54 protein-coding genes and 5 pseudogenes (2 of these 59 only partly in view) are annotated in these 54,081 nt (G+C 73.2%); 30 read left to right on the top strand and 29 right to left on the bottom strand.

Features of this window, described 5'->3' with window-relative positions:
* From ACFYUS_RS07110 to ACFYUS_RS07090, 5 genes are all read right to left on the bottom strand, one after another.
* Nucleotides 1-1,671, bottom strand: partial view of an ATP-binding protein gene (locus tag ACFYUS_RS07110; protein ID WP_388846767.1) — the 5' portion only. The gene continues 1,203 nt to the left of window position 1, outside the view; 1,671 of the gene's 2,874 nt are visible here — the first part of the coding sequence; the start codon lies at nt 1,669-1,671; the stop codon falls past the left edge of the window.
* A gap of 263 nt (nt 1,672-1,934) precedes the next feature.
* A complete protein-coding gene (locus ACFYUS_RS07105; RefSeq protein ID WP_388846765.1) occupies nt 1,935-2,258 on the bottom strand; it encodes an SDR family oxidoreductase in 324 nt (107 codons plus the stop codon).
* A complete protein-coding gene (locus ACFYUS_RS07100; RefSeq protein WP_388846763.1) occupies nt 2,255-2,584 on the bottom strand; it encodes an SDR family NAD(P)-dependent oxidoreductase in 330 nt (109 codons plus the stop codon). Before ACFYUS_RS07100 ends, ACFYUS_RS07105 begins: the two co-directional genes overlap by 4 nt.
* 105 nt (nt 2,585-2,689) lie before the next feature.
* Complete coding sequence (locus ACFYUS_RS07095; protein WP_388847746.1) at nt 2,690-3,412, bottom strand: anti-sigma factor family protein; 723 nt, start codon at nt 3,410-3,412, stop codon at nt 2,690-2,692.
* A gap of 5 nt (nt 3,413-3,417) precedes the next feature.
* Entirely contained in the window at nt 3,418-3,984 is a 567-nt protein-coding gene (locus ACFYUS_RS07090) for an RNA polymerase sigma factor (RefSeq protein WP_388846761.1), read from the bottom strand.
* 139 nt (nt 3,985-4,123) lie between these two features.
* Here ACFYUS_RS07090 and ACFYUS_RS07085 point away from each other — a divergent pair, with 139 nt between their 5' ends.
* A complete protein-coding gene (locus ACFYUS_RS07085; protein WP_388846759.1) occupies nt 4,124-4,636 on the top strand; it encodes a plastocyanin/azurin family copper-binding protein in 513 nt (170 codons plus the stop codon).
* Nucleotides 4,626-5,042 carry a hypothetical protein gene (locus ACFYUS_RS07080; RefSeq protein ID WP_388846757.1) on the top strand — a complete coding sequence of 139 codons (417 nt, stop codon included), beginning with the start codon at nt 4,626-4,628 and terminating at the stop codon, nt 5,040-5,042. The genes ACFYUS_RS07085 and ACFYUS_RS07080 overlap by 11 nt, the downstream gene beginning before the upstream one ends.
* Here the strand turns inward: ACFYUS_RS07080 and ACFYUS_RS07075 are convergent.
* From ACFYUS_RS07075 to ACFYUS_RS07065, 3 genes and pseudogenes are all read right to left on the bottom strand, one after another.
* Nucleotides 5,011-5,635 (bottom strand): annotated as a pseudogene (locus ACFYUS_RS07075) (LuxR C-terminal-related transcriptional regulator). The gene ACFYUS_RS07080 and the pseudogene ACFYUS_RS07075 sit on opposite strands and share 32 nt — an antisense overlap.
* Before the next feature lie 59 nt (nt 5,636-5,694).
* A complete protein-coding gene (locus ACFYUS_RS07070) occupies nt 5,695-6,006 on the bottom strand; it encodes an ATP-binding protein (protein ID WP_388846755.1) in 312 nt (103 codons plus the stop codon).
* Nucleotides 6,007-6,020: 14 nt separating this feature from the next.
* Nucleotides 6,021-6,431 carry a histidine kinase dimerization/phosphoacceptor domain-containing protein gene (locus tag ACFYUS_RS07065; protein WP_388846753.1) on the bottom strand — a complete coding sequence of 137 codons (411 nt, stop codon included), beginning with the start codon at nt 6,429-6,431 and terminating at the stop codon, nt 6,021-6,023.
* Nucleotides 6,432-6,511: 80 nt separating this feature from the next.
* On the opposite strand from ACFYUS_RS07065, the gene ACFYUS_RS07060 reads away from it, so the two are divergent.
* Nucleotides 6,512-6,883 (top strand): hypothetical protein, encoded by a 372-nt coding sequence (locus tag ACFYUS_RS07060; RefSeq protein WP_388846751.1) that lies wholly within the window; start codon nt 6,512-6,514, stop codon nt 6,881-6,883.
* Nucleotides 6,884-6,904: 21 nt separating this feature from the next.
* On the opposite strand, the gene ACFYUS_RS07055 is transcribed toward ACFYUS_RS07060, so the two are convergent.
* The 3 genes from ACFYUS_RS07055 to ACFYUS_RS07045 form a co-directional block, all read right to left on the bottom strand.
* Nucleotides 6,905-9,283, bottom strand: a complete 2,379-nt coding sequence (locus tag ACFYUS_RS07055) for a CHAT domain-containing protein (protein WP_388846749.1) — start codon at nt 9,281-9,283, stop codon at nt 6,905-6,907.
* A gap of 100 nt (nt 9,284-9,383) precedes the next feature.
* Nucleotides 9,384-9,665, bottom strand: a complete 282-nt coding sequence (locus tag ACFYUS_RS07050; protein WP_388846747.1) for a hypothetical protein — start codon at nt 9,663-9,665, stop codon at nt 9,384-9,386.
* A gap of 333 nt (nt 9,666-9,998) precedes the next feature.
* Nucleotides 9,999-11,189 (bottom strand): cytochrome P450, encoded by a 1,191-nt coding sequence (locus tag ACFYUS_RS07045; RefSeq protein WP_388846745.1) that lies wholly within the window; start codon nt 11,187-11,189, stop codon nt 9,999-10,001.
* 379 nt (nt 11,190-11,568) lie between these two features.
* On the opposite strand from ACFYUS_RS07045, the gene ACFYUS_RS07040 reads away from it, so the two are divergent.
* Both ACFYUS_RS07040 and ACFYUS_RS07035 read left to right on the top strand, forming a co-directional pair.
* Nucleotides 11,569-12,654: a cytochrome P450 gene (locus tag ACFYUS_RS07040; RefSeq protein ID WP_388846743.1), complete on the top strand. Its 1,086-nt coding sequence runs from the start codon at nt 11,569-11,571 to the stop codon at nt 12,652-12,654.
* The gene (locus ACFYUS_RS07035; protein WP_388846741.1) at nt 12,651-13,415 is read left to right on the top strand and encodes a class I SAM-dependent methyltransferase; all 765 of its coding nucleotides are present in this window, start codon (nt 12,651-12,653) and stop codon (nt 13,413-13,415) included. Before ACFYUS_RS07040 ends, ACFYUS_RS07035 begins: the two co-directional genes overlap by 4 nt.
* A 77-nt stretch (nt 13,416-13,492) precedes the next feature.
* Here the strand turns inward: ACFYUS_RS07035 and opcA are convergent, their stop codons facing one another.
* Nucleotides 13,493-14,404: a glucose-6-phosphate dehydrogenase assembly protein OpcA gene (opcA, locus tag ACFYUS_RS07030; RefSeq protein WP_388846739.1), complete on the bottom strand. Its 912-nt coding sequence runs from the start codon at nt 14,402-14,404 to the stop codon at nt 13,493-13,495.
* Nucleotides 14,405-14,478: 74 nt separating this feature from the next.
* On the bottom strand, nt 14,479-15,024 hold the full coding sequence (locus tag ACFYUS_RS07025; RefSeq protein ID WP_388847744.1) for a DoxX family protein: 546 nt from the start codon (nt 15,022-15,024) through the stop codon (nt 14,479-14,481).
* A 172-nt stretch (nt 15,025-15,196) separates the two neighbouring features.
* On the opposite strand from ACFYUS_RS07025, the gene ACFYUS_RS07020 reads away from it, so the two are divergent.
* The 3 genes from ACFYUS_RS07020 (at nt 15,197) to ACFYUS_RS07010 (ending at nt 17,789) form a co-directional block, all read left to right on the top strand.
* Nucleotides 15,197-16,573, top strand: coding sequence for a dipeptidase (locus ACFYUS_RS07020; protein ID WP_388846737.1), 1,377 nt, complete (start codon nt 15,197-15,199; stop codon nt 16,571-16,573).
* Nucleotides 16,574-16,612: 39 nt separating this feature from the next.
* Nucleotides 16,613-17,230 carry an HdeD family acid-resistance protein gene (locus ACFYUS_RS07015; RefSeq protein ID WP_388846735.1) on the top strand — a complete coding sequence of 206 codons (618 nt, stop codon included), beginning with the start codon at nt 16,613-16,615 and terminating at the stop codon, nt 17,228-17,230.
* A gap of 136 nt (nt 17,231-17,366) precedes the next feature.
* Nucleotides 17,367-17,789, top strand: coding sequence for a DUF350 domain-containing protein (locus tag ACFYUS_RS07010; RefSeq protein WP_388846733.1), 423 nt, complete (start codon nt 17,367-17,369; stop codon nt 17,787-17,789).
* 11 nt (nt 17,790-17,800) lie between these two features.
* Here the strand turns inward: ACFYUS_RS07010 and ACFYUS_RS07005 are convergent, their stop codons facing one another.
* On the bottom strand, nt 17,801-18,283 hold the full coding sequence (locus tag ACFYUS_RS07005; protein ID WP_388846731.1) for a hypothetical protein: 483 nt from the start codon (nt 18,281-18,283) through the stop codon (nt 17,801-17,803).
* Nucleotides 18,280-19,716 carry a WGR domain-containing protein gene (locus tag ACFYUS_RS07000; RefSeq protein ID WP_388846729.1) on the bottom strand — a complete coding sequence of 479 codons (1,437 nt, stop codon included), beginning with the start codon at nt 19,714-19,716 and terminating at the stop codon, nt 18,280-18,282. The genes ACFYUS_RS07005 and ACFYUS_RS07000 overlap by 4 nt, the downstream gene beginning before the upstream one ends.
* Nucleotides 19,717-19,891: 175 nt before the next feature.
* Here ACFYUS_RS07000 and ACFYUS_RS06995 point away from each other — a divergent pair, with 175 nt between their 5' ends.
* The 5 genes from ACFYUS_RS06995 (at nt 19,892) to ACFYUS_RS06975 (ending at nt 24,087) form a co-directional block, all read left to right on the top strand.
* A complete protein-coding gene (locus ACFYUS_RS06995; RefSeq protein WP_388846727.1) occupies nt 19,892-20,977 on the top strand; it encodes an SPFH domain-containing protein in 1,086 nt (361 codons plus the stop codon).
* A gap of 8 nt (nt 20,978-20,985) precedes the next feature.
* Complete coding sequence (locus ACFYUS_RS06990) at nt 20,986-21,909, top strand: M23 family metallopeptidase (protein WP_388846725.1); 924 nt, start codon at nt 20,986-20,988, stop codon at nt 21,907-21,909.
* Nucleotides 21,910-21,983: 74 nt separating this feature from the next.
* A complete protein-coding gene (locus tag ACFYUS_RS06985) occupies nt 21,984-22,553 on the top strand; it encodes a winged helix-turn-helix transcriptional regulator (RefSeq protein ID WP_388846723.1) in 570 nt (189 codons plus the stop codon).
* Nucleotides 22,550-23,479 (top strand): ketopantoate reductase family protein, encoded by a 930-nt coding sequence (locus ACFYUS_RS06980; protein WP_388846721.1) that lies wholly within the window; start codon nt 22,550-22,552, stop codon nt 23,477-23,479. Before ACFYUS_RS06985 ends, ACFYUS_RS06980 begins: the two co-directional genes overlap by 4 nt.
* Before the next feature lie 89 nt (nt 23,480-23,568).
* Nucleotides 23,569-24,087 carry a hypothetical protein gene (locus ACFYUS_RS06975; protein ID WP_388846719.1) on the top strand — a complete coding sequence of 173 codons (519 nt, stop codon included), beginning with the start codon at nt 23,569-23,571 and terminating at the stop codon, nt 24,085-24,087.
* On the opposite strand, the gene ACFYUS_RS06970 is transcribed toward ACFYUS_RS06975, so the two are convergent.
* Complete coding sequence (locus ACFYUS_RS06970; protein WP_388846717.1) at nt 24,084-24,311, bottom strand: hypothetical protein; 228 nt, start codon at nt 24,309-24,311, stop codon at nt 24,084-24,086. The genes ACFYUS_RS06975 and ACFYUS_RS06970 overlap by 4 nt on opposite strands.
* A 132-nt stretch (nt 24,312-24,443) precedes the next feature.
* Here ACFYUS_RS06970 and ACFYUS_RS06965 point away from each other — a divergent pair, with 132 nt between their 5' ends.
* The 5 genes from ACFYUS_RS06965 (at nt 24,444) to ACFYUS_RS06945 (ending at nt 28,578) form a co-directional block, all read left to right on the top strand.
* A complete protein-coding gene (locus ACFYUS_RS06965) occupies nt 24,444-24,803 on the top strand; it encodes a DUF6204 family protein (protein ID WP_388846715.1) in 360 nt (119 codons plus the stop codon).
* Nucleotides 24,804-24,884: 81 nt separating this feature from the next.
* A complete protein-coding gene (locus ACFYUS_RS06960) occupies nt 24,885-25,343 on the top strand; it encodes a MarR family winged helix-turn-helix transcriptional regulator (protein ID WP_388846713.1) in 459 nt (152 codons plus the stop codon).
* Between the two features lie 158 nt (nt 25,344-25,501).
* The gene (locus ACFYUS_RS06955) at nt 25,502-26,218 is read left to right on the top strand and encodes a (Fe-S)-binding protein (RefSeq protein ID WP_388846711.1); all 717 of its coding nucleotides are present in this window, start codon (nt 25,502-25,504) and stop codon (nt 26,216-26,218) included.
* Nucleotides 26,219-26,289: 71 nt separating this feature from the next.
* On the top strand, nt 26,290-27,693 hold the full coding sequence (locus ACFYUS_RS06950; protein WP_388847742.1) for a LutB/LldF family L-lactate oxidation iron-sulfur protein: 1,404 nt from the start codon (nt 26,290-26,292) through the stop codon (nt 27,691-27,693).
* 249 nt (nt 27,694-27,942) lie between these two features.
* Nucleotides 27,943-28,578, top strand: a complete 636-nt coding sequence (locus tag ACFYUS_RS06945) for a lactate utilization protein C (protein WP_388846709.1) — start codon at nt 27,943-27,945, stop codon at nt 28,576-28,578.
* A 51-nt stretch (nt 28,579-28,629) separates the two neighbouring features.
* Here the strand turns inward: ACFYUS_RS06945 and ACFYUS_RS06940 are convergent.
* Nucleotides 28,630-29,125 (bottom strand): annotated as a pseudogene (locus ACFYUS_RS06940) (LacI family DNA-binding transcriptional regulator); the annotation flags it as partial.
* Here ACFYUS_RS06940 and ACFYUS_RS06935 point away from each other — a divergent pair.
* Complete coding sequence (locus ACFYUS_RS06935) at nt 29,098-29,175, top strand: hypothetical protein (protein ID WP_388847740.1); 78 nt, start codon at nt 29,098-29,100, stop codon at nt 29,173-29,175. The pseudogene ACFYUS_RS06940 and the gene ACFYUS_RS06935 sit on opposite strands and share 28 nt — an antisense overlap.
* 127 nt (nt 29,176-29,302) lie before the next feature.
* The gene (locus ACFYUS_RS06930; RefSeq protein WP_388846707.1) at nt 29,303-29,587 is read left to right on the top strand and encodes a glycosyl hydrolase 53 family protein; all 285 of its coding nucleotides are present in this window, start codon (nt 29,303-29,305) and stop codon (nt 29,585-29,587) included.
* An 82-nt stretch (nt 29,588-29,669) separates the two neighbouring features.
* Here the strand turns inward: ACFYUS_RS06930 and ACFYUS_RS06925 are convergent, their stop codons facing one another.
* From ACFYUS_RS06925 to ACFYUS_RS06910, 4 genes are all read right to left on the bottom strand, one after another.
* Nucleotides 29,670-29,972 carry an antibiotic biosynthesis monooxygenase gene (locus ACFYUS_RS06925; RefSeq protein ID WP_388846705.1) on the bottom strand — a complete coding sequence of 101 codons (303 nt, stop codon included), beginning with the start codon at nt 29,970-29,972 and terminating at the stop codon, nt 29,670-29,672.
* Nucleotides 29,973-30,080: 108 nt separating this feature from the next.
* Complete coding sequence (locus tag ACFYUS_RS06920) at nt 30,081-31,574, bottom strand: carboxylesterase/lipase family protein (protein WP_388846703.1); 1,494 nt, start codon at nt 31,572-31,574, stop codon at nt 30,081-30,083.
* A 96-nt stretch (nt 31,575-31,670) separates the two neighbouring features.
* Nucleotides 31,671-33,497 (bottom strand): endonuclease/exonuclease/phosphatase family protein, encoded by a 1,827-nt coding sequence (locus ACFYUS_RS06915; RefSeq protein ID WP_388846701.1) that lies wholly within the window; start codon nt 33,495-33,497, stop codon nt 31,671-31,673.
* Nucleotides 33,498-33,764: 267 nt separating this feature from the next.
* Nucleotides 33,765-34,526 (bottom strand): MerR family transcriptional regulator, encoded by a 762-nt coding sequence (locus tag ACFYUS_RS06910; RefSeq protein ID WP_388846699.1) that lies wholly within the window; start codon nt 34,524-34,526, stop codon nt 33,765-33,767.
* 279 nt (nt 34,527-34,805) lie between these two features.
* On the opposite strand from ACFYUS_RS06910, the gene ACFYUS_RS06905 reads away from it, so the two are divergent.
* On the top strand, nt 34,806-35,918 hold the full coding sequence (locus ACFYUS_RS06905; protein WP_388846697.1) for a WD40/YVTN/BNR-like repeat-containing protein: 1,113 nt from the start codon (nt 34,806-34,808) through the stop codon (nt 35,916-35,918).
* 93 nt (nt 35,919-36,011) lie between these two features.
* On the opposite strand, the pseudogene ACFYUS_RS06900 reads toward ACFYUS_RS06905, so the two are convergent.
* Nucleotides 36,012-36,940: pseudogene (locus tag ACFYUS_RS06900) on the bottom strand (glycoside hydrolase family 48 protein); the annotation flags it as partial.
* A 29-nt stretch (nt 36,941-36,969) separates the two neighbouring features.
* Nucleotides 36,970-37,245, bottom strand: a pseudogene (locus ACFYUS_RS06895) (zinc ribbon domain-containing protein); the annotation flags it as partial.
* A gap of 21 nt (nt 37,246-37,266) precedes the next feature.
* On the opposite strand from ACFYUS_RS06895, the pseudogene ACFYUS_RS06890 reads away from it, so the two are divergent.
* A pseudogene (locus tag ACFYUS_RS06890) lies at nt 37,267-38,079 on the top strand (glycoside hydrolase family 5 protein); the annotation flags it as partial.
* A gap of 35 nt (nt 38,080-38,114) precedes the next feature.
* Nucleotides 38,115-39,653 (top strand): glycoside hydrolase family 6 protein, encoded by a 1,539-nt coding sequence (locus ACFYUS_RS06885; RefSeq protein ID WP_388846695.1) that lies wholly within the window; start codon nt 38,115-38,117, stop codon nt 39,651-39,653.
* Nucleotides 39,654-39,716: 63 nt separating this feature from the next.
* On the opposite strand, the gene ACFYUS_RS06880 is transcribed toward ACFYUS_RS06885, so the two are convergent.
* Entirely contained in the window at nt 39,717-40,742 is a 1,026-nt protein-coding gene (locus tag ACFYUS_RS06880; RefSeq protein ID WP_388846693.1) for a LacI family DNA-binding transcriptional regulator, read from the bottom strand.
* A 346-nt stretch (nt 40,743-41,088) separates the two neighbouring features.
* Between ACFYUS_RS06880 and ACFYUS_RS06875 the strand changes: the two genes are divergently transcribed.
* From ACFYUS_RS06875 to ACFYUS_RS06860, 4 genes are all read left to right on the top strand, one after another.
* On the top strand, nt 41,089-42,438 hold the full coding sequence (locus ACFYUS_RS06875; protein WP_388846691.1) for an ABC transporter substrate-binding protein: 1,350 nt from the start codon (nt 41,089-41,091) through the stop codon (nt 42,436-42,438).
* Nucleotides 42,439-42,528: 90 nt separating this feature from the next.
* Entirely contained in the window at nt 42,529-43,536 is a 1,008-nt protein-coding gene (locus tag ACFYUS_RS06870; protein WP_388846689.1) for a carbohydrate ABC transporter permease, read from the top strand.
* A 4-nt stretch (nt 43,537-43,540) separates the two neighbouring features.
* Nucleotides 43,541-44,422, top strand: coding sequence for a carbohydrate ABC transporter permease (locus tag ACFYUS_RS06865; protein ID WP_388846687.1), 882 nt, complete (start codon nt 43,541-43,543; stop codon nt 44,420-44,422).
* Nucleotides 44,423-44,470: 48 nt separating this feature from the next.
* Nucleotides 44,471-45,913, top strand: coding sequence for a GH1 family beta-glucosidase (locus ACFYUS_RS06860; RefSeq protein WP_388846685.1), 1,443 nt, complete (start codon nt 44,471-44,473; stop codon nt 45,911-45,913).
* A 66-nt stretch (nt 45,914-45,979) separates the two neighbouring features.
* Here ACFYUS_RS06860 and ACFYUS_RS06855 read toward each other — a convergent pair whose 3' ends face one another.
* Both ACFYUS_RS06855 and ACFYUS_RS06850 read right to left on the bottom strand, forming a co-directional pair.
* Nucleotides 45,980-46,450, bottom strand: coding sequence for a hypothetical protein (locus ACFYUS_RS06855; protein WP_388846683.1), 471 nt, complete (start codon nt 46,448-46,450; stop codon nt 45,980-45,982).
* 151 nt (nt 46,451-46,601) lie between these two features.
* Nucleotides 46,602-47,318 (bottom strand): IclR family transcriptional regulator, encoded by a 717-nt coding sequence (locus tag ACFYUS_RS06850; RefSeq protein WP_388846681.1) that lies wholly within the window; start codon nt 47,316-47,318, stop codon nt 46,602-46,604.
* A gap of 219 nt (nt 47,319-47,537) precedes the next feature.
* Between ACFYUS_RS06850 and ACFYUS_RS06845 the strand changes: the two genes are divergently transcribed.
* A complete protein-coding gene (locus ACFYUS_RS06845) occupies nt 47,538-48,476 on the top strand; it encodes a glycerophosphodiester phosphodiesterase (protein WP_388846679.1) in 939 nt (312 codons plus the stop codon).
* A gap of 62 nt (nt 48,477-48,538) precedes the next feature.
* On the opposite strand, the gene ACFYUS_RS06840 is transcribed toward ACFYUS_RS06845, so the two are convergent.
* Complete coding sequence (locus ACFYUS_RS06840) at nt 48,539-49,063, bottom strand: HD domain-containing protein (RefSeq protein ID WP_388846677.1); 525 nt, start codon at nt 49,061-49,063, stop codon at nt 48,539-48,541.
* A 76-nt stretch (nt 49,064-49,139) separates the two neighbouring features.
* On the opposite strand from ACFYUS_RS06840, the gene ACFYUS_RS06835 reads away from it, so the two are divergent.
* Nucleotides 49,140-50,066: an LLM class F420-dependent oxidoreductase gene (locus ACFYUS_RS06835; RefSeq protein WP_388846675.1), complete on the top strand. Its 927-nt coding sequence runs from the start codon at nt 49,140-49,142 to the stop codon at nt 50,064-50,066.
* Between the two features lie 9 nt (nt 50,067-50,075).
* Here ACFYUS_RS06835 and ACFYUS_RS06830 read toward each other — a convergent pair whose 3' ends face one another.
* Both ACFYUS_RS06830 and ACFYUS_RS06825 read right to left on the bottom strand, forming a co-directional pair.
* A complete protein-coding gene (locus ACFYUS_RS06830) occupies nt 50,076-52,358 on the bottom strand; it encodes an MMPL family transporter (protein ID WP_388846673.1) in 2,283 nt (760 codons plus the stop codon).
* A gap of 135 nt (nt 52,359-52,493) precedes the next feature.
* Nucleotides 52,494-53,201 (bottom strand): DUF2470 domain-containing protein, encoded by a 708-nt coding sequence (locus ACFYUS_RS06825; protein WP_388846671.1) that lies wholly within the window; start codon nt 53,199-53,201, stop codon nt 52,494-52,496.
* Between the two features lie 131 nt (nt 53,202-53,332).
* On the opposite strand from ACFYUS_RS06825, the gene ACFYUS_RS06820 reads away from it, so the two are divergent.
* Nucleotides 53,333-54,081: the start of a methylmalonyl-CoA mutase family protein gene (locus ACFYUS_RS06820; protein WP_388846669.1), read on the top strand. It continues 1,063 nt past the right edge of the window; the window shows 749 of its 1,812 coding nt (coding positions 1-749); the start codon lies at nt 53,333-53,335; the stop codon falls past the right edge of the window.

Raw genomic sequence — 54,081 nt, 5'->3', positions numbered from 1 at the left:
CGCCTTCAGCACCTCGTTCGCGCTGTCGCGGACCACGTCCTCGGCGCGCTCCAGCCAGGCGCGGGTGTAGGCGGGTCCCTCCGCCTCCTTGAGGGCCAGCGCGACCATCGCCCGCACGGCGCGCTCGGGGTGGTGGGGCTCCAGTTCGCCGACCGCCCGTTCCACCTCGTCGAACCCGGCGGGGTCGGCGTTCTCGTTGAGCATGCCGAGACCCAGGCCGAGCCGGATCTCGCCGCGGACCGCCTCGGGCAGCCGGGGGTCGTCGACGAGCCGGCGCAGCAGCCGGGCGTCGGTGCGGAAATCGACGCTGGAGGCGGCGATCCCGGCCAGGGTCAGGGCCGCCCGGGAGCGTCCCTCGCCCTCCAGCTCCGGGGTGTCGAGCAGCCGGCGCAGCAGCGTGGCCGCCGTACCGCCGTCGCGGACGGCGATCGCCTCGTCGACGGCCTCCTGCGCGCACCGGAGCCAGCCGGCCCGGTCTCCCGCCGCGAGGGTGTGGTGGGCGATCTGCACGGACGGGGCCGGGGTACGGCTCCGCAGCGCCTCGACCGCGCGCAGGTGCAGGCGCCGCCGGGCGGGGCCGGGAATGTTCCGGTAGACGACCTGCTGGCCGAGCGCGTGGCGGAACGCGTACGCGCCCTGGTCGGCCTCGCGCAGGACGGAGGCCCCGAGCAGCTCGATGAGTGCCCCGGCGCCCTGTTCCTCGTCCAGCCCGGCCAGGGCGGTCAGCGTCTCCTCGAGTGCCGGGGTCGCGAGCACGGCCGCGGCTGCCGCCAGCGCGCCGGCCTGCGGCGACAGCGTGCCGAGCCGCTCGATGACCGCCTCGCGCAGGCCGCGTGGGGCGTCCGCGTCCTGGAGCCGTTCCACCGCCTCGCCGTATCCCCGGCTTCCGCTGTACTCGGCGAGGGTGATCAGGTCCTCCTCGGCGACCAGCGGCAGGCCCTCGCTGCGCCGGTACAGGGCGGTGCCGAGGGCGGGGGTGGCGTGCGGGCCCAGGGCGGCGGACGCCAGCTCCTGGACCTCGGACTCCGCCAGCGGGCCGAGCCGGATCACCCCGCCTCCGGTGCCGGGCGGGTGGCGGTAGGCGGCGCCGAGCACGGTGCCTCCCGGCGGCAGGTCCTCGGCCCGGTAGGTGAGCACGAGGCCCAGCCGGGGCGGCAGGTCGCGGGCGAGCAGCAGGAGCAGGTCGCGGGTGGCCTCGTCCGCCCAGTGCAGGTCCTCGACGACCAGCGTCGTCGAGCCGAGCGCGGTCAGGAACGACCGTACGGCCTGGAGCAGCAGGAAACGCCGGCCGGGGAGGTCGGCCGGCTGTGCCGGCGGGGGCGGGAGCCGGTCGGCCAGGTCGGGCAGCAGCGGTGTCAGGGCGCCGGCGGTCGGCGGGAAGGCGGGGGTGTCCGTCAGGTCGGCCTTGCGCAGCGCGTCGACCACAGGCCCGTACGGGAAGGGCTCGCGCAGCGGGTGGCAGAAGCCGGTCAGCACCTGGTGCCGCTCGGCGCCGAGCTCGATCGTCGCCTCGCGGATCAGTCGGGACTTGCCGACGCCCGCCTCGCCCTCGACCAGGACGGCCGCCGGCGGCCGGCGCACCGCGGCCAGCAGCTGCCCGAGCTGTCGCCGCCGGCCCACCAGCCGGAACCTCCCGCCCCGGTCCTCCGTCCCGTCCCCGAGCTCCCGCATCGCCTGGTCCCCGTCCCGCGCCGTACCGGAATTCGCGGAAGAAGGCCGTCGGCGCGACGACGTACCTGCGAAGGGAACAGGAACGAGGGCGGCACATCGGCCGCCCGGATGTCAGGTCCTGGACAGGAACAGGGTACGCAACGCCCCTCGCGGGCTCGCAGTGACCATCCTCACCGCGTGCCCTTCCGCTCGCGGAGCCAGTGCTCGAATTCGACGGCGACGATGCGCTCGTCGTGCACGCCGGCCGCTTCGTCGGAGGCCAGTCAGACGATGGGCGGGCCCATGACCGAGGGGTCCAGGAAGCCGCGTCCCCCGGGTACGGCGTCGAGGGGCAGCATCCCGGTGACGGTCGCGCCCCCGGGGAGCAGCAGGTTGACGGTGACGTCCGTGTCGCGCAGGTCGGCGGCCATGATCCGGGACAGCGACTCGCTGCCGGCGCGCGAGGGCCCGTACGGGACGAATCCGGCGCGGCGCATGGTCGAATCGCTCACCGAGATGTTGACGATGCGGCCGCCGCCGGCGGCGAGCATCCGTGGCGTGATCTCGCGCGCGACCAGGAAGTAGCCGGTCAGGTTGGTCTCGATCACGGCGCGGAAGCCGTCGGCCGCACCTCCCAGAAGCCCTGCGGGCGCGTCATGAAGAGCGGGTCGACCGTGCGCATGCCGATCCCGGCGTTGTTCACGAGCATGTCGATGCCGCCGAGCCGCGACCAGGCCTGGTCGACCGCCTCGGCCACGGACGACTCGTCCCGTACGTCCAGTCCGATCCCGACGGCCCCCGGCAGCCCCTCGGCGACCGCGCTCGCCCGCCGCTCGGACCGGCCGGTCAGCGCGACCGTCGCTCCCGCCCCGGCCAGGGCGGAGGCCATGGCGAGCCCCAGTCCGCTCGTCCCGCCGGTCACCAGCACCTTCATCGGATCACACCGTTCCGCGAACGGCCCGCTCGCGCGTCGGCCGTGGTCTTCGGCAGCGTGGGAGCACGCATGGCCGCGACGCTAGGCCTTGGAGCGCGCGCGAGGTCAAGTCGCGAAGCGGGCCGTCGCCAGGAGCGTGCCGTCCGCGGCCAGCAGACGGGCGCCGGTCAGGGTGGCGGGGTCCACGGGGGCCGGGGCGCCCCAGTAGCCGTAACCGGCTCTGAGGGGGAAGGAGCCGAGGGGTACGGCGGAGCCGTCGGCCCGGACCAGGAGGCACCGCACCGGTCCGTCGGCCGCCCGTCCGCCACCGAGGTCGACGGACATGTACACCCAGCCGTTCCCGCCGGTGGCGTCCGTCGGATGCGCGTAGATCCGGCCCACCTCCCGGCCGCTCCCGGCCCCGTGCGGGGTGAGCAGCGCCGCCTCCAGGACGTGCGGCGACGGGGCCGCCACCTGGGGCGCGCCCTCCACCGCGGTGCCGACGGCCCAGCCGCCGAACCCGAAGGCCAGCGCCGTGGCCACCCCCGCCAGGGCGATCCGGAAGCGGCGCCCCCGCGTCCGGCGCCGGGCCACCGGAGCGGGGACGGGCGCGGGGGCAGGGACGGGCGCGGGGGGCATCGCCCGTACCACCCGGCTCTCGAAGCCCACCGGCGGTTCCGCCCCCGGCAGCAGCCCGAGCAGCCCGTCCCCGACCGCCGTGAGCCGCTCCACATAGGCCCGGCAGTCCGGGCAGCGGTCCAGGTGGGCCACCGCCTCGGCCCGCTCGCGCGCGGGAAGGATCCCGAGCGCCAGTTCGGCGCCCTCCTCGCGCAGCCGCTCGCAGTCCATGCCGCTCACCGCGTCTCCTCGCTCTCCAGGAGCGCCCGCACCTTGATCGTCCCCGTCCGGATCCTGGTCTTCGCCGTGCCCAGCGGCACGCTCTCGAAGGCGGCGACCTCCCGGGCCGTCATCCCGTAGATCCCGGCCATCACCAACGCCCGCGCCTGCTCCCGGGGCAGTGCCGCCAGCGCCCGCCGGACCCGCTCGGCCGCGTCGTCGGCGAGCGCGTGCCGTTCCGGCGTCTCCGAGACGATCCCGACCAGCGTCTCCAGGTCCTCCGGGGCCACCGGGGTCGCGCGCCGGGCCCGCACCGCGTCGATCGCCAGGTTGTGCGCGATGGCCGTCAGCCAGGTCCGTACGGAGCCGCGCCTGCCGTCGTACACCTGGGCGTGCCGCCAGGCCCGCTCGAAGGCCTGCTGGGCCACGTCCTCCGCGAGCGCCGGATCGCCGACCACGGCGACCGCCACTCCGTAGACCGAGCGCTGGAAGCGGCGCACGAACGCCACCGCGATCTCCGGATCGCCCGTGGCGAGACCGGAGAGCAGTGCCTCGTCGGAAGCCCGCTCCAGCGGAAGGCCCATGCGTCCCACACCCGTGGTACGTCCGAAGTCCCCGAAGGGATCGTCCGATCTCATTGTCCGCCGGTTGTCCGCCGGACCCGCAATCCGGGCGCGGCCCGGCGCCGTATCCCCTGTGGGGGCACCACCGGAGGACCGAACGATGACGACACCACGTATCCGCGGACCGCGCACCCGCGCGCTGCTCGCCCTGTCGGCCGCCTCGCTGGCCGGCCTCCTCGCCGCCTGCGGAGGCGGTGGCGGTGGCGGTTCGAGCAGCGGCACGACCACACCGCCCCCGGCGCAGCAGAGCACGGCGCCCGCGGGCGCGACCCGGGTGACCGCGGACCTGGCCGACTTCAAGATCACCCTGTCCCGGCAGAGCTTCGCACCCGGCACGTACGCCTTCGTCGCGACGAACACCGGGCACCACGAGCACGCCCTGGAGGTCGAGGGTCCCGGCGTCGAGAGCCGCTCCAGCACCACTTCGCCGGGGCAGTCCACCACCCTCACGGTGACCTTGAAGGACGGGAAGTACGAGATCTACTGCCCGGTCGACGGACACAAGGACCTGGGGATGAAGACCGAGATCACGGTGGCCGGTTCCCCGGTCAACAAGACCGGCACCACTCCGGCCACTCCCGCTCCTCCGACCTCTCCCGGCAATGGCTACTGACCGGACCCGCCGCGTCGCCGTGCTCGTGCTGCGGCTGGCCGCCGCGGGCCTGACGGCGACGATGGGTGCCCTCCACCTCTCCCTGTGGGCGGACGGCTACCGCGACCTGGCCACCATCGGCGGCCTGTTCCTGCTGAACGGCGTCCTCGGCTGCCTCCTCGCCGTGGCCCTGCTCCTCACCCCGTACCGCTGGCTCGGGCTGGTCGCCACCGCCACCGCGCTGTTCACGGCGGGCACGCTCGGCGCGCTGTTCCTGAGCCTCACCACGGGCCTGTTCGGCTTCGAGGAGTCGGCGGACGCCGCGTGGGTCCGCCCCAGCATCGTGGTCGAGACGGCGGGCGTCCTCGTCCTGACCGCCCTGGCGGTGTCGGCGCTCAGCCACCGCCACCGCCCCGGCCGGCGCTGACGAGCCCCGACTCGTAGGCACTGACCACCAGTTGGGCGCGATCGCGCGCCCGCAGCTTGTGCAGGAGCCGGCCGATGTACGTCTTGACGGTGCCGCGGCTGAGGCGCAGGTACGCGGCGATCTCCGCGTGGGAGAGGCCGCGTGCCACGAGCGGCAGGACCTCCCGCTCCCGCTCCGTGAGCTCCGCCGGCAGGGAGCCCGGCGCCTGGTGGGCGTGGGGGAAGGCGGGCGAACTCGGCGATCAGGCGGCGGGTCACCGAGGGCGCGAGGAGGGACTCTCCGGCGGCGACCGTGCGGATCCCCGTGAGGAGGACCTCGGGGGAGGTGTCCTTGAGGAGGAAGCCGGCCGCCCCGGCCCGCAGCGCGCCGTACACGTACTCGTCGAGGTCGAAGGCGGTGAGGACGAGGACGCGCGTCCCGGCCGTCTCGGGAGATCCGGCGATCTGCCGGGTCGCCTCGATGCCGTCCATGCCGGGCCTCCCGACGTCCCTCAGGACCACGTCCGGGCGCAGTCGCCGCGCGCTCTCGACGGCTTCGGCGCCGGTGCCGTCCTCGCCGACCGCGGTCAGCCCGGGGGCGGTGTCGACGAGCATCCGGAAGCCGCCCCGGAGCGGGGACTGGTCATCGGCGACGAGCACCCGGATCGGTTCGGTCACTCGGTCGCCTCCTGCCGGCTCGGGGCCGTCTCGTGGGCGGGGCCGTACGGGAGACGGGCCGACACGGCGAAACCGCCGCCGGCCCTCGGCCCGGCCTCCAGCGTCCCCGCGTACATCATCACGGGCTCCCGCATCCCCACGAGGCCGTGGCCGCCCTTGAGATCCGCCCGGCCGGACACGGCCGCGTTCCCGGCCCCGTCGTCCGCCACCTCGATCCGCACGCCTCCGCGCGGATCCGCCGTGACCGTCACCTCGCAGTACGTCCCCTCGCCGACGTGCTTGATCACATGGGTCAGCGCCTCCTGCACGATCCGGTAGACGGTCAGCGCCGTTCCCGCGGGGAACGCGCCGGCCGACCGGACGCGGAGCCGGGTGCCGGCCGACCGGACGCGGAGCCGGGTGCGGACCCCCGCCTGCTCGGCGCGCCGGACGAGGGACGGCAGGTCGTCGAGGCCGGGAGGAGGCGCGGTCCGCGCCGGACCGGGGCTTCGCGTGCGCGGTACGGCGATGTCGCGCGCAGGACTCCCAGGGCGCGCCGCATCTCGGTGAGCGCCTCCGGGCCCACGTGCTCGATCGTCCGGACGGCCTCGCGCACCTCCTCGGGGCGTTCCTCGGCCACGTGGCGGGCGACCGCCGCCTTGACGACGATCACGCCGAGACTGTGCGAGACGATGTCGTGCAACTCCCCGGCGATGCGGAGGCGTTCCTCGGCGAACGCCTCCCGGCCGGGCACGAATCGCCCCCGGCCCGCGCCGAAAGGCTTGTCACACCGGTACCTTGAGCCACGGACGTACGGTGGAGTGAGGAGCGCAGGTGCAGGTTTCGACGCTCGGCCTCTGGGGAGCCGGAGCGTTCGGCGCGGTGATCGGGTGGATCGCCTACCGGACGCTGCGGCGCGCGGCCGGCGGGTCTCGGATCGCCGATCTCGTCACCGTCGTCGCGGCGTTGGGCGGCGGCGTGGTCGTCAACGACCGGTTCGCCGAGCCGGATCTCTTCGCCGCCTACGGCATCGGCCTGTTCGCCGGATTCTTCGGCTACTTCACGGCCGGTCTGCTGATCGACCGGTCCGAGGCCAGGGCGAAGGCCCGGCTCCGGGCCGGGGTGCCCGCGCAGGCGGCCGCACGGGAGGCCGGCCCGGGCTCGCCCTCCACCTCCACGACCTCCACGTGGATGGGCGAGGACTGAACGGCGCGGAAGCCCGGCCGCTCACCGGCCGGTGGCGCGGAGGCGGAGCGCGGCGGAGCAGTACGCCGTGTAGGCGAGCCCCAGGACGTTGCCCTTGCGCAGCAGCTCCATCCGGACCCGGTGCAGGGCGGGTCCGACCTCCTGGCCCGCGAGCAGGGCCTCCCAGAAGAGTTCGGCGAACTCGCCGGCGAGCGCCTGGTCCACGGTGATCTCGGTGCCGATGACGCCGGAGGCGCTGAGCTCGATGAAGGTGTCGACGAAACCCAGCCACGAGGCGGGGTCGCGGTCCGCGGTGTGACAGCCGTTGAGGAAGACGAGCGGGGCGAGCTCGTCCCACCGGTCCCATCCCTCGTCCACCGCCCAGGCCTTGAGGTCCTGCGGGAGGATCCGGTCCGCGAGGCCGATCTCCAGGACGGTGGCGCTGGAGTACTCGCTCGCGGCGGTACGGGGCCGGCGCCCGTGCCCGTAGAAGTACAGGCAGTCCCCCGGATCGGCGACGAGGGCCCGGCGCAGCTCCGCGCTCCGGTCGTACACGTCCATGCGCCGGAACCTCGTGCGCAGCGTGGCGAGGTGACGGTCCGCCAGGTGCTCGTCGAGGCGGTTGCTGCGGGCCACGGTGAGCACGGGTGCGGCGCCCGTGCGGCCCGCCGCGAGCCGCAGGCGCCGGCCGCGCGGGACGGACGGAGGGTGCTCGATGAAGTGGCGGTAGCCCCAGAATCCGTACGGGCAGAGCGTGTTGAGGCCGTGGGTGCCCGGCTGCGGGCAGGCGCGGGCCGAGGCGTCCCGCGCCACCTGGTCCCAGCCGGGCGCGCACGGCACGAGCTCCGCCTGGCTCTCGACGGGGATGTCGTACAGCAGGCTCCAGGGGAAGACGAGGTACTGGTGCTCCTCGCGGCAGATCTGGATCTGGGCGGGCTCCCGCAGGACGCGCATCAGCGCCGCCCGCTCGTTCCGGCCGCGCGCGATCATCTGGAAGAAGGACCAGCCGAGCCGTGCCAGCTTCGTCATGTCGCGGAACAGGTCCTCGGGCGACTTGCCGTTGTCCGGGCCGAGCGCGTTCTCCAGTCGGCGGTCCTCCCCCTCCCCCGTCCGTAAGGCGTGGCAGTCGAGCAGCGCCGCGCGCGCCTTCTCCAGGACGTCACGCACCTGGTGATCGCCGAGCCAGAAGGTGGCCACGGGGCCGTGCCGGGAGATGACGTCGATCGTCATCGTGCCGTCGGCGCCGCGCCCCACCCGTACGCCCGCCGTCCGTGCGGGCAGCTCGGCCAGCCCGGCGAACCCCGGCGTCAGGGTGTAGTCGACGACGGCCGCCGTCGCGCCGCCCGCGCTCTCCCGGGCGGCGACCCACGTGGTCAGGGACACCGACTGGAGCTGGTTGCCCCGGTACGAGACGAGCACCCGCATCCGCGCCGGGCCCGGCGCCTCCGGCGCGACGAACGGGACGTGCAGATACCGTCCCCGGTGCCCCTCCTCGCACACGTGCCGCGCGCCGGGCGCGCAGGGGCAGACCCAGCTCCGGCCCTTCCGGGGCAGGAAGAGCGGGTGCGCGACGGCCTCCGGCAAGGCGAAGTCCTCGCCGATGACGGTCACCTCCAGCCAGTCCCCGCGGCCTTCGTCGTCCGTGTGCGCGAGCGGCTCCTCGGGGAAGGGCCGGGCCTGCTCGGCGAGAAGGCTCGTCGAGGACAGCGCGCCGATGTCCACCCGGAGTTCGTACCGGCCCCCGGAGGCGAGGACACGGTCCTTCGGGACGGCCTGCCGGGACAGCGGCCAGACGACCGCCAGATTGAGGAACCGTTCCTCCTCGACCGGGGCGGGTGCGGCCGCGGAGCCGGGCGCGGATACGAGGCCGGTGACGTGCTCGGCCTCCCGCGGGAACACGACGCCCGACGGGAGCGGCAGGTCCCGTGCCGCGTAGTAGCGCCGGAGACGACGCTTGAACTTGCCCCCGAGCCTGGTCCCGGGCATGAGTTCAGGCCCGGGCCTGGGACCAGGCCTGCTCCTGGGACCAGGGGCGGTCGCAGGCTCGGGCCCAGCCGCAGGCTCGGGCCCGTAGCCCTCTCCGGCCTCCCTCACCGGGCCGGGCGGTGGAGCGCTTCCGACCGGCGCCCTGTCGCGGACGCGGTCGGGGACGCCGTCGGGGACGCCGCGCGGACGCTCCCCGCGCCTGGCCCGGAAGAGGGCCACCGTCTCCTCGGCCCCCCGGAACAGGGTCCTGATCGCATCGAACTCGAACGCGAAGCCCTCCTCGTCCACGTCCGCGTCGCGCAGCAGGAGTTCCCACCTGCGCCGGGCCCCGTCCGCCAGCTCCGGCCGGTGCCACAGGTCGGAGGCCCGCAGTGCGCGCAGCTCCTCCTCCAGCGCCCAACGCGGGGGCCACGCATACGCGTTGTCCTGCGGCACAGGTGTCGCCTCCATCGCTCCGAACCGGCCGGGGGTGCCATTGTGGATCCCCCGCGGAAGCGGGGAGCAACCGCCCCGGGACGGGAGGCCGGGCCGGAGTTCAGGTGCTGTTGGCGTCCAGGAGGCGGAGGGTCCGGTCGCTCGCGCCGCTGAGCGTGAGGGGGACGCCGAGGCCGACGCACATGCGGTGGGCGCGGGCGAGGGCGCTGAGGGTGGCGGGGCTGGGGTCGGCGGCCGGGACCGCGATGACCACCCGGACGGGGCGGTGCTCCTGGACGAGGGCCTGGATCTGGAGGGCGGCCGCGGCGCGATTGGTGACGTCCAGGTCGCGGTGGAGCGTCACGTGCAGGGCGTCGTGACGTACGGCATGGCTGATGAGCATGGTTCCTCCGCGCAGGAGACGAGGGAGGCCCACGGCTGGACGTCTGCGTGGGCGGTTCGTCCGAGGATGTCACGACTGGTGGCCCGGTGGCGTTCTCGTGACGTGCGTGCCGCGGAGTGTCCGTACGGCGGTGACGGGCGGGAGGCCGGGGCGACGGCATCGCGCCGGCCGCTCCGGATCGGTGGCGCCGGATGCGCCGGGGTCTGCCGGAAAGGGCCGGAGCCCGAGCCGCACAGCGGGCTCGGGCTCCGGCGGGGTGCACGCTATTCGCGCACCGGCGTGCTGCCCGCCTCCCGGACGGGCGTCACGCTCGTGGGTTTCAGTGCCAGTACTTCATGGTCGGACCTCCTCTCCCGCTCGTGGGCGCAGGGTGACCTCGAAGCGGTCGAGACCGCGGAGGGTCAGATTGCGCCGGTGTTCTGGTTCCGCGACCGCCCGTGCGTCCGGGTAGTCCCTGGCCAGGGCCCCGAGGACCGATCCGGCGAGCCGGATCGCCATGGACGCGCCCAGACAGGCATGGGCTCCGCGTCCGAACCCGAGGTGCGGGTTCGGGGCGCGGTCGAGTCGCAGCTCTGTGGGGTGGTCGAACCGCAGCGGGTCGTGGTTGGCCGCGCCCAGGAAGAGCGTGACCGGATCACCCGCCTTGATGGTGACGCCACCCAGTTCGGTGTCGGTGACGCAGACCCGGGCGTCCGCCTGGACGGGTGCGTCGTACCGGATGAGTTCGTCCACGGCCGCGGACGGGGTCGCCCGGAACGCGGCGAGCGCGCCGGGGGTGGTGAGGAGGGCGGCCGCGGCGTTGCCGAGGAGGCGTGAGGCGGATTCGTAGCCCGCGTGGAGGACGGCACGCAGACTGTTCCGCAGAACCGTTTCTGCCACGCCGCTGTCCGCCGCGTGCTCCGCCACGTACGCGATGAGCCCTTCCTCGGGCGGATCCGCGAGCCACCCGCCGGCGTACTCCGCGAGCCGGGCCCGGGCGGCGACGGCAGGTTCGTGCTTCTCGGGCCACAGCCCGGCGTCCATGCCGTCGACGACGGTGCGGGACATGGGCACGAACCAGTCGAGCTCGGGCGCGGGGACGCCGAGGAAGGCGGTGACGAAGCGCAGGGCGACCGGTTCGGCGAGCTCTCCGACGAAGTCGAAGGAGGGCCGGTCGGCCAGTCCGGCGAGCAGGTCCGCGATCCGGTGCTCCAGGCCGTCGTGCAGGGCCTGGCGGTCCTGGGCGCGGAAGCCGTCGAGCAGCAGGTGCCGGATGGCGGTGTGCTCCGGCGGGTCGAGGGTCTGGACGCTCAGCAGGGGAGCGGGGATGTCCTCGCCGGCACGGCGCCAGTCGGAGGCGAAACGGTTGCTGTCCGTGAGCACCGCGAGGCAGTCGGCATGGCGGGTCAGGACCCAGGAACCGAGCAGTTCGTGCCAGAAGACCGGGGTGGTCTCCCGCAGGTGGGCGTAGGCCGGGTAGGGGTTCCGCAGGATCGACGGACGGGCCAGATCCAGAATCGGGTCCACGGCTGCCGCTTGCTCCACGAAACGTCTCCTCCTGCACATCGGGCCTGGTCGAGGCCTTGGCCACTATCCGAAGTCGAGCGTACGAGACGCCGTTTCACCGGTGGGTGGAACGTCTCGCTGTTTCTTCACCGACGGTTCGCCGGCCCTTTCCCGTACATGATCCGATCCGAGCGCCGGTGACGCTACCACGCAACTGGGCGTACTGGTATGACTACCTGCCACAGATCTTTCACAAAGCTTCGGAGAGTTACGGAAGATGACCGGTCAAGACCAGACAATCGTTCACGATGTCCCGGTAAACGTTGCCCAACAGCCCAACCCCTACCCGCTCTTCGAGCGCATCCGTGAGCACGGAGTCGTCCAGCGGGTCCGACTGAATCCCACTCTTGAAGTCTGGATGGTCACCGGCTATGACGAGGCGGTGGCCGCGCTCACCGACCCGCGCCTCAGCAGCAGCCCCGTCGGGGTCAACGGCCTCGAGGAGGAGATGGCCCATCAGGAGCGCACCAACGTCCTGATGTCCAGCATGCTCGTGGCCGACGGCGAGAACCACACCCGGCTGCGCAACCTCGCCTCGAAGGCCTTCACCTTCCGCCGGGTGGAGGCCCTCGCGCCCCGCGTCCAGGCGCACACCGACGCCTTCCTCGACGCGATCGCGAAGCGCGGATCCGCCGACCTCGTCTCCGAGTTCGCGCTCCCGCTGCCGATGGCCGTCCTCAGCGAACTGATCGGCATCCCGGCCGAGGGGCAGCCGGACTTCGCTCGTCTCGCGGTCGGTCTCATCATGCCGCCCAACACCCCGGAGCGGCTCGCCAAGGGGGCCAAGGCGCGCGTCGAACTCACCGAGTTCTTCGAGCCGTTGATCGCCGCGCGCAAGGCGGACCCGAAGGACGATCTGCTGAGCGCGCTCTGCGCCGCGCAGGCCGAGGAGAAGATCAGCGACCGCGAGCTGACGGCCATGGCCATCCTGCTCACGCTCGCCGGCCACGAGACGACGGCGAGCCTCATCGCGAACGGCGTCCACGCCCTGCTGCGCCACCCGGAGCAGTTCGCCGCGCTGCGCGACGACCCCTCGCTGCTGCCCGGCGCGATCGAGGAGCTCCTGCGCTACGAGGGTCCGGTGAGCCGGGGCGTCGCGCGCTTCACGGTCGACGAGTACGAGATCGGCGGCGTCACCGTCCCGCCCGGCGAGATGATCATCATCGGACTCGCCGCGGCCAACCGCGACCCCGCGCGTTACGACCGCGCGGACATCCTCGACGTGGCCCGCCGCGAGGTTCCGCAACAGCTCGCTTTCGGCCATGGTGTGCATTTCTGCCTGGGCGCTCCGCTGGCCCGCGCGGAGGCCAGGATCGCGATCGGCACCCTGCTGCGGCGCTTCCCCGATCTCCGCCTCGCCGACCCGGACGCGGACCTGAGCCGGCGCGAGGGCATCCTGCGCGGCATGGCGACGCTGCCCGTGACCTTCACCCCGCAGGCGTGAGGGGGACGACGGTGTCGGTGGCGGAGTTCGACGAGATCGCCCCGGGGTACGACGAGTCGCGCGGCGGTACGGAACGGGCGGCCGGCTTCGCGGACATGCTGGCGCCGCTGCTCGACCCGGCGCTCCCGGTGCTCGACATCGGCGTCGGAACGGGCATCGTGGCGGCCGAGCTGACGGCGCGCGGGCACACCGTGCACGGCGTCGACCTCTCGCCCGGGATGCTCGCCCGCGCCCGGGCCCGGCTCGGCGCGCGGGTCGCGGTGGGCGACGCCTCCCGGCTGCCGGTGCGGAGCGGATCGGTGGACCAGGCGGTCTCGACCTGGCTGCTGCACGCGGGACCGGACAACCGGGCCGTCCTGGCCGAGGTCGCGCGGATCCTGCGGCCGGGCGGCCGCTACCTGGTCATTCCCGCGGGCGGGACACGCCCGACGGACGACATCGGCCTCCTCGTCGGGGAACTGGAGGACCGCCTCGACCCGGAGGGCAGCCGCCGCGACGGCCCCGAACAGCTGGCTCCGATCGCCGCGGCCCACGGCCTCGTCTACCAGGGCACGGCCTCCGAACGTCCGACGTCCTTCGCCGTGTCCCCGCGCGCGATGGCCGACTCCCTGACCCGCGGTCTCTTCACCGGCGCCTGGGCGGTGAACGGCGACTCCACCCGCCTGCTCGAAGAGACCAGAACCCGCCTCCTCGCCCTGCCCGACCCCGACGTCCCCCGCGTCCGGCAGTCGGCGGACCTGGTCCTGGTCTTCACCCGGTAGCCCCCGTGGTGGGCGATCGTTCCTCCCCCGGACTTCGTCGGGGGGACCCGCTGGGCGGGACGATCGCCCACACGGCGTCAGCCGCGGCCGCGCAACGCCGCCGCGTACACCTCGTCGGGGTCCAGCCGGCGCAGCTCCTCGGCGATCAGTTCGGCGGTGGTGCGGACCTTGAGGGCGAGGACCCGGCTGGGCTGGCCGGGGATGGCGAGGCGGGCGACCGGGCCCTCGGGCCGGTCGATGCGGATCTCGCCGTCGGCGGTGCCCATGCGGACGGCCGTGACGACGGGTCCGTCGGTGACGACCCGGTCGACGGGGACGCCGAGCCGGACCTCGAACCAGCGGGCGAGGAGTTCGGCGCTGGGGTTCTCCGCCTCGCTCTCGACGGCGGCCGAGATGACGGTGAGCGGGGCCTGGTCGAGGGCGGCGGCCAGCATCGAACGCCAGGGGGTGAGCCGGGTCCAGGCGAGGTCGGTGTCGCCGGGGGCGTACGAGGCGGCGCGCCGCTCCAGGGCGGCGAGGGGGTCCTCGACCGCGTACATGTCGGTGATGCGGCGCTGCGCGAGCGAGCCCAGCGGGTCCTGGGAGGGCACCTCGGGGGCGTCGACGGGCCACCAGACGACGACGGGCGCGTCCGGCAGGAGCAGCGGCAGGACCACGGAGTCGGCGCGGGCGCCGAGTTCGCCGTAGAGCCGGAGGAGGACCGTCTCGCCCGAGCCGGCGTCGGTGCCGAGCCGGACCTCGGCGTCGAGCCGGGTCTCGTACCGCTCGCGGGGGGTGCGGGCGTGGCGCTTGATGACGACGAGGGTGCGGGAGGGGTGCTCCCGGGAGGCCTCGTTCGCCGCCTTGACGGAGTCGTAGGCGTTCTCCTCGTCGGTGACGACGACGAGGGTGAGCACGGCGCCGACGGCGGGGGTGCCCACGGCCCTGCGTCCTTGCAGGATCGCCTTGTTGATCTTGCTGGAGTCGGTGTCCGTCAGATCGATCTTCATGTGTGCGGCGCCCGTCCCTTCCTCTGCGGCGAGCCTAACCCTCCCGCACGGCGGACGCGTGCGGGTCCCCGGCTCTAGGCGGACTGTTCCTCCGCGAGCGCGTCGCGGTGCGCGGCGGCCCGGGCCTGGGCGCGGCGGCCGACGACGGCCGCGGCGGCGACCGCCGTGCCGAGGAAGGCGGTGACCACCACCCAGGGGCGGTCGAGGACGTGCCCGGTGGCGTGGTCCAGGGAGTAGCGTCCGGCGCCGGTGATGCCGATCGCGGCGGCCGTGAAGCCGAGGAAGGCCGGGTACTCGTAGCCGCCGCCCTGGGCGAAGAAGCCGGCGGGGGCGTGGACGGCGACGGCTCCCGCCATGGCGCCGGCCGCGGCGGCGCCCGCGGCCGGGGTGGCGAGGCCGAGGGCGAGGAGGACCCCGCCGCCGGCCTCGCCGAGGCCGGCGGCGATCGCGCTCTCGCGGGGCGGGTGGAAGCCCATGGCCTCCATCCCCTTGGCGGTGCCCTCGATGCCGCCGCCCCCGAACCAGCCGAGGAGTTTCTGCGTGCCGTGCGCGGCGAGCACGGCACCGGTCCCGAGCCTGAGCACGAGCAGTCCGAGGTCGCGTCGGTTGGGGTGGCCCATGGGGTTCTCCAGGTGCGGGAGGCGGAGGCGTACGCCGTCCACTCTCGTCCGGCCGGCCTCCGGGCGCCCTTCGAACCCCATTCGGAATAGTCCATATGAGTCATGTTTTGCGGCGATTGCCCACTGTTGCTTGACTGAATGGGCTTTACGTCCCCGAGGGAAGTGGGTACGCATGTCCGCCGAGTCCGCCGAGACCGCAGCCCTGCGGGAGAAGGTCCGGGCGCTGATGCCCCGCGCGAAGGAGGACCTGACCGCGCTGGTGGCGATGCGCTCCGTCGCCGATCCGCGCCAGTTCCCGCCCGAGGAGTGCGCGAAGACCGCCGACTTCCTCGTACGGGCCTTCACGGAGGCCGGGCTGCGGGACATGCGCCGGGTGACGACCCCGGACGGCACGGACGCGGTGGTGGGGCACGCGCCGGGGCCCGAAGGGGCGCCGACGGTGCTGCTCTACTGCCATTACGACGTGCAGCCGCCCCTCGACGACGACGCCTGGCGGACCCCTCCGTTCGAGCTGACCGAGCGCGACGGGCGCTGGTACGGGCGCGGCGCCGCCGACTGCAAGGGCAACATCGCGATGCACCTGACGGCGCTGCGCGCGCTCGGCGGGGCGGAGGGCCGGGGCTTCCCGGTGAACCTCAAGTTCGTGGCGGAGGGTTCGGAGGAGCAGGGCACGGGCGGGCTGGAGCAGCTCGTGCCGCTCCAGCCCGAACTGTTCGCCGCCGACACCCTGTTGATCTGCGACACCGGCAACTTCGCGCTGGGTCTGCCCACCGCCACCACCTCGCTGCGCGGGCTCACCAACGTCGTCGTGACCGTCTCCACCCTCAAGGGCGAGATGCACTCCGGCATGTTCGGCGGCCCGGCGCCCGACGCGCTGGCCGCGCTCGTACGGATCCTCGACGGCCTCCGCGACGAGCACGGCAACACCGCGGTCAAGGGGCTGTCCGGCGACGGCGCCTGGGAGGGGGTGGCCTATCCGCCCGAGCAGTTCCGCGCCGACGCGGGCGTCCTCGACGGGGTGTCCCTCGTCGGCACGGGCTCGGTCGCCGACGAGCTGTGGGCCCGGCCCGCCGTCACCGTCCTCGGCATCGACTGCCCGCCGGTGGTGGGTTCCTCGGCCGCGATCCAGGCGAGGGTACGGGCCAGGGTCAGCCTGCGGGTGCCGCCGGGGATCGACGCCGACGACGCCCTGCGCGCCCTCACCGACCATCTGACCTCGGCCGCCCCATGGGGCGCCCGGGTGGAGGTCGAGCCGGAGAGCGCCGGCCAGCCCTTCCGGGCCCGCACCGACGGCCCCGCCTACCGGGCCCTGGGGGCGGCGCTCCGCGCGGCGTACGGCAAGGACATGGTCCAGTCGGGGCAGGGCGGTTCGATCCCGCTGTGCAACGTGCTCGCCGCGCACTTCCCGGAGGCGGAGATCGCCCTGATCGGCGTCGAGGAGCCGGGCTGTCTCATCCACGCGCCGAACGAGAGCGTGGATCCCTCGGAGATCGAGCGCATGGCGCTGGCCGAGGCCCTCTTCCTGAGCTCGTACGCCACACCCCTGTGACCCCACCCCCACCCGCAACGAAAGGACCGGTGCGTTTCCATGACACAGACTCATGAAGATCCCTACGGCGGCCGCTCCACCCGAGGGGACGTGCCACCCGGGCCCGTGGGACTCCTCGCGGGCTTCGCCTGGCAGGCCCTGCTCATCGCCGGGCTCGTCTCGCTGATCCTCGGCGTCATGGTGCTGGCCTGGCCGGAAGCCACCCTGCGGGTGGTGGGCGTGCTCTTCGGCCTGTATCTGCTGTTCAGCGGTGTGATGCAACTGGTCGCCGCCTTCGGCACGCACGCCACCACGGCACTGCGGGTCATGGCCTTCATCAGCGGCGCGCTGTCGATCCTGCTCGGTCTGTTCTGTTTCCGCGGCGCGACGCAGTCGACCCTGCTGCTCGCGCTGTGGATCGGGATCGGCTGGCTCTTCCGCGGCATCACCCAGACCGTGGCGGCCGCCTCCGACCCGGCGATGCCGGCGCGCGGCTGGCAGATCTTCCTCGGCGTCGTCAGCGCGCTCGCCGGCATCGTGCTCATCGTGTCCCCGCTGGAGTCGGCCAGGGTGCTCACGGTCCTCGGCGGCATCTGGCTCCTCGTCGTCGGCGCGGTCGAGGCCATCACGGCCTTCATGGTCCGCTCCCGGGCCAAGGACCTCCCGCCGGGCGCCTGAACCCGCACGCGTCGCCACCGTCCGCCGCCCGCCCGGTCTCCGGGCGGGCGGCGGCCTTCGTTCACCCGTGCGCTACATTTTGCCGGTCCTTGACCACCGATCCCCCGTGATCGCGACCTCCCGGAGCCGGCACCTCATGAGCGACATCGTCAACGGCCTCGGCCGGGCCGGCGCGTACGGCGCCCTCGGCGTGGTCCTGCTGATCCTCGGCATCGTGCTCGTGGACCTGCTGACCCCCGGCAAGCTCGGGCGCCAGATCTGGGAGGACCGCAACCGCAACGCCGCGACCCTGCTGAGCTCCGCGCTCCTCGGCATCGGCGGCATCGTCTTCACCTCGATCTGGACGACGTACGACGACTTCGGCAAGGGGCTCGTCTCGACGGCCGCGTTCGGCCTCCTCGGCCTGGTGATGATGGCCGTGGCCTTCCTCGTCGTCGACCTGGTCACGCCGGGCAAGCTCGGTGCCACGCTCGTGGACCCCGAGCCGCATCCGGCGGTCTGGGTGACGGCCTCCTGCAACATCGCGGTCTCGGCGATCGTCTCCGCCTCGATCGCCTGACGGGCGAGGCGTCACGGGGACATGGGCTCGACCTCCAGGAAGCGGCGGCCGCGCGGCCCCTTGTAGAGGAGCGCTTCCCAGCCGAGCCGTTCGAGCGCGGGGACGCAGGCGCCCAGGGCCGCCGCCTCCTCCTGGGCGGCGCCCGCGCCCGGCGGGCCGAGCCACTCCACCACGGCCGTCCCGGGCCGCTCCCCCGCGCCGACCCGGTAGCCGGTGGAGAGCCGTGCCCCGGAGGCGTCGACGGACGAGGGCGTGATCCCGCCGGACTCCAGGGCGAGGGCCACCGCGCGGACCTGTTGCCTCCGCTCCCAGTCGGCCGGCGTGGTCCTCGGGTCGCCGCCCTGGCGCAGGGTCAGCCGTCTGATCTGGAGCAGCCCGTCGACGGCGGAGCGGATCTCCCGCGACCGCTGCTCGGCCTCGGCCGGGGGCAGCGGCGGCCCGTCGCCCGTGGCCGCCTCGAACACCCCCGAGCCACCGCCCGTTCCGGTCGTCACAGGAGCCGCCGGATGTCGCCGCGGACCCGGTAGAACCCGCCCGCCGCCGGGTGCAGGGCGTCCACCACGTACCGCGCGCCGGGCTCCCGGATCGCCCGCGGGAACTGCACGTTCCACCCGGCGTCGTACCCCTGCGAGACGACCCGCACCCGGGTCCGGCCCGACTCGGTCACGCACTCCACGACCACCGAGCCGGCCGGGGCGTCGCTGACGGTTGTCACGGCGGTCGCGGTCGTCGCCGGCTCGTACACGGGCAGGGCCGCGGCGAGCTTGACGTCCCGCGCGACCGGGACCGTGCCCTGCTGGGCGGCCGCGATCGCCGCCTCGCTCGCGTCCACGCAGACCAGCGAACCGTCCGTGGTCACCAGGTAGAGCCGCTCGTCCCGGTACTGCATGGAGAGCGCCGAACCGCCGCCCGTGCCGAGCTTCCACAGCCGGGTGCCGTCCTCCGCGAAGCAGTAGACGGAGGAGGCGGAGTCGGCGGCGAAGACGAACCGGCCGCCGGGCGAGGTGGCGCAGGAGTAGACCGGGCTGTCGCAGGAGTACACCGCCTCCACGCGCCCGTCCTTCTTCGCCAGCCGCTGCACCTTCTTGCGGGAGGTGCCCGCGTAGACCGCGGTGTCCTCCTGCCAGCCGAAGAGGACCCCGCCCTCGGTGGCCGTGTGCCACAGCTCGCCGCCGCCGTCCGGCGCGTGGGCGGCGACGCCCCGCGTGTCCCCGTAGTAGACGGCGTCGCCGTCGGCGCGGACCATCCAGGCGTGCTCGCCCTGGCCGCCGCGCGCCCACTGGTGCTCGTCCTCGTGGTCGATGACGGTGAGCCGGCCGGAGCGGTCGGCGACGTGCAGGACGCCCTCGTGGATGTCGAGCCAGAAGATGTCGACGTCGGTGGCGATGTCGTACGCGGCGAAGGGGAGCTTGGACGAGAGGTCGTACACCTTGCCGTCGTCGCAGCCCGCGTAGATCCAGAAGTCGTCGGCGACCAGGCACTTGACGCCGTCCGGCAGGCTGAACCGGGCCTGGACCTCGCCGGCGCGGTCGAGCGTGAAGACGTCCCCCGCCTGGTTGCCCACCCAGCAGCGCTCCTCGTCGACGTGGATGCCGAAGGCGGCCGAGCCGGTGCGGAAGCGCCAGAGGACGGGGGCGACGGCCCGCGCGGTGGAGGGCGCGGACGTGACCTCACGGCGTGTCACGGGGCGCGCGGCGCGCCGGCCCCGGACGGCGGGGGCATAGCCCTTGCGGACCTTCTCGCCGATCTTCTTCGCCGCCGCGGCCTGGGCCTTCGCCGCCGTCGGGAAGGTGGACCGCTGGGTCTGGCCGTCCGCGCCGATCCGGCCGTAACGGACCGACACCGCGAGGTCCTCGACGGTCACTTCGTAGAACTTGTGGGCACCGCCGCCGTCCTGCGACAGCTCGAGATAGGTCGTCGTCGTCATGGTGAAAACGGTAGGGGCCACCACTGACAACGGCCCGCGGTGAAGCCTGGCCCAGGGACCAAAGGCCCGGGCATTCGGGACTTTCGTCGCGGCATTCCGGACATTAACCCCTGTGACGATGGTGCGTGAAGATCATCCGACGAGCCGTCACCTCTGGAACGGCCGGAAGGGCCTCATGACCGAGCCACAGAAGCGGCCCCTGCCCGTCCGCGTCCGCCGGCACACGGACGGCATACCGATGAACGACCTCTTCCGTTCGGATCCGGCCCGGCCCGCCCGGGACCTGCCCAAGGTGCCGGGGCGCACGGAGGACGGGCACGCGAGGCCGGTCGCACCGCCCGAGGCGCCCGCCCCCTCCCTGAATCTCCCCCGCCGCCCGCCGCCCGCCGACCCCGATCTGGCGGAGCGCCCGGGGCCCTCCGTCCCCGGCTGGGTCGCCGTCCTGACCGGCCTCACCGCACTCGCGGGCGCGGCGGCGGCACTGTGGCGGGCCCGCCCGCCGCGTGCGGTCGAGCTGCCGCCGTGGCAGTGGGCCGCGCTCGCCTGCTGCGCCGTCGTCGCCGTCGTCTCCTTCGGCGGCCTGACCCGTGGCCGTACGGGCTCCGCCTGGGTGCTCTCGCTCTTCGGCCGCTACCGGGGCAGCGTCCGGCGCACGGGCCTCGTCTGGATCAGCCCCTTCGTGCTGCGGCGCCGGATCGACGTACGGCTGCGGCACTGGCGCAGCGAACCCATCGCCGTCGTCGACGCGGAGGGTTCGGCGCTGCGCGTGGTCGTCCTGGTCGTCTGGTCGGTGCGGGACACCGCCCGCGCGCTGCTCGCGGTCGACGACCACCTCGGCTATCTGCGCGAGCAGGTGGAGGCGGCCACCGCGCGCGTGCTCTCGCAGTTGCCGGCGGACGCCTTCCGGGGCGGCGCGCCGACCCTGCGGAACGCCGAGGCGGTCGGCGACGCGCTGACCCGGATGCTCGCGGCCGAGTGCCGGCCGGTCGGCATCGCGGTCTTCTCCGCCCAGCCCACCCGCATCGAGTACGCCCCCGAGGTCGCCGCCGCCATGCGCCGGCGCCAGATCGCCGTCCTCGACGCCAAGCACCGGGACTCGGTCCTGACCGGCGTGATCGACGCCGTGGACGACACCGTCACCCGGCTGACCACGCGCGGGCTCGTCGAGCTCGACGACTTCGAACGCCAGGCCCTGGTCAAGGACTTGACCGTGGCCTTCTACACCCGGAGTGGCGGCCCGGCCGAACCGAACCAGGAGTGACGAGGACCATGGACCCGCAACACGACGCCCCCGAGTTCGACGTTCCCGCGTTCGCCGACGCGATACCCCCGGACTGCGCCTGCGCGGGCTGCGCGGACGCCGCCCGCGCGCCGGGCGGGCCGCGCGCCCTGCACGGGGTGCGCCGCGCGGTCGTGGCGACCGTCGGCGTCGTCGCCCTGACCGGAGCGGGCGCGGGTACGGCCGCCGCCGAACCCGCCCCGGCGCACGCGGGCTGGGACGGCTCCCGGTACTGGTTCCGGAACGAGGCGGGCGAGTGGCGCTGGACCAGCCATTACGCCACGTACGAGCAGCGCGCTGGACGCGCTGATGGAAAGCAGACGGCCACCGGCGGCCGCACCGGCGGGCCGGTCTTCCACGGCCGATCCGGCTGGGACGAACAGTGCCGGGTGTACTGGTACCAGTCGCGCGGCCACTGGTACTGGACCGGCCACGCCTGGAAGTACGAGCAGCGGACGGGCCGCCCCGCGCACCCCCCGAAGCCCACCGCCCCGACGAAGCCCTCCTCGCGGGGGTGGACGGCGCCGGTCTCCTCGTACGTCTTCACCGGGTACTACGGGCAGGCGGGCTCCTGGTCGAAGGGCTACCACACGGGGCAGGACTTCGCGGTGCCGTCCGGCACGACGGTCCGCTCGGTGGGGCCGGGCCGGGTGGTGACGGCCGGGTACGGGCGCTCGTACGGCTACGAGGTGGTGATCCGTCACCCCGACGGCCGCTACAGCCAGTACGCCCACCTCTCCCGGATCGACGTGTCGCCCGGGCAGAGCGTGTCGGGCGGGCAGCGGATCGCGCGGTCGGGGGCGACCGGGCGGGTGACGGGTCCGCACCTGCACTTCGAGGTGCGGACCACGCCGTACTTCGGCTCGGACATCGACCCGCTGACCTATCTGCGCGCCCACGGGGTGTCCGTGTAGCGGGACGTCGCCGCCTCTTCCGCCCGCGCGAAAACAGTTCGGTGACCGAACTCTTCCGCGCTAGGCTCCCGCCCATGACGCTTCCGCGCGACTACCGCGGCCAGACCTGCGCCCTCGCCCGCTCGATGGAGATCGTCGGCGAGCGCTGGACGCTGCTGATCCTGCGTGACGCCTTCTACGGGATCCGCAGGTTCGGCGAGTTCGCCGCCCACCTGGGCGTCCCGCGGGCCGTCCTCACCGACCGGCTCGCCACCCTCACCGGGGCGGGCGTCCTGGCACGCCGGCCGGAGACGGGCACGGGCCGCCGCGAGGTGTACGGGCTCACGCCCAAGGGGGTCGCCCTCTGGCCGGCCGTCCGCGCGCTCACCGTCTGGGGCGAGGAGTTCTGCGCGGCGGAGGGCGGCCCGCGCCGCGTCTTCCTGCACGCGGCGGACGAGGCCCCGCTCGCACCGGACGGGCGCTGCACCGCCTGCGGCGCGGCCGTGCCCGTCCGGGACGTCCTGGTCGCCCCCGGCCCGGGGCTCGCCCCCGCGGCCCCGGACGCCGACCCGGTGACGGCGGCACTCGCCCGACCGCACCGGCTGCTCACCCCGCTGCTCGCCACCGCGCCCTCGGGGCGCCCCACGAAGGGTTCACCCTCATGAAGATCCTGGTCGTCGGCGCCGGTGCCACCGGTGGCTACTTCGGCGCCCTGCTCGCCCGCGCCGGCGAGGACGTCACCTTCCTGGTCCGTCCGGCCCGGGCGGCCGCGCTGCGCGAGCGCGGGCTGCGGGTCGTCGGGCGGGACGAGGAGTGGACGGTGGAGCCCCGGCTCGTCACGGCCGACGAGCTGCGCGAGACGTACGACCTCGTCCTGCTCTCGGTGAAGTCCACCGGTCTCGACCGGGCGATCGAGGACCTCGCGCCGGCCGTCGGACCGGACACGGCCGTCATACCGCTCCTCAACGGCCTCGCCCACATCGACACGTTGAACGCCCGCTTCGGCGCGCCGGCCGTCCTCGGCGGCGTGGCCAAGGTGGTGACCGCCCTCGACGACTCCGGTGACGTCCGTCGGCTCGCGCCGCTGGCCCATCTCGCCTTCGGCGAGCAGGACGGGACGGCCTCCGCACGCGTGGAGCGGATCCGCGAGGTCCTCGAAGGGGCGGGGATCGACGCGCCGGTGCCGGCTGACATCGTCACGGCGATGTGGCACAAGTGGGTGTTCATCACGACGATCGGCGCGCTGACGAGCCTGATGCGCGGCACGGTCGGCGACGTGTACGACACGCCCGGCGGCCCCGACCTCGGCCCGGCGCTGCTCGACGAGGCGGCGGGGGTCGCCGCCGCGGCCGGGCACCCCGTGCCGGAGGAGGAGCGGGCGGCGACGCTCGCCGTGGTGTCCGCGCCGGGTTCGCCGATGGTGCCGTCGCTGTACCGCGATCTGACGGCCGGCCGGCCCACCGAGGTCGAGCACCTCTTCGGCGACCTGACCGCCCGGGCCCGCGCCCTCGGCGTGCCGACCCCGATCCTCGACCTGGCGGCCCTGCACCTGCGCGTCCACCAGCGGCGGGTCACGACCGCCGGGGCCTGACGGGAGGATGCTGTCTCCCCCGCGCGGGGGAGACGGCGCGCCCGCGGGGGCGACGCCGGGACACCCGGTCCGGCGGCAGTCTGGGCGGCATGACGAGACTCAAGGCCCTGCCGGACGTGCCCCGCTGGGCCGTCGTCGCCGCGCACGCCGTCCCGCTGATCGTCCTGCCGTCCGGCCTCTGGCGCGTCGCCCTGACGTTCGGCGCGCCGGTGGCCCGGGTCGAGGACCCCACGCTCGGCCTGGCCGTCTACCAGCTCGGCCTGACCGTCGTCGCCGAACTGCTCGCCTTCCTGACGCTGGGTCTGGTCCGCGCGTGGGGCGAAGTGTTCCCCCGCCGGCTGCCGTTCCTCGGCGGCCGCCCGGTCGCCGCCCGGGGCGCGACCTTCGCCGCGCTGTCCGGGGCGCTCGGACTCGCCGCTCTCACCTGCTGGTTCACGTACGTGGCGTTCGCGGGCTTCGCCCCGTACTCCCCCGACAACATCACCGAGAGCACGCTCCAGAAGACCCTCTTCCTCGTCTGCTACCTCCCGCTCGCGGCCTGGGCCCCGCTGCTCGCGGCGGTGGCGGTCGCGTACCACCGCCGTCGCCGCCCCCAGGGGATCGGCTAACGCCGCCCGTTGCGGCGGACGTAGCCGTCGCTCGCGGTCGGAAGGGAGTTGTGGGCGCCGAGGCCGAAGGAGACGCGGTCCGCCTTCGCCCGGCGCAGGGCCTCCTGTTCCTGGAGCATGCCCTCGACCGTGTCCGCGCGGCCGCCGCCCCTGCGGAGCAGGACGACGATCGACAGCGCCCCGATACCGCCGAGCACGCCGAACAGGATGAGGAGAGAAATCATGGCGACCCCCGTCGTTTCCCGCAGGGTAACCCGGGGATCCCCGCCGGGGACAGGGCGTTCGGGCGCGCCGCGCACCGGGTCCCGCCGGAAACGCGGTGGAACCGTGCCGATCGTGCTGGTTAGGGTCGTGGGATGAGTACGCGTACCTTCCGCATCACCGTCCGTGGCGTCTTCCACGGACTCGACACCGATCAGCGGGCCGAGCTCCTGGAGCGCGCCCCGGAGCACGACGTCCTGCGGGCGGCCTTCACCCCCGAGGGGCACCTCAGCTACGACCTGGGCGCGCGGTCCGCCTTCACCTTCCGCTTCCTGGACTCGGGAGAGGAGGAAGAGGACGTCCTGGAAGCGACCGAACGCGCCGAAGAGGCGGCGAAGGCGTGGCTGGCCGAGCGCGGCTACGGCCACAAGAACCTCAGGAGCAATGCCGAGGACCTCTCCCAGGCGCCGCTGGGCAAGCGGCAGCGCCGTGCCGCGGCCCAGAAGTACGTCTGACCCGGCAACGAACACCCCCTGCCGAATAAATCCTTGAGTGCTCAAGCACAATGATATGCTTGAGCACTCAAGGAGGTGGCAATGAGTGATGCGCTGGATGCGTCGCTGCGTCTCGTACGAGCCCAGACGGCCCTGGTGAAGCGGTTCGACGCGAGCCTGTCCGGGCTGCACGGCGTGAGCCTGGCCGACTTCACGATGCTGCTGCGCCTGGGACAGGCAGCCGGCGGCCGCATGCGCCGGGTCGACCTGGCCGAGACGCTGGGACTCACCGCCTCCGGGGTGACCCGGGGACTGGCCCCGCTGGAGCGGATCGGCCTGGTCACGCGCGAGACGGACGCCCGCGACGGACGGGTGGCCTACGCCGCCCTGACCGGCACCGGCCGCGAACGCCTGACGGACATGCTCACCACCGCCGAGCAGATCGCCGCCGAGGTCTTCGCCACCCCCACGTGGAGCAAGGAGGACATCGGCCTCCTGTCCGCCCTGCTCACCCGCCTCGGCGGCACCGGGCTCCCCGGTCACGGCGCCCCGCCCCCGTGACCCCGGGGGCACCCCCGTCAGAACCGCCCTCGGCGCCCTCGCCCGCGCCGCTCCGCCCGGCGGGTCCGGGCCCGAGGGCTCCCGCCGCACCGCGCACCCCTGCCACACTGCGTACCGCAGGGCCACCTCCCGACCCGAACCGTCCCCGAGGAACCGTGATGCGCGTCGCCCTCTTCGTCACCTGCGTCAACGACGCCGTCTTCCCCTCGACGGGCGTGGCCACGGTCCGGCTCCTCGAACGGCTCGGCGTGGAGGTCGACTTCCCGGCGGCGCAGTCCTGCTGCGGCCAGCCGCAGTTCAACACGGGCTACCGCGCGCAGACCGAGCCGCTCGTACGGCGCACGGTCCGGGCCTTCGAGGGGTACGAGCACGTCGTCACCCCGTCCGGTTCGTGCGCCGCGATGGTCCGGCACCACTACCCGTCCTTCGGCACGGAGGCCGGGGCGCTGGCGCCACGCGTGTACGAGCTGACGGAGTTCCTGGTCGACGTGCTCGGCGTGACGGACGTGGGCGCGTACTTCCCGCACCGGGTGACGTACCACCCGTCCTGCCACGGCCTGCGGCTCCTCGGGCTCGGGGAGAGGCCGCGGCGGCTCCTGGAGGCCGTGAAGGGCCTGGAGCTCGTGGAGCTGCCCGGCGCGGAGGAGTGCTGCGGCTTCGGCGGCACCTTCGCGGTGAAGAACCCGGACGTCTCGGCGGCGATGGGCGCCGACAAGATCACGAACGCGCTGTCCACGGGCGCGGAGGTCCTGTGCGGCGCGGACAACTCCTGCCTGCTGCACGTGGGCGGCATGCTGAGACGGCAGGACGCGCCGCTGCGGGCGCTGCACCTGGCGGAGATCCTGGCGAGCACGGAAGAGGAGCCCTGGGCATGAGCGACGAGAAGGGGCGCGCGTCGGCGCACGACGAGGGGCGGCGGTCGGGCGACGGGCGGACCTTCGTCGGGATGCCGGCCTTCCCGAAGGCCGCGCACGAGGCCGTACGGGACGAACGGCTGCGCGCCAATCTGCGGCACGCCACCCACACCATCCGGGACAAGCGCGCGCGGGCGGTGGCCGAGCTCGACGACTGGGCCGCGCTGCGCGAGGCGGGCAAGCGGATCAAGGACATGACACTCCGTCACCTCGACACGTACCTCCTCCAGTTGGAGGAGTCGGTGACGGCGGCCGGCGGCACCGTGCACTGGGCGGCCGACGCGGCGGAGGCGAACCGGATCGTCACCGAGCTCGTGCGGGCCACCGGGCGGACCGAGGTCGTCAAGGTCAAGTCGATGGCCACCCAGGAGATCGGGCTCAACGAGCACCTGGAGGCCGAGGGCATCGCCGCCTACGAGACGGACCTCGCGGAGCTGATCGTGCAGCTCGGCGAGGACCGCCCCTCGCACATCCTGGTCCCGGCGATCCACCGCAACCGCGGCGAGATCCGGGACATCTTCCGCGAGAAGATGGGCAGTTGGGGCCGCCCGGCGCCGGAGGGCCTGAGCGACACGCCGGCCGAGCTGGCGGAGGCGGCCCGGCTGCACCTGCGCGAGAAGTTCCTGCGGGCCGAGGTCGGGATCTCGGGGGCCAACTTCATGGTCGCCGAGACCGGCACCCTCGTGGTGGTGGAGTCCGAGGGCAACGGACGGATGTGCCTCACCCTCCCCGAGACCCTGATCTCCGTCGTCGGGATCGAGAAGGTGGTGCCGACCTGGCAGGACCTGGAGGTCTTCCTCCAGACGCTCCCCCGCTCGTCGACGGCCGAGCGGATGAACCCGTACACGAGCATGTGGACGGGCACCACCGACGGCGACGGGCCGAGCACCTTCCACCTGGTCCTCCTCGACAACGGCCGCACCGACGCGCTCGCCGACGAGGTGGGACGGCAGGCGCTGCGCTGCATCCGCTGCTCGGCCTGCCTCAACGTCTGCCCGGTGTACGAGCGGGCCGGCGGTCACGCGTACGGCTCGGTCTACCCCGGTCCGATCGGCGCGATCCTCACCCCTCAACTGCGGGGCACGGCGAGCGAGATCGACGCCTCCCTGCCGTACGCCTCCTCCCTGTGCGGCGCCTGCTACGAGGTGTGCCCGGTCGCCATCGACATCCCCGAGGTCCTGGTGCACCTGCGCGAGCGGGTGGCCGACGAGGGCGGCAAGGGCCACCGTCTGGAGCGGGCCGCGATCAAGGCGTCCACCTGGGTCCTGGACCACCCCGGCGCCCTCGCCACGGGCGAACGCCTCGCGTCCGCCGCCCGCAAGGCCCTCCCGAAGCGCCTTCCGGGCCCTGGCGCCCGCCAGTGGACCGAGCACCGGGACCTGCCCGAACTGCCCGCGGAACCGTTCCGCGACTGGTGGAGGAAGAACCGGCCGTGACCGACCCCCGCGACCGGCACCCCGCATGACCGGCCCCGCACGCGGAGACCTCGTGCGGAGAAACCTGGCACGACCGGCCCCCGCACGCGGCGACCTCGTGCGGAGAACCCCCGCACGACCGACCCCCGCACGCGGCGACCTCGTGCGGAGAACCCCCGCACGACCGACCCCCGCACGCGGAGACCTCGTGCGGAGGAACCGCACGTGTCCCGCCCCCGCACGCAGCAACCTCGCGAGGAGGAAACGCACATGACCGATTCCCGTGACCGGATCCTCGCCCGGATCCGTACCGCCGTCGCGGGCGCTCCCGAGGCCGTCCCCGTCGCCCGGGAGTACCGGGCCGCCCATGTCCCGGACGATCCGGACGGCCTGCTCGGTCTCCTCCACGAGAACCTCGCCGACTACCGGGCCCACGTCCACCGCACCGCCCCGGACGGCGTGGCCGGGCTCGTCGCGCGGCTCCTCGCCGAGCGCGGCGCGGGCAGCGTCGTCGTACCGCCCGGGCTGCCCGAGGAGTGGCTCGCCGCGACCGGGGCCGTGCGGCGGTTCGACGGGCCACGGCTGACCCCGTACGAACTGGACGGCACGGACGCCGTGGTGACGGGGTGCGCGGTGGCGATCGCGGAGACCGGCACGATCGTCCTGGACGGCGGTCCGGGCCAGGGCCGTCGGGCGCTCACGCTCGTCCCCGATCTGCACGTGTGCGTGGTGCGGGCCCCGGAGCAGGTGGTGGCCTCGGTGCCGCTCGCGCTTCCCCGGCTCGACCCGGCGCGTCCACTGACCTGGATCTCCGGGCCGTCCGCGACGAGCGACATCGAGCTCGACCGGGTGGAGGGCGTGCACGGGCCGCGGACCCTGGAGGTCGTCCTGGTGACGGGGCGCTGAGACGAACGGCCGGGCACCCGAAGGGGCCCGGCCGTTCGGACAGGAGGGTTCCTACGCCGATGCGCGGCGCACGAGTTCCGTCGGCAGGATGACCGTCACCGGGTCCTCCCCCGCTATCCGTGCCAGGAGCGTCCGGACCATCTCGGTGCTGATCCGGCCCCAGGGCCGGCGGATGGTGGTGAGCGAGGGGCGGGAGGAGAGGGCCGCCGGGGAATCGTCGAAGCCGCCCACGACGATGTCCTCGGGGACCCGCTCGCCCGCGCGGGCGAGGGCGTCGAGGACGCCCTGCGCCATCAGGTCGGAGGCGACGAAGACGGCGTCGACGTCCGGGGCCCGCTCCAGGAGGGCGCGCGGCGTCCTCGCCGCTGGCGCGGCTGTGGTCGCCCGTGGCGATCGGCCTCTCGTCGACGGGCAGGCCGTGCTCGGCCCCGGGGAGGCCGGCCAGCGGTACGTCTTCGCGCTGCCCCCCCTGCCCCCCCCGAGGACCCCGAGGTGCCGCTGGACGGCTCCGGTGCCGAGCTGCTCGGCGGCGAACCCGTCGACGGGAATTTCACCGTCCCGGCCGGCGCCGTCAGGGTCCTACGCCTCGACGCCTGAGCCCACCCCTCCTGAACTCCCCGGGGGGCGGCCCGCACCCGCCGCGCCGTCCCCGGGTGAGCCGTACCACCGCAAGGAACCGCCCCGCACCGCTTCCCCCGTCCGTCACCGTCGAAGGGACTCGACGATGCACCCCGTACGCAGCCGTGACCTGACCTCCGAGCTGGTCCCCGGCCATCCGGCGAGCGGTGCCGACCGGTCGGCCCGGCTGCGGGACGCCATGAACGTCGTCGGAGCGGTGCCGAACGGCCGCGGTCTCGGCGTCATCTGCTGGGAGCCGACCTGGACCGCCGTCGCGGGCAACGGCTGGGACCCGGCCGACCCGTCCTCGGGCAACGGCTGGGAGAACCAGGCCCTGTTCGACTACGACAGCAGGCCGCTGCCGGCGGCGGGCGTGCTCGCGCACCGCTGACACACCGCGGAGGGCGGACCCGTGACCGGGCCCGCCCCCTCCCGCGCTCGTCTCCACCGCTCGGCGGGCGAGCCGTCGTCCCTCAGTCGGCGTCCGGCTCGGCGAGCAGGTCGTCGACGAGGGTGAGGCGGGTCTCGGGGAAGTACTCCAGGATCGCCTCGCGCATCATCGCCTCGCCCTCGGGGTCGGGGGTCCCGCATTTCTCGCGGGTCTCCCGGTCGGGCCATCGGGCGTACGCCACCCAGGTGTCGTCGTCCGCCCGATGGAGCCTGGAGCCGTAGCTTCCGCACTCATGACGGATCGCCAGGGTCACCCGGTGCCAGCCGTCGACGAGCAGCTGCTCCTTGCCCGGACGCGCACGCCACCGGTACACCACAGCGAACATCTCTCCGCCTCCCTCGTCACCGGTCGACGGCCCCCGCCGCCTCCACGGAGGACTGAACTATACCGACCAGTTCATAGTCAAGACTGAACCGTTCGGTAGGCCAGGCCCTCAGGGGTGCAGGAGAGGGAAGCCGACCCCCGCCCAGAGCGCACGGAGGGCGGCGCGCTCTTCCTCTCCGCCGGTCCGCCAGACCGTCGCGGACCGCGCGGTGCCGTCGTACGAGGGCCAGCCCGGGTCTCCGGTGGCGGCGAAGTCGGCCCAGGCGCGCATCATCCGGCCCGCCAGCTCGTGGTCGGCGGGGGTGGGGGCGCCGCCGATGAGGAAGGACACGCAGTCCTTGTCGAGGGTGCCGAAGGCGAAGGGGACGTCCGCGGAGTGCCAGGCCCGTACGGTCCCGTGCGGGCCCGTACGGCGGCGGTCGAAGCGCGAGAGGAACGCCCGACCGCCGCCCCGGACCTGCTGTTCGACGAGCCGGTTGGCGTACTCGCCGAAGAGGAGGTCACCGAAGACGGCCAGGTAGGCGTCGGACGTCGGGGCGTCGGGCAGCGCGGCGCGGTAGCCGGCGATCAGGCCGTCGGGGAGTCCGAAGTCCTCTGCGAATCGCGACAGTTGCCCCTCGGTGGTGACCTTCGCGCAGCTGCCCACGGCGTCGAGCAGCCAGTATTCCTCCGTGGTGTGGCAGACGAGGAGGTCCACGTCCCGGCCCGCCCCGGCGGCGAGGCCCGTGAGGGGATCGACGGGCAGGACGTCTCCGTCGAGGACGGGGGCGTAGAGCGAGGGGTCGTAGTGGCGGGATCCGGAGTCGGGGTCGCGCCGGTACGCCTCGACGACCTGGTCGGAGGCGGCGACCAGGGCCTGCGGGGTCGCGGCGCTCAGGCCCTCCGGAGTGGCCGGGCAGCCCGCCGCCGCGGCGATCTCGCGCGTGGTCGCGGCGGCGATGTCGAAGGTGTGGTGAGGACTGGCGGGGCTGTGCGCGATGGCGTGGTGGAACAGCCCGCGCGCCCGGTCCATGACCATGAGGCAGGCGACCGACGCGGCCCCGGAGGACTGGCCGGCGAGCGTGACGTTGCCGGGGTCGCCGCCGAACGCGGCGATGTTCTCCCGCACCCAGCACAGGGCCGCGACCTGGTCGAGCAGGCCCCGGTTGTCGGGGAGGGCGACGCCGTCGGCGGTGGGGACGTGCCCGAACCCCTCGAAGCCGAGACGGTAGTTGAGGGTGACCACGACCAGTCCGGTGCGGGCGAGGGCGGCCCCGTCGAAGTTGGGCTGTGCCGAGGAGCCGAAGGTGTAGGCGCCGCCGTGGATCCAGACCAGGACCGGCAGGGAGCCGCCGTCCGGGGCCGGGGTCCAGACGTTGACGGTGAGGACGTCCTCGTCGCCGGGCGACCACACGGGCGAGCCGGGCAGTTCCGCCGACTGCGGGGCGACGGGGCCGAAGGCCGTGCAGTCCCGCACTCCGGTCCACGCGGCCGCCGGAGCGGGCTCGCGGAACCGGAGGGCGCCGAACGGCGGTGCGGCGTAGGGGATTCCGAGCGCGGCGACCACGTCACCGGACGTCCGGAAGCCCCGCACCGCACCGCTCGTCGTCGTGAAGATGTCCATGGGACTCAGCCTGCCATCGCGTTCCCGCCCGGCACCAACACCGGGATCACGACGATTCACGCACGGCCGATGTCAGTTCCGGTGTCGGTTCCGGTGTCAGGGGACGAGGCGGACGACCTGGGGGTCGTGGTCGCTGGCCTGGTCGGCGAACTCGCTGTTGACGTGGACGATGTCGTAGTCGTACGAGCCGAGGGCCGGGCTGGTCAGGATGTGGTCGATGGCCTGGGAGTTGCCCTGGTACACGTAGGTGTAGCGCTCCGCGGCGGGGAGGCTGTTCACCAGCGGGGCGAGGACGCCGCCGGAGGTCAGCGTGGTGACCGTGTTCGAGAACTCGAAGTCGTTGAGGTCGCCGAGGACCACGACGCGGGCGGAGGGCTGGACGGCGAGGAGCTGCTTCACGAAGCCGTTGACCTGGCCGGCCTGCTGGCCGCGCTGGGTCTCCGAGGAACGGGCGGGCGGCTGGAAGCGGGAGTACAGGGGCTGGTCACCGCCCTTCGAGGTGAAGTGGTTCGCGATGACGAAGACGGTCTTGCCCTGGAAGGTGAACTCGCCGGCGAGCGGCTTGCGGCTGGCGTTCCAGGCGGAGTTCGCCGGGTTGATCCGGCCGGGCGAGACCGACAGGGCGGCGGTGCCGTCGTTGTCGACGACGGAGACGGCGGTGGTGGAGGTGCCGCCGGGGCGGTCGGTGAAGCCGACGCGGGCCGGGTTGTAGAGGAAGCCGACGCGGATGTTGCCGCCGGGCTCGCCGCCGTCCTGGTCGTCGACCGGGTCGATCTGGCGGTACCGGTAGGCCGGGCCGCCCGCGGCCGTGATGGCGGCGATCAGCTCGGCGTAGGTCCGGTCGGCGGCGACGACCCCGTCGTCCGTCACGCCGTTGTCGTCCTGGACCTCTTCCAGGGCCACGACGTCGGGCGAGGCGAGGTTGCGGACGATGCCCGCGGCGAGCCGGTCGAACTTGCTCTGCGGGTCGGTCGGGTCGAGGTTCTCGACGTTGTACGTGGCGACGGCGAGTTCGCCCGCGGTCTGTGCCCGGGTGGTCTCGGGGGCGAGGGCGTTGTCGGTGAGGGTGCCGAGGGTGGTGGCCTGGATGCCGTAGCCGCCGAAGTTGTCGTAGTCGAGCGGTCCCGCGGTCGTGCCGCCGAGGACGTCGCCGACGTCCGCGACCGGGAAGGCGGAGGTCAGCAGGGACTCGATCTTGACGCGGCCGGCGTTCTGGGAGGCGTACGAGCCGTAGACGGCGCCGCCGCGCGGGGTGGGGTGCTCGGCGGGATCGGCGGTGACGAAGAGCTCGCCGTAGGGCGTGGTGGCGCCGACGACGCGGGCTCCGCCCACCTGGACGCGCATGCCTTCCAGGGACTCGTAGAGGTCGAGCGCGTACGTCGAGGGCGCAAGGGTCAGGCCCTCGAGGGAACCTCCCCCGGCGTCGGGCGCGTACGTGTCCGGGATCGAGGCCGCGTCCAGCGTGAAGGCGGCCGGGAGCGCGTTGCCGGTGGAGAGGGTGGCGGTGATCGACGCGGAGGTCAGCTCGGTGACGGACTGGCCGCCCTCGGCGGAGCCGCCGGGGTAGTACTCGGAGACCGTGCCCCGGACGGTGATCCGGTTGCCGGCCTTGGTGGAGGGGGTGGTGGATCCGGTGTACACGAAGAGGGCTTCGCTGGTGGCGGGGTTGCCATCGCCGATCGGATCCTGGATCCAGTATCCGCGGGAGGTTCCGGTGGAGCGGATCGCGGTCACGATGCCGGTGACGGTGACCTGCTGGCCGCTGTACGGCGAGAGCCGCTTGGCGCCCTGGACGGCGGCGATGGTGACGGTGACGGCGTGCGCGGGAAGCGCGAGGAGGCCGGCCGTGAGGGAGCCGACGAGGGCGGTGGCGGCGAGCAGGCCGGTGCGGCGGCCTCGGGCGGATAGGTGACGGGAGGTCATGAGGGTGCCTTTCGCGAGGTGTTGTGGAGGGATCGCGGAGCACCGCGCCGGGTGTGCGTGGGGACACGCCGTGGCGGCAGGGCAGTTGTAGTGGCGTCGCATGGCGCGGAGGGAACCGGAAGGTGTTCCGCGCGTGTCGCTTCTACGCGCGTCACACAGTGTGCGCGTCTCGCCATGCCCCTGTCACTATCTCCCGCTCGACGGGCCGACACCCCCTCCGCCGCACGGGCGGGAGGGGGTCGGCCCGTCGTCGCGGACGGGCGGGCCTCAGCTCAGCCGGGTGTCCGCGTAGACGGTCATCGCCCGGTGCTGGTACGCGGCGAGACCCTCGGCGATCCTGTCGAAGTTCGCGCGGAACCGGACGTCCTCGGCATAGGTCCGGGCCAGCCCCCGGTACGCCTCGGCGTTCGGGGTCCAGAAGCGGCAGACGTCCCGGTAGTGGGCGTCCACCTCGGCCTGGACCGCCGGGTCGTCGACGGGCGTGCCGGCGGCCATGTGCTCGGCGAAGCGGATCATCTGGGCGGTGGCCTCGCGCTGCCACCGCTCGGCGGTCTCGGGGGTCATCCCCTCGACGACCCGCCGGGACCGCTCGTACGCCTCCGGCCAGCGCTCCCGCGTCTCGGCCTCGATCTCGTGGTCGGGCTGGAAGCCCTCGAAGAGGTTCTCGGGGCGGTTGATGCTCACCATGTCCTGGTCCTCGTTCTCCTGGAGTTCGGCGATGGTGCGGGCGACCGTGCGGGCCAGGGTGCCGAGCCGGTCCCGCTCCGCGAGCAGCCGGGCGTGGTGCTCGCGGAGCACGGTCACGCGGTCGGCGCGGCTGTCCAGGACGTCCCGGATCTCGCGCAGGCCCACGTCCAGCTCCCGCATGAGCAGGATCTGCTGGAGGCGCAGCAGTTGGGGCTCCTCGTAGTGACGGTGCCCGTCGCTCGCGGTCCACGCGGGCTCCAGCAGACCGATCTCGTCGTAGTGCCGCAGCGTCCGGGAGGTCACCCCGGACATCCGGGCCACCTCCGCGATCGACCAGGCCATGACGGTGTCCTTCCTTCGCCGGGGCCGGCGTTCCGGCCCCGTTCGAAGACCGTAGGGGTTGCCGCTGCGTCAACCGCAAGCGCGCTCCGACGGGGGCTTCACCGCATGCGCATCGCGCGGAATTTTTGCTCCGTTCACCGGGATTTCAGGAAGATCCTTCGTCAAGAAGCTTTCCGGCCAACAAGTTTGGCAAATGATCATGCTGACCAAGATCACCTTCTCCGGATAGAAACAAGATCAACAAGCGCCTGTGCGCCCCACCCCACAAGGGAGGCAACCATGAAGCGAACCGGTATCGCCGTCATCACGGCCGTCGCCGCTCTCGCCCTCGTCCAGCCGTCCGCCGCCATCGCGGCCACGAGCTCCAGCTGGACCGCCCCGACCTGCAACCGCGTCGTCGGCGACGGTGCGGTCACCTTCACCACGGATGGCGGAGCGAGCCTCGCCGGCACCACCGGCACGCTCAAGCCCATCAGCTACACCCACGGCCTCGTCGCGCTCGGCGCCCCCGGCACGCTGCTCGCCACGCGCAACAACGAGCTCCAGCGCTCCACCGACTCCGGCTGTAGCTGGAACCACGCCGCCACGCTGGGCAGCGACACCGCCCGCCTCACCGCGGGCAGTGGGACCCGCGCCTTCGCGTGGGAGCCGAACGGCGGCTACCTCGCCCGCGTCGACGGCACCAGCGTCACCCCGCTCACCTCCCCCGTCGCGTCCGTCATGGGCGTGGGCACCGACCCGGCCGACCCGAACCACGTCCGCCTCGCGGGCGGCGACGGCCGTCTGTACGACTCGCGGAACGCGGGCGCCACCTGGACCGCCATCGGCACCCCGGCCTTCCCCGCGGGCACCGGCGTCTACTCCGTCTCGTTCGACCCGGCGAACCCGGACCACGTCGTCGCCGGCGCCATGATCCGCGGCGGCGCGGTGACCACGGACGGCGGCGCGACCTGGACCGCCTCCACCGGGCTGACCTCCGGCGCCTCCGCGAACCTGTTCGCGACGGCCGTCTCCCCCGCGAACCCCTCGTTCGTCTACGGCATCGGCGTCGACCTCGCCGAAGCCGTCCCGGGCTCCGGCAACGAGGGCCGCCACCTCTACCGTTCGACGGACGGCGGCCGCACCTTCGCGAAGGTCCTCGACGACACGGCGGAGCACAAGCTGACCAACAGCACCCTGCTCGCCCCGAGCCCGACCGACGCGAACGTGCTCCACTTCGAGTACGGCACGTACTTCATGGGTTACGGCACCGACCTGTTCCGTCTCGACACGGCCACGGGCGCGCTCACCAAGACCCACAACGCCTTCGACGGCGTGTCCGCCATCGCCTTCAACCCGGCCAGCCCCTCGGTGATGTACCTGGGCGTGGAAGAGGTCGGCACCCCGAGCTGACGGCTCATGTGAACGCCCGAAGGCCGGGCGGTCCCCTTCTCGGGGGCCGTCCGGCCTCGTCGTACGCGGAGCCCGCTCCCGCGGGGCGGACCGTCATTCGAGGAGTTCCGCGTACGAGCCCATGGCCAGGGCGATGTCCGCCTGGGACCAGAGCCGGTGACAGGTGAAGACGGGGGGCCGCGCCGCCCGCCAGGGAGGCCTCGGCCTTCGGCCAGGCCGGGTCGTTCTTGCAGAAGGAGCGGATCGAGGCGAACGTCGACGAGGAGTTCACCGCGTCGCCGTCCGGCATGACGCCGCTCCAGCCGCTCGGCACGTACACGGGGTCGTCGAAGCGGTCGTAGTCGGCGCGGGTCTCCGGGACGGCGATGCCGAGGGCGTCCCGGTGGTGGTCCCCCATGCCGTCGAGAAGGGCCTCGGCGACGCGCTTGGCCCCGGCGTGGCCGGACTTGGCCGCGTAGCAGGTGAGCGTCTTGGCGTAGGCGGCGGCCACGCCGATGCCGTCGGTGTAGTCGGCGACGGTGACGTGCAGTCCGGCGTTGGCCCCGGGGCTCGCCACGTTCCAGGTGTCGGGCGCGCCGGACCACCGGAGGGTGGAGGGGATGCGATAGGCGCCGTCCGGGTTGAGCGTGGTCCTGGACAGGGCCCAGGAGACCCACTCGTCGAGGACCGTCTTCGCCCTGGCGTCGCCGGTCTGCCGGTAGTGCTCGGCGACCCGCTCCTTGGGCCCAGAGGTCGGCCCAGGAGGCGGCCTGGACGGCGCGGGCGTCGGCGTCGGGGGCGTCGGTGAACTTCCACTGCTTGGCGTACGAGGAGTCCCCGGTGAAGAGGCCCAGGTAGCCGTTCTTCCCCCCGTAGGAGAAGTTGTCGCAGGTGGGGTGGGTGACGGTCTCCCAGACGGACTCCTGCGGGCCGCGCTGGAAGGTGTTGATGTACGAGGGGCCGGTCGCCGTCGGTCCGGCGGAGCACTTCCCGGGCCCGTTGCCGTAGCCGACGTCCTGGATCCAGTGCATGCCTTGAAGTTCTCTCCTGGCTGAAGCCGGGAGAGTCCCGCTTACCTCGCGGTAGCGGGTTCGACGCGCTTGGCGCGCCTGACGACTGCCCTCCCGGCAGCCGGGATGAGCGCGAGGCCCATCCGGTACAGGTGCAAGACGTTCCTGGCCCCGTTGTAGTCGGCGTTGCCCGACCAGCCGCAGTCCGGGTTCTTGCACACGAACACGGCCTGGGACTCCCGGCCGCCAGGCGTGGTGAAGCCGCACGCCGAGCAGCGCCGGGAGGTACCAGGGGCGGGGACCTTGTGCAGGGTGCCGCCATGCCGGGCGGTCTTGTACGCAGCATCCCCCTCAACTAGGAGTGCTGGCTCGGCCTCGACGGCATCAGGCCCGAGCACCGCGGCGCGAACTACATCGCCGCCGTCAAGGACCTGGTGGCCAAGGTGCTCGCCCACGGCATGACCCCCGTGATCGACCTGCACCGGACCCACGGCCAGTACACCGGGAACTCGGCGGGCTGTTCCGACGTGCGCGCCTCCTGCCAGAAGCCGATGCCGGACGCCCAGTACACCCCGGCGTTCTGGACCTCGGTCGCGAACACCTTCAAGAACGACAGACGGGTCGTGTTCGACCTGTTCAACGAGCCCTATCCGGACCGGGCCGCCTCCACCGCGGCGCAGGCCTGGGCCTGCTGGCGCGACGGGGGCACCTGCCCCGGCACCGGGTACGAGGTCGCCGGCATGCAGGACCTGGTCGACGCCGTCCGCGCCACGGGGGCGAAGAACCTGGTCCTCGTCCCGGGGATCGCGTACTCCGACGACCTGAGCCAGTGGCTCGCGTACCGCCCCACGGACCCGGCGGGCAATCTGGCCGCCGCCTGGCACGTCTACAACTTCAACACCTGCGCCGACAAGACGTGCTGGAGCAACACCCTCGCCCCCGTGGCCTCCCACGTGCCCGTTCTCGCGGGCGAGATCGGCGAGAACACCTGCGGACACGCGTTCATCGACCGCGTCATGAAGTGGTTCGACGACCGCGGGCTCTCGTACCTGGGCTGGAGCTGGAACACCTGGAACTGCAACTCCGGCCCCGTGCTGATCACTTCGTACGACGGCACCCCCACCTCGTTCGGCATCGGGCTGCGCGACCACCTGCGCGCGCTCACCCCCTGATCGCACCCGCACTCCTCGAAAGGAACCCCACCCGCATGAGCCGCAGCACCAGCCGTACCGCCCTCCTGGCGGCCCTCGGCCTCATCACCGCGACCGGAGCCACCGCCACGGTCTTCGGCACCACCGCCGGCGCGGCCACCCCGGGCTGCAAGGCCGACTACCGGATCACCAACCAGTGGAACACCGGCTTCGGCGCCGACGTCGTCGTCACGAACACCGGCGACCCGACGTCCTCGTGGCCCCTTGAGTGGACCTACGCCGGCGACCAGCAGCTCACCCAGGGCTGGAACGCCGCCCTCACCCAGTCCGGGGCCGCCGTCACCACCAAGAGCATGTCCTACAACGGCGCGCTCGCCACCGGAGGTTCGACCTCCTTCGGCTTCGACGGTTCCTACAGCGGCACCCATGCCGTACCGGCCGCCTTCAAGCTGAACGGCGTCGTCTGCAACACCGCCACGCAGCCGACCGATCCGCCGACCACACCGCCCACCACTCCCCCGACGACCCCGCCGACCACACCACCGGCCGGCACCAAGGCGGACGACCCTCACGCCGGAGCCAAGGTGTACGTGAACCCCGAGTGGTCCGCGCACGCGGCGGCCGAGCCCGGCGGCACCAAGGTCTCCGACCAGCCCACCGGCATCTGGCTGGACCGGATCGCCGCGATCCTCGCCGACTCCAAGTACGCGGGCCTGCGGATCGTCACCACGGTCGAGCTCGACTCGCTGCCCAACCTGGTCACCAACGTCTCCGGACGCCCCACCGCCACCTGCGACGTCATGAAGGCGAACGGGAACTACATCACCGGCGTCGGCTACGCGCTCAAGAAGCTCGGCGCGATCGCCAACGTCTGCGGCTACCTCGACGCCGGCCACCACGGCCGGCTGGGCTGGGACGACAACTCCGGCCCCTCCGCGGAGCTCTTCAAGCAGGCCGCCACCGCCGAGGGCCCGACCCTCTCCAACGTGCACGGCTTCATCGTCAACACCGCCAACTACAGCGCCCTGAAGGAGGACCACTTCACCATCGACGATGGCGTGAACGGCGTCTCCGTGCGCCAGTCCAAGGGGGTCGACTGGAACCGCTGCACCGACGAGCTGTCGTACACCCAGGCCATGCGCGCCAAGCCGGTCTCGATCGGCTTCGACAGCAACCTCGGCATGCTGATCGACACCTCCCGCAACGGCTGGGGCGGCACCGCGCGGCCCACCGGCCCGGGCGCGACGACCAGTGTCGACACGTACGTGAACGGCGGCCGCTACGACCGGCGCATCAACCCCGGCAACTGGTGCGACCAGTCCGGCGCGGGCCTCGGCGAGCGGCCCCAGGCCGCCCCGGCCGCGGGCATCGACGCGTACGTCTGGATGAAGCCCCCGGGCGAGTCCGACGGCGCCTCCAAGGAGATCCCGAACAATGAGGGCAAGGGCTTCGACCGCATGTGCGACCCGACGTACACGGGCAACGTGCGCAACGGGAACAGCATGTCGGGCGCGCTGCCGGACGCCCCGCCCGCGGGCCAGTGGTTCTCGTCCCAGTTCCAGGAGCTCCTGAAGAAAGCCCACCCGGCGCTGTGACACCCGCTCCGACGTACGACCCCGGGGGAACGGCATCTCCCGGGGTCGTCCGCACACGCCGGCTCAGGACGACTCCCGCACCACCAGCTCCGTCGGCAGCACATGCCTGCACGGCTTCTCCGGCGCGGTCCGCGCGACGTCCCGGAGCAGCATCCGCGCCATCGTGCGCCCCATCTCCTCGATGGGCTGCCGCACGCTCGTCAGCGGCGGGTCCATGAGCCGCGCGACCGGCGAGTCGTCGACCCCGACGAGGGCCACGTCCTCCGGCACCCGGCGGCCCGCCTCCCGCAGCACGCCGCGCGCGCCCGCCGCCATCACGTCGGAGGCGGCGAAGACGGCGTCCAGGTCCGGCCTGTGGTCGAGGAGCTCCCGCATGGCCCGCCGGCCGCCCTCCTCGGTGAAGTCCCCGGCCGAGACGAGGCCCTCGTCGGGCGGGAGTCCGGCCTCCGTGAGGCCGGCCCGGTAGCCGCCGAGCCTGGCGCGCGCCACGTACATGTCGAGCGGCCCGGTGATGGTCGCGATACGGCTCCGGCCGCGCCCCACCAGGTGGGCGACGGCCGCCCGCCCGGCGCCGATGTTGTCGGAGTCGACGTACGGCACGGGCTCGGCCTCCGTGCGGCGGCCGTTCATCACGACCGGGAGGCCCAGTTCCCTGACGCGGTCGGGCAGCGGGTCGCCTCCGTGGACCGAGGCGAGCAGCACCCCGTCGACGCGCTGGGCGGCGAGGTACTGCTCGAAGCGCTGCCGCTCCTGCTCGCTGCGGACCAGGGTGAGCAGCAACTGCTTGTCCCCCTCGGCGAGTTCGGCGCTGACCCCGCGGATGAGGTCGAGGAAGTAAGGCTCCGCGAAGAGCCGGGCCTCGGCCTCGGGGATGACGAGCGCGATCGCGTCGGTGCGGCTGCCCGCCAGGGCGCGGGCGGCCTGGTTGGGGACGTAGCCGAGTTCGGCGACGGCTCGGGCGACGGCCGTCCTGGTCTGCTCGCTGACCCGGGGGGAGCCGTTGATGACCCGGGAGACCGTGCCCCGGCCGACGCCGGCCCTGGCCGCGACCTGTTCCAGGGTGGGTCTGCCGCTCTGCCGTCCGTTCACGAATTCCGAACTCCCCTCCTCGCACCGTGTCCGCCCCCGATGCCCACAGGGGTGCGGGAGCGCTCCCACGCTAGTCCACCACCTCGGCGTCGCGCCATGTGCCCGCATTCAGGAGATGACGTCCCGGCGGCCGGGAAACGCCCTCGTAACGAATCCGCGTTCACGTCTTGACACTCGCACCTGCCAGACAGCAACCTTCCGGCAACGACGTGGGAGCGCTCCCATCAGAGGGCGCGCAGCCTCGCACCAGGTCCTGGCGGACGCCGCCGAGCCGCGATCAGCCGACCGGGCCCCTTGGCGCACAGAAGACGCACAAAGAGCACCACCTTTGGACGAGGAGAGTGGAATGCGCACTTCCAGCAGCAGACCCGGACGCCGTGCGGCGATCGCGGCGGTCGCCGTCGTCGTGACCGGTACGACCCTGCTCACCGGTTGCGGCAGCGACGACGACGGCGGCAAGGGCGGCGCGAGCGGCCAGGGCGGCGGGAAGATCACGCTGCGGATCGGGACCTTCGGTTCCTTCGGCTACGACGACAAGACCGGCGCCAAGCTCTACGCCGAGTACGAGCGGCTGCACCCGAACATCAAGATCGAGGAGTCGAACGTCTCCGACGGCCAGAAGTACTGGGACACGCTCAAGCTGCGCCTCGCCCAGAACAGCGGCGTCGCCGACATCCAGGCCGTCGAGGTGGGCTACATCGCCGAGGCGACCGGCCCCGCCATGGCGAACAAGTGGGTCGACCTGGGCAAGGAGGGCGGGGCGAACCTCGGCGCCTTCCTCGACTGGAAGGTCAAGCAGGCCACGACCGCCGACGGCAGGGTCATCGGCCTCGGCACCGACATCGGCCCCATGGCCATCTGCTACAACAAGGACCTCTTCGCCAAGGCCAAGCTGCCGACCGACCGCGACGCGGTCGGCAAACTGTGGGCCGGCGACTGGTCCAAGTTCATCGAGACCGGCGAGAAGTACAAGGCGGCCGCGCCCGCCGGCACCGCCTTCCACGACTCCGCGAGCGGCCTCTTCAACGCCGTCGTCTCCAGCGACCCGGTGCAGTACGCCAACGCGAGCGGCGAGCTCGACTGGGAGAACAGCCCCGGCGTGAAGAAGGCCTGGGAGACCGCCGTGAAGGCGGCCCAGGGCGGACTCACCGCCAAACTGCGCCAGTTCGACGAGAAGGGCACCTGGAACGCGGCCTTCAAGAACTCGAAGTTCGCCACCGTCGCCTGCCCGAGCTGGATGACCGGCATCATCAAGGATCAGGCGGGCCCCGCCAACAAGGGCAAGTGGGACATCGCCGCGCCGCCGGTCGCCGGCAACTGGGGCGGCTCCTTCCTCGCCGTCCCGAAGGCCGGCAAGCACACCAAGGAGGCCGCCGAGCTCGCCGCCTGGCTGACCGCCCCGGCGCAGCACGCCAAGGTGTTCGCGGTGAACGGCAACATCCCCTCCTCCAAGGACACGCTCCTCTCCTCGGCGGTCCAGGAGGCGAAGCTGCCGTACTTCGGCGACACCCCGGTCGGCAAGATCTTCTCCAGCGCGGCGGTCGGCATCACCCCCGCCGCCATCAGCCGCTACGACGGCCAGGTGAAGACCTTCCTCACCGACAACGGCATCCTCGACATCGAGCAGCGCGGCACCGACCCGGCGAAGGCCTGGGAGAACGTCAAGAAGCTGGTCGACGACAAGATCGACCAGTAGCGGGGGCGCCCGCCGGTCCGCCGCCGCCCGCCGGGCGGCGGGCCGGCACCGTCCGCACCACCGCACGCATCGACCTGGAAGGACGCCCCCGTGGCCACCTCCGTTCGGGCGCGGCGGGCCGGCTCCCCGCCGCCCTCCGCACCGCCCTCCTCCCCCGGCGGCCCCCGCGGCCGCCGTGCCGTCCCGGGCGGCCTGCGCAGCACGCTCTACCGATGGGACATCAAGGCGACCCCGTACGCCTTCGTCGCCCCCTTCTTCCTCACTTTCGCGGCCTTCGGCCTCTTCCCGCTGCTCTACACCGGCTGGCTCTCGCTGAACCGGGTCGAGCTCGGCGGGGACCCGACGTGGAAGGGCCTGGAGAACTACACCGACCTCGCCACCAGCGAGTTCTTCTGGAACGCGCTCCTCAACACCTTCACCATCGGGGTGATCTCGACCGTTCCGCAGCTGCTCATGGCCCTGGGCCTGGCGCACCTGCTCAACTACAAGCTCCGCGGCCGCGGTTTCTTCCGGGTCGCGATCCTCGCCCCGTACGCCACCTCGATCGCGGCGGCGACCCTCGTCTTCGCCCAGCTGTTCAACACCGACTACGGCATGATCAACGGCCTGCTCGACCGGACCGGCATCGGCCCGGTCGACTGGGAGTCGTCCAAGTGGCCCGCGCAGATCGCGATCTCGGTGATCGTCACCTGGCGCTGGACCGGCTACAACGCGCTGATCTACCTGGCCGCCATGCAGGCCGTGCCGCAGGACCTCTACGAGGCGGCCTCGCTCGACGGAGCCTCGCGCTGGCGGCAGTTCGTCAGCGTCACCATCCCGTCGATCCGTCCGACGATCCTCTTCACGGTCATCGTCTCCACCATCGGCGCCACCCAGCTGTTCGGCGAGCCGATGCTCTACGGCGGCAGCGTCGGCATCAGCGGCGGCAGCGGCAACCAGTTCCAGACGCTGAGCCTGCTGATGTACGAGAAGGGCTGGGTGACCGGGGCGCTCGGACAGGCCTCCGCGATCGCCTGGGTCATGCTCCTGCTCCTCCTCCTGGTCGGCGGCGTCCAGGCGCTCGTCTCCCGCAACAACCGCAAGAAGCTGGGGGGATGACCTCATGGCCCGCACACTCGAATCCCCCGCTCCCCCGCGCCGATTCGGACAGTCGGCCGGCCGGCAGCACCACGCGGGGCCACTGACGTACGTCCTGCTCGCCCTCGCCGCCGTCGTCTCGCTCTTCCCGCTGTACTGGAACGTGGTCGCCGCCTCCCACACCGGCGAGCGGGTCGTGGAGGCCCCGGCGCCGCTGCTGCCCGGACATCGGCTCCTGGACAACCTGGAATTCGCCTGGAACCAGGTCGACATGGGCGAGGCACTGGTCAACACCACGATCGTGGCGAGCCTGGTGGCGCTGTCCACCGTGCTCTTCTCCACGCTCGCCGGCTTCGCCTTCGCCAAACTGCCCTTCCGGGGCCGGGGCCTGCTGCTCTCGCTCGTGGTCGCCACGATGACGGTCCCGCCGCAGCTCAGCGTGATCCCGCTCTACCAGATCATCACGGACCTCGGCTGGTTCGACCGGCTCCAGTCCGTGGTGCTGCCCTCGCTCGTCGCCGCCTTCGGCGTGTTCTTCATGCGCCAGTTCCTGGTGGAGGCGCTGCCGACGGAGCTGGTGGAGGCGGCCCGGATGGACGGGGCGCACAGCCTCCGCATCATCTGGCACGTGGTCTTCCCGGTGGCCAGGCCGGCGATGGCCGTGCTCGGCATGCTGGTCTTCGTCCAGGCCTGGAACGACTTCTTCTGGCCGTTCATCGCGCTCACCCCGGACGGCAACCCCACCCTCCAGGTGGCGCTCGCCGGTCTCGGCGCGGGCAACCACAGCGTGAACCAGGCGGTGGTGCTCACCGGAGCGCTGATCTCCACCGTGCCGCTGCTGCTCGTCTTCGCCTTCCTCGGCAAGCACATCGTCGGCGGCATCACGGCCGGCGCCGTGAAGAGCTGACGATCCCTCTGTTCTCTTACTCCGTACTCGTGTTGGGAGACCTCTCCTATGACCGCGTCCGAAACCGGGCCGCTCACCGCCGTCCGTTCGTTCCCCGCCGACTTCCTGTGGGGCGCCGCCACCGCCGCGTACCAGATCGAGGGAGCGGCGGCGGAGGACGGCCGTACGCCCTCCATCTGGGACACCTTCTCGCACACCCCCGGCAAGGTCTTCGGGGGTCACACCGGTGACGTGGCCGTCGACCACTACCACCGGTTCCGCGAGGACGTCGGGATCATGGCCGAACTCGGCCTGAACGCCTACCGGTTCTCCGTCTCCTGGTCCCGCGTCCAGCCCACCGGCCGGGGCCCGGCCGTGCAGAAGGGCCTGGACTTCTACCGTTCGCTCGTCGACGAGCTCCTCGCGGCCGGGATCGAGCCGGCCCTGACCCTCTACCACTGGGACCTGCCCCAGGAGCTGGAGGACGCGGGCGGCTGGCCGGAGCGGGCGACGGCCGAGCGGTTCGCCGAGTACGCGGGGATCGTCGCCGCCGCCGTCGGCGACCGGGTGAAGCGCTGGACGACGCTCAACGAGCCCTGGTGCAGCGCCTTCCTGGGGTACGGCTCCGGGGTGCACGCCCCGGGCCGCACCGACCCCGTGGCCTCGCTGCGCGCCGCCCACCACCTCAACCTCGGGCACGGCCTGGCGGTCCAGGCGCTGCGCGCCGCGCTGCCGGCCGACCGGCAGATCGCGGTCTCGCTCAACCTGCACGAGATCCGTCCGCTGACCTCCTCTCCGGAGGACCTGGACGCGGCCCGCCGGATCGACGCCGTCGGCAACCGCGTCTGGCTCGGCCCGATGCTGGAGGGCGCCTACCCGGAGGACCTCCTCGCCGACACCGCGCACCTCACGGACTGGTCCTTCGTCCGGGACGGCGACACCGCGACGGCGAACCAGCCGCTGGACCTGCTCGCGATCAACTACTACACGCCGACGGTCGTCTCGACCGTCCCCGAGGGTGCGGAGAAGCCACAGGACGACGGTCACGGCAACAGCGACCACTCGCCGTGGCCGGGTGCGGACGCGGTCGCCTTCCACCGGGCGCCCGGCGAGCCGACGGCGATGGGCTGGGCGGTCGACCCGACCGCCCTGTACGACCTGCTCACCCGGGTCTCGGCCGCGTATCCCGACCTCCCCCTGGTGATCAGCGAGAACGGTGCGGCGTACGAAGACGTCGCCGGCCCGGACGGTTCGGTGCACGACCCGGAGCGCGCCGCCTATGTGCACGCGCACCTGGAGGCCGTGCACCGGGCCCTGTCGGACGGGGTGGACGTGCGCGGCTACTTCCTCTGGTCCCTCCTCGACAACTTCGAGTGGGCCTACGGCTACGCGAAGCGCTTCGGCGCGGTCCGGGTGGACTACGACACCCTGGAGCGCACCCCGAAGTCCAGCGCCCGCTGGTACGCGCGGGTGGCCCGCTCGGGCGAGCTGCACGCGCCCGGCGGGGACTGACGCGGGACGCGGGGAAGGGCCGTGCCGGTCGACCGGCACGGCCCTTCCTCACGCACTGCCGTCCTGTCAGATGTCGACGACCCGGTAGCCGATGACGTAGATGCCGCCGGAGCCCTCGACGGTGCGCCACTGGGTCTCGGCGCCGACCTCGCTGCCGGTGACGAGCGTGGCGCCCAGCTTGTCGTCGCTGCTGGTGGAGTCGTAGTCCCACAGGGTCAGGGTGCGGGCCTGCTCCTTGCCGAGGATGAGGGCGGCGTTGCCGTTGCCGTCCTCCATCGAGCGGACGTAACCGGTGCCCATGGTCTGGTACTTGAGGCCGTTGCCGGGCCAGACCTTGACGGCGTTGCCGTTGGCGTCGGTGATCTTGAGGTAGGCCTCGTCGTGGTCGCCCTCGCTGTTCTGCTGGCAGTGCAGCTCGAACAGCTCGATCTTCACGTAGTCGATCGGCTCGGCGTGCGCGGTGCCGGCGAAGGCGCCGAGGCTGCCGAGTCCGAGCAGGGCGGTGGCGGCCATTCGTACGGCTCGGTTCTTGCGCATGTGGTCCCCCCACACATCGGGTCACGGATGTGACGTGGTGCCCGGTCCGCCTCCCCCGGCGGCTCCGGTGTGCCGTTCCCCCGGCACGACAGCTACTGTGCCCGGCGGTCCCGCCCCGGCTCTACGCGCGTTCCGCTGGGCGGAACAGTCCCTAGAAGGCGATCGTGCTCGGCGGGACCGGCCCCCGGTGTCCGACGCGGCCGAGCGCGCGGGTGACCGCGGCTCCCGCCTCGGCGACGGCCCGGGCGAGCGCGTCGAGCCGGCGGCCGGCCGGGACCATGCCGGCGAGCGCCGCGACCGTACGGCCGTCCGGGGCGCGGACCGGCAGCGCGGCGCAGCACACCCCGTCCATGACGTCCTCGCGGTCGAGCACCGGCCCGCCCCCGAGGGGCCCGCACAGCGCCTTCCCGGCGGCGGTGTCGAGGCGGAACGCGATGCCGTCGCGGACGGGGAGCAGCGGCTCCAGGTCGCCGGGCACCGACGCGACCGTGATCGCCATGTCCTCGCGCAGCACGGCGAGGACGACGCTGGCGCCGGTGACGGCCCTCAGGCGCTGGAGCGGCAGGCGGGCGGCGGGGCGCAGTCCCGGGTGCGGTTCCCAGGCCTGGCCGAGGCGGTAGAGCTGCGGGCCGACCCGGTAGCGGTTGCCCTTCCGTTCGACGGCGCCGACCGCGACCAGCTGGTCGAGCAGCCGGTGGACGCTGCCCTTGGGCACCCCGCAGGCCAGCGCGAGTTCGGTCACGCCGGCCTCGTCGCCGTTCCGGCGCAGGGCCTCCAGCAGCGCGAACGCTCCTTCCAGCACGCCCCGGCCGCGCTCGGCCGTCTTCGTCGCGGCGCCGCCCGTTCTCCGTGCCGTTCCGGTGTCCATGGGTCCCCCTGACTCCGTACGCCCGGCCGTGGTCCCCCGATGGCACGACTGCGGGCACACGTCCCACCATGCCGCAGACCGGACGATTCGGCGAAAGGGTCGAGGGGCGCGTCTTCTCGTGTCGTGGCGCCCGCCGGTGTCCGGGATTTGTCGACACGTCACATCCCGTCCGGTGTGGGGCCCCGGTGAGGCCACCGTCCGTCCTTAAGCTCTTCGTCCATGAACCACCTCCCGCCCCGCGCGCCCCGGCCCTGGATCCGCCGGCGCTTCGGTTACGGCCCGGCGGTGCTCGCCACGGCCCTGGTCCTCGCCGCTCCTCCCACCCTGTCCGCCGAGCCGGCCGCGTTCACGCCGCGTCCCGGGGGGCCGCGGCACGCGCCTTCGGGTACGCCCGCGGCGGGCCACGGGCTCCGCGCGGCCGGGGCGCCGCTGACCGTGTACGCCCACCGGGGGGCCTCGTCCGCCGCGCCCGAGAACACCCTGGTCTCCGACGAGGTGGCCCGGCGGGGCGGGACCAAGTGGATCGAGAACGACGTCCAGCCCAGCAAGGACGGCGTGCCGTACATCCTCCACGACGCCACCGTCGACCGGACGACCGACGGCACGGGCACGCTCCGCTCCCTGACCTCCGCCCAGCTGGACTCCCTGGACGCGGGCTCCTGGTTCGCCCCCGTCTTCGCCGGCACGCGCGTCCCGACCCTGGCCGCCCAGCTGGCGGACCTCCGGACGCGCGGCGGGAACCTGCTCCTGGAGATCAAGGGCGAGCAGACCGAGGCCGAGGTGGCGCGGATCGTGCAGGAGGTCCGCGACCAGGACATGACCGGCCGGGTCTTCGTCCAGAGCTTCGACGTCACGTCGCTGCGACTCGCCCACGAGCTGGCGCCCGAGCTGCCGCTGGGTCTGCTGCGGGACAACCTGGACGCGGATCCGGTCGCCGTCGCCGCGGACCTGCACCTGTCCGCGTACAACGTCTCGGACAAGGGTCTCGCCGTGCGTCCGGCCGCCGTCGACGAGCTGCACGCGGCGGGCGTGGCCGTGAACGTGTGGACGGTCGACGGCGCGGCCCGCTGGAAGGCCCTGGACGCGCTCGGCGTGGACGGTGTCATCACCAACCGCCCGACGGAGCTGACGGGTTGGATCGCGGGCCGTCAGGCCTGAGGCCCGGGCCCGCCCGGCTCGTACGGCCGGTCGGTCCGTCCCGGTCGGGCCCGTCCGTCCCGTCAGACCGGTCGGGCCGGTCGGGCCGTCCCGGTCAGTTCGGCGAGCAGTTCGGGGTTGACCACCCGGAGGATCGTCGCGATGTCGCCGGGATCGGCCGCCGGCCACAGGACGGCCCTGGCCGCCCGGTACTTGGCGGCGAGTCGTTCCCGCTGGTCGGGCGGCAGGGCGGCGGCCCGGTCCGTGCGGCTGTTGTGCGCGTTGTCGGCGATCTTCACGAGGGTGGCTTCGGGGTTCCGTGCGATCAGGCGGAGCTTCTCCTCGTAGGCCGTGTCCGGACGGTTGGTGACGGCTTCGACGAGGGCGACGACCCCGTCGGGGATCCCGGCGGCGCGCAGCCGCTCCGCGGTCCATCCGGTGTCCTCGACGACGTCGTGCAGCAGACCGGCCATGGCCAGGTGCGGGCCGAGCGGCTCCAGGCCGGCGGCGACGGCGCGGACGTGGGCGATGTAGGGGACGCCGATCTTGTCGACCTGTCCGGCGTGCGCGCGGTCGGCCAGTGCGTCCACCTCGGCGAGAGTCTTCATGGACCTCATCATCCCCGCCACACGGTGTTCACACGGAACGGGAATGCCGGTCGCGGCGCGGCCGGTTGCCGGGTGCATGACTCTTGGAGTGACGCTCGGCTCGACCTCCCGGCAGCTTCCGATCGACGACACGGTGCGGCTCGCGCGGGAGGCGCACGAGGCCGGCCTGCACTCGGCGTGGTTCGGGCAGTCCTTCGCGTACGACTCGCCCTCGCTCGCCGCGATCGTCGGGCGCGAGGTCCCCGGGCTGCACGTGGGGACGTCCGCGATCCCGGTCTTCGGCCGCCATCCGCTGCTCGTCTCCAGCCAGGCGCAGACCGCCCAGGCCGCCACCGGCGGCCGCTACCACCTCGGGCTCGCCCTCGGCACCCGGCATCTGACCGAGACCGGGTTCGGCCTTCCGTACCAGCGGCCGATCGGGCTGCTGAGGGAGTTCCTCACCGCCCTGCGGCCGCTCCTGGAGACGGGCGAGGCCGACTTCCACGGGGAGTTGCTGACGGCGACGACACCGTACTCCGCGGCCGTTCCGGGGGCGCGGCCGCCGGTGCCGGTGCTCGTGGCCGCGATGGGCCCGCAGGCCCTGCGGGTCAGCGGTGAACTCGCCGACGGCATCCTGCCGTTCCTCGCGGGTCCGCGCGCGCTCGCCGAGCACGTCGTCCCGGCCGTGACCGCCGCCGCCGAGGCCGCGGGCCGTCCCGCGCCCCGGGTCGTGGCCCTCGTGCCGGGTGTGGTGACGGCGGACGCCGAGGGCGTACGGGAGAGGGCGGCGGAGGCGCACGCGCTGTACGAGCGGATCCCCTCCTACCAGCGCGTGATCGAGCTCTCCGGCGCCGAACGGGCCGCCGATCTGGCCCTGATCGGCGACGAGGAGACCGTCGCCGAAGGGGTGCGGCGCTACCGCGAGGCGGGCGCGACGGAGGTGGTGTTCACGGCGACGGACCTGGGCGGTGAGGACGACCGGCGCCGCACCTGGAAGCTGCTCGGCGAGCTGTCGCGCGGCTGATCGCAGGTCTCAGGTGCGTCCCGCGCCCTGGGGGACCTCCATGGCCTGGACCGCCTCCTCGCCCTCCGTGTCCAGGTGCGGCAGGATTCGGTCCAGCCAGCGCGGGGTCCACCAGGCGTGCCGGCCGAGGAGGGTCATCACGGCGGGCACGAGCAGCAGGCGGACCACGGTGGCGTCGATGAGGACGCTGGCGGCGAGGCCGAGGCCGAGCATCTTGACGACGATGTTGTCGGAGACGATGAAGGCCGCGAAGACGCTGACCATGATCAGTGCGGCGCAGGTGATGACCCGGGCGGTGATCTCCAGGGCGTGGGCCACGCTGGCCTTGGAGTCCCCGGTGCGCAGCCAGGCCTCGCGGACGCGGGACAGCAGGAAGATCTCGTAGTCCATGCTCAGGCCGAAGACGATGGCGAACATCATCATCGGCACGTAGCTCTCGATGGGCACCTTGCCGTTGACGCCGAGGGCGGGTCCGCCCCAGCCCCACTGGAAGACGGCCACGACGACGCCGTACGAGGCGGCGATGGAGAGCACGTTGAGCACGGCCGCCTTGACGGCGACGAGGAGTCCGCGGAAGACGATGAGGATGACGAGGAAGGCGAGACCGACCACGACGGCGATGATGAGCGGCAGGCGACTGGAGACGAGGTCGAGGAAGTCGACCTGGGCGGCCGTGTTCCCGGTGACGTAGGTCTGGGCGTCGGTGCCGGTCACCGCTTGCGGGAGGACGTCGTCGACGAGGTGGTTGGTCAGTTCGGTCGTCTTCTCGTCCTGCGGGGAGGCCACGGAGTAGGCGGTGCCGACGAGGACGTCCCCGTCGGGGGTGGTCTGGAGCGGGGTGATGTAGGCGGCGTCGGGGACGCCCGTCAGCGCGTCCTTGAGTTTGGTGCCGAGGTCGGCCCGGTCGGCGGCCGGGACGGCCGACTGGTCGACGACCACCGTGAGGGGCCCGTTCGCGCCGGGGCCGAAGGACGTGGAGATGAGGTCGTAGGCCCGCCGGTCGGTGAAGGACTCGGGGTCGGCGCCGTCGCCGATGTGGCCGAGCTGGATGAAGAGCAGGGGGAACGCCAGCACGAGGAGGACGAGGACGCCGCCGGTCAGGAACCACCAGGGGCGCTTCTCGACGCGTTGCGCGTACCGGTGCCAGGTGCCGTGCGCCGCTGCGCCGGGTTCGGCGTCGGTCTCGGCCACGGGTTTGCGGACGTGGTAGCGGTCGATGCGTCTGCCGACGAGTCCGAGCATGGCCGGGACGAGGGTGAGGGCGGCGATGACGGCGGTGACGACCGTGAAGGCGGCCGCCAGGCCGAGTTTGCCGATGAAGGTGACGCCGGAGACCCAGAGGCCGGACAGGGCGATGATGACGGTGCAGCCGGAGACGAGGACGGCGCGGCCGCTGGTGGTGGTCGCGAGGGCGGCCGCGTCGGCGGGATCGCGGCCGTTCATGAGGTTCTGGCGGTGGCGGGTGATGAGGAACAGCGCGTAGTCGATGCCGACGCCGAGGCCGATCATGGTGGCCAGGGTGGGCGAGACGGTTCCGAAGGTGAAGGCGGCCGCCATCAGGCCGAGCAGGGCGAGTCCGCAGACCGCGCCGAGCAGTGCGGTGACCAGCGGCATGACGGCGCCGATGACGCTGCCGAAGCCGATGAGGAGGACGACGATGGCGACGGCGAAGCCGATCGCCTCGCTGGTGCGGTCGTCGGGCGCCGGGCGGGCGAGTTCGCCGAGCGAACCGCCGTACTCGACGGTGACGCCGGCGTCCCGGAGGGGCTGTACGGCGGCGTCGACGCCGTTCAGGTAGTCGGTGCCGAGGGTGGAGGGCGCCACGCTGAAGCGGACGGTGATGTAGGCGGTCTTGCCGTCCGTGGAGAGCGGTCCCACGTTGGGCGTCCCCGCCGGGAGCGCGGGCGGGGTGGTCCCGGGCGGCGGGAGCGGGTTCTGCGCGCCGATGACGTCGGGGAGCTTCGCCAGGGCGGTGACGGCGGAGTTGACCGCGGACGACTCCTGTGTGAGGGGTTTGGAGGGGTCGTTCAGGACGACCTGGGCGCTGTACCCGCCGGCGGCGGGATCGTGCGCCTTGAGGACGTCGAGGCCGTCGGCCGACTGCACTCCCGGGAGCGCGAAGTTGTCCTCGTACTCGCCGCCGACGGCCCGGTCGAGGAGCTGGAGTCCCGCGACGGCCGCCAGCCAGAGGGCGATGACGACGACGAAGTGGCGGGCGCACCAGTGACCGAGTCGGTAGAGGACGCCTTTTGCGGGTACTGGCCGGCTCTTGGCCGGGCTTCCTGCGTTCATGGCGAGGCCGTGTCCGGGTAGGGAGGTCCCCGAGCGGTTCCGGCACCGACGTCGTGCGGGCCTACTCGGTCCATTCTTCGCCCGCCGTGGCGCTCCGGCATCTCGGCCGGGATCCGGTCGCGGGGCGTGGCGGGTTCAGGCCGGGAGGTGGTGGGTGTGGGAGGAGCGGCGGGCGGCGGCGAGGAGGGCCTGGATGCGGGGGCCGGCCTGGTCGATGTCCGTGAGGGGGGCGGGGAACGGCAGTCGGGCGTCCCGGTGGTGGCCGGTGCGGTGTTCGAGGCGCAGGGTGATGCCGTACCGGTCGAGGGCGACGGGCAGGACGCGGGCCAAGTCCCGTTCGGGGCGCGGCCGGACGAGGCGGAGGAGCAGGGGGAGGAGGGCGGCGTGGCGGTCGACGAGGTGGGTGAGCAGGGTCGCCTCGGCCGTGGCCGTCGGGTCGGGGTCGGTCGCCCGGATCTCGTCGAGGGTGACGTACGCGCGTTCCCCGTCGCTCTCGACGAGGGCCTGGCCGAACTCCACGCAGGTGCTCGTGGTGGTGTCCGAGGCGTACGGGGCGGAGAGCAGTCCGGTCAGGGTGACGCGGGCGCGCAGGCGCCGGCGTACGGGGGTGGGGGCGACGTCGGTGAGTTCCAGGCGGACGGGGATGCGGGCGGTCCGTCCGGTGGGGCAGTTCTCGGAGGGGTCGTGGAGGTGGAGGTGCCCCATGGGTCCGGTGCCGTCGAGGAGGTGGACCTCCTGGTGGACCCCGTCGGTGACGACGGTCATCGAGTGGGCGGCGGTCAGGATCGACCGGACGCGTTCGGCGGGCGTGGGCCGCGCGGCGCGGGTGCTGGAGGAACGCATGCACGTACTCCCGGGAGAAGGACCTCGGCGATTACTTAGGTGAGCCTAACCTAATCCGTCCTCGCGAAGAGAAGAAGGTCACAGTCGTACGCCCTCCTGCTCACTTGTCGATCTCCCCTAGCATCCGAGCCATGACGGTCCTGCCTGACGACGGGCTCCCCCTGGCGTCCGAATTCCCAGACGCGCCACATGAACAGTGGCAACACCTCGTGGCGGGTGTCCTGCGCAAGTCGGGCAAGGAGGTCTCCGGCCCCGCCGCCGAGGACGCCCTGTCCACCCTCCTTGAGGACGGCCTCGACACCCGCCCGCTCTACACCGCGCGCGACACCGCGCCCGACACCGGCCTCCCCGGCTTCGCGCCCTTCGTGCGCGGCGGGCGGGCCGAGGGCGGCACCGTCGGCGGCTGGGACGTGCGCCAGCGGCACCTGACGGCCGACAACGAGGCCGTCCTCGCCGACCTGGAGAACGGCGTCACCTCCCTCTGGCTCGGCGTCGGCGGCACCGGCATCCCGGTGTCCTCGCTCGACGGCGTCCTCGACGGCGTCTACCTCGACCTCGCGCCCGTCGTCCTCGACGCCGGCGACGAGACGGAGGCGGCCGCCGAGCGGCTGCTGCGGCTGTACGAGGAGCGGGGCGTCGCCCCGGAGGCCGCCCGGGGCAACCTGGGCGCGGACCCCCTGGGCCACGAGGCCCGCACCGGCCGCGGCGCCTACACCCTCGCGTCCGTCGCCGGCCTCGCGCGCCGCTGCGCCGACACGTACCCGGGGCTGCGCGCCCTGACCGTGGACGCCCTGCCGTACCACGAGGCCGGCGGCTCGGCCGCGCAGGAGCTCGGCTGCTCGCTGGCGACCGGCGTCGCGTACCTGCGCGGCCTGACCGA

Source organism: Streptomyces sp. NPDC004284 (assembly GCF_042874035.1).
Lineage (GTDB): Bacteria > Actinomycetota > Actinomycetes > Streptomycetales > Streptomycetaceae > Streptomyces.
This window is presented reverse-complemented; position numbering and strand designations above follow the sequence as displayed.

Excerpts from the sequence above, each read along its gene's own strand:
- ACFYUS_RS06850 (WP_388846681.1), bottom strand. The coding sequence starts at position 47,318 with ATGGACACCGGAACGGCACGGAGAACGGGCGGCGCCGCGACGAAGACG.
- ACFYUS_RS06840 (WP_388846677.1), bottom strand. The coding sequence starts at position 49,063 with ATGAAGACTCTCGCCGAGGTGGACGCACTGGCCGACCGCGCGCACGCC.
- ACFYUS_RS07095 (WP_388847746.1), bottom strand. The coding sequence starts at position 3,412 with ATGGACTGCGAGCGGCTGCGCGAGGAGGGCGCCGAACTGGCGCTCGGG.
- ACFYUS_RS06855 (WP_388846683.1), bottom strand. The coding sequence starts at position 46,450 with ATGCGCAAGAACCGAGCCGTACGAATGGCCGCCACCGCCCTGCTCGGA.
- ACFYUS_RS06955 (WP_388846711.1), top strand. The coding sequence starts at position 25,502 with ATGCGCGTCGCCCTCTTCGTCACCTGCGTCAACGACGCCGTCTTCCCC.
- ACFYUS_RS06905 (WP_388846697.1), top strand. The coding sequence starts at position 34,806 with ATGAAGCGAACCGGTATCGCCGTCATCACGGCCGTCGCCGCTCTCGCC.
- ACFYUS_RS07100 (WP_388846763.1), bottom strand. The coding sequence starts at position 2,584 with ATGAAGGTGCTGGTGACCGGCGGGACGAGCGGACTGGGGCTCGCCATG.
- ACFYUS_RS07000 (WP_388846729.1), bottom strand. The coding sequence starts at position 19,716 with ATGACGACGACGACCTATCTCGAGCTGTCGCAGGACGGCGGCGGTGCC.
- ACFYUS_RS06860 (WP_388846685.1), top strand. The coding sequence starts at position 44,471 with ATGACCGCGTCCGAAACCGGGCCGCTCACCGCCGTCCGTTCGTTCCCC.
- ACFYUS_RS07090 (WP_388846761.1), bottom strand. The coding sequence starts at position 3,984 with ATGGGCCTTCCGCTGGAGCGGGCTTCCGACGAGGCACTGCTCTCCGGT.
- ACFYUS_RS06945 (WP_388846709.1), top strand. The coding sequence starts at position 27,943 with ATGACCGATTCCCGTGACCGGATCCTCGCCCGGATCCGTACCGCCGTC.
- ACFYUS_RS07085 (WP_388846759.1), top strand. The coding sequence starts at position 4,124 with ATGACGACACCACGTATCCGCGGACCGCGCACCCGCGCGCTGCTCGCC.
- ACFYUS_RS07020 (WP_388846737.1), top strand. The coding sequence starts at position 15,197 with ATGTCCGCCGAGTCCGCCGAGACCGCAGCCCTGCGGGAGAAGGTCCGG.
- ACFYUS_RS06975 (WP_388846719.1), top strand. The coding sequence starts at position 23,569 with ATGACGAGACTCAAGGCCCTGCCGGACGTGCCCCGCTGGGCCGTCGTC.
- ACFYUS_RS06835 (WP_388846675.1), top strand. The coding sequence starts at position 49,140 with ATGACTCTTGGAGTGACGCTCGGCTCGACCTCCCGGCAGCTTCCGATC.
- ACFYUS_RS06970 (WP_388846717.1), bottom strand. The coding sequence starts at position 24,311 with ATGATTTCTCTCCTCATCCTGTTCGGCGTGCTCGGCGGTATCGGGGCG.
- ACFYUS_RS06960 (WP_388846713.1), top strand. The coding sequence starts at position 24,885 with ATGAGTGATGCGCTGGATGCGTCGCTGCGTCTCGTACGAGCCCAGACG.
- ACFYUS_RS06990 (WP_388846725.1), top strand. The coding sequence starts at position 20,986 with ATGGACCCGCAACACGACGCCCCCGAGTTCGACGTTCCCGCGTTCGCC.
- ACFYUS_RS06915 (WP_388846701.1), bottom strand. The coding sequence starts at position 33,497 with ATGACCTCCCGTCACCTATCCGCCCGAGGCCGCCGCACCGGCCTGCTC.
- ACFYUS_RS06930 (WP_388846707.1), top strand. The coding sequence starts at position 29,303 with ATGCACCCCGTACGCAGCCGTGACCTGACCTCCGAGCTGGTCCCCGGC.
- ACFYUS_RS07025 (WP_388847744.1), bottom strand. The coding sequence starts at position 15,024 with ATGGGCCACCCCAACCGACGCGACCTCGGACTGCTCGTGCTCAGGCTC.
- ACFYUS_RS06965 (WP_388846715.1), top strand. The coding sequence starts at position 24,444 with ATGAGTACGCGTACCTTCCGCATCACCGTCCGTGGCGTCTTCCACGGA.
- ACFYUS_RS07050 (WP_388846747.1), bottom strand. The coding sequence starts at position 9,665 with ATGCTCATCAGCCATGCCGTACGTCACGACGCCCTGCACGTGACGCTC.
- ACFYUS_RS06845 (WP_388846679.1), top strand. The coding sequence starts at position 47,538 with ATGAACCACCTCCCGCCCCGCGCGCCCCGGCCCTGGATCCGCCGGCGC.
- ACFYUS_RS07015 (WP_388846735.1), top strand. The coding sequence starts at position 16,613 with ATGACACAGACTCATGAAGATCCCTACGGCGGCCGCTCCACCCGAGGG.
- ACFYUS_RS06885 (WP_388846695.1), top strand. The coding sequence starts at position 38,115 with ATGAGCCGCAGCACCAGCCGTACCGCCCTCCTGGCGGCCCTCGGCCTC.
- ACFYUS_RS06950 (WP_388847742.1), top strand. The coding sequence starts at position 26,290 with ATGCCGGCCTTCCCGAAGGCCGCGCACGAGGCCGTACGGGACGAACGG.
- ACFYUS_RS07040 (WP_388846743.1), top strand. The coding sequence starts at position 11,569 with ATGGTCACCGGCTATGACGAGGCGGTGGCCGCGCTCACCGACCCGCGC.
- ACFYUS_RS06980 (WP_388846721.1), top strand. The coding sequence starts at position 22,550 with ATGAAGATCCTGGTCGTCGGCGCCGGTGCCACCGGTGGCTACTTCGGC.
- ACFYUS_RS06875 (WP_388846691.1), top strand. The coding sequence starts at position 41,089 with ATGCGCACTTCCAGCAGCAGACCCGGACGCCGTGCGGCGATCGCGGCG.
- ACFYUS_RS06830 (WP_388846673.1), bottom strand. The coding sequence starts at position 52,358 with ATGAACGCAGGAAGCCCGGCCAAGAGCCGGCCAGTACCCGCAAAAGGC.
- ACFYUS_RS06995 (WP_388846727.1), top strand. The coding sequence starts at position 19,892 with ATGACCGAGCCACAGAAGCGGCCCCTGCCCGTCCGCGTCCGCCGGCAC.
- ACFYUS_RS06825 (WP_388846671.1), bottom strand. The coding sequence starts at position 53,201 with ATGCGTTCCTCCAGCACCCGCGCCGCGCGGCCCACGCCCGCCGAACGC.
- ACFYUS_RS06920 (WP_388846703.1), bottom strand. The coding sequence starts at position 31,574 with ATGGACATCTTCACGACGACGAGCGGTGCGGTGCGGGGCTTCCGGACG.
- ACFYUS_RS06910 (WP_388846699.1), bottom strand. The coding sequence starts at position 34,526 with ATGGCCTGGTCGATCGCGGAGGTGGCCCGGATGTCCGGGGTGACCTCC.
- ACFYUS_RS06925 (WP_388846705.1), bottom strand. The coding sequence starts at position 29,972 with ATGTTCGCTGTGGTGTACCGGTGGCGTGCGCGTCCGGGCAAGGAGCAG.
- opcA (WP_388846739.1), bottom strand. The coding sequence starts at position 14,404 with ATGAAGATCGATCTGACGGACACCGACTCCAGCAAGATCAACAAGGCG.
- ACFYUS_RS07010 (WP_388846733.1), top strand. The coding sequence starts at position 17,367 with ATGAGCGACATCGTCAACGGCCTCGGCCGGGCCGGCGCGTACGGCGCC.
- ACFYUS_RS06865 (WP_388846687.1), top strand. The coding sequence starts at position 43,541 with ATGGCCCGCACACTCGAATCCCCCGCTCCCCCGCGCCGATTCGGACAG.
- ACFYUS_RS07080 (WP_388846757.1), top strand. The coding sequence starts at position 4,626 with ATGGCTACTGACCGGACCCGCCGCGTCGCCGTGCTCGTGCTGCGGCTG.
- ACFYUS_RS06985 (WP_388846723.1), top strand. The coding sequence starts at position 21,984 with ATGACGCTTCCGCGCGACTACCGCGGCCAGACCTGCGCCCTCGCCCGC.